The sequence below is a fragment of the Candidatus Krumholzibacteriia bacterium genome (assembly GCA_035649275.1).
Lineage (GTDB): Bacteria > Krumholzibacteriota > Krumholzibacteriia.
Genome location: DASRJW010000010.1, coordinates 1 through 57,330 on the forward strand (window position 1 = coordinate 1; position 57,330 = coordinate 57,330).

Annotated in this window: 52 protein-coding genes and 1 pseudogene (1 of these 53 only partly in view); 21 read left to right on the top strand and 32 right to left on the bottom strand. The window is 68.0% G+C overall.

What is annotated here, in order from left to right:
- The first annotated feature begins 157 nt into the window (after positions 1-157).
- The gene (locus VFE28_00540; GenBank protein HZM14462.1) at positions 158-991 is read left to right on the top strand and encodes a uracil-DNA glycosylase; all 834 of its coding nucleotides are present in this window, start codon (positions 158-160) and stop codon (positions 989-991) included.
- Between the two features lie 47 nt (positions 992-1,038).
- Here VFE28_00540 and VFE28_00545 read toward each other — a convergent pair whose 3' ends face one another.
- The 23 genes from VFE28_00545 to ggt form a co-directional block, all read right to left on the bottom strand.
- Positions 1,039-2,163 (bottom strand): dipeptidase, encoded by a 1,125-nt coding sequence (locus VFE28_00545; protein HZM14463.1) that lies wholly within the window; start codon positions 2,161-2,163, stop codon positions 1,039-1,041.
- Positions 2,164-2,209: 46 nt separating this feature from the next.
- Positions 2,210-2,914, bottom strand: a complete 705-nt coding sequence (locus VFE28_00550) for an ATP-binding cassette domain-containing protein (protein ID HZM14464.1) — start codon at positions 2,912-2,914, stop codon at positions 2,210-2,212.
- 161 nt (positions 2,915-3,075) lie between these two features.
- A complete protein-coding gene (gene selB / locus VFE28_00555) occupies positions 3,076-5,043 on the bottom strand; it encodes a selenocysteine-specific translation elongation factor (protein HZM14465.1) in 1,968 nt (655 codons plus the stop codon).
- A 31-nt stretch (positions 5,044-5,074) separates the two neighbouring features.
- On the bottom strand, positions 5,075-5,698 hold the full coding sequence (locus VFE28_00560; GenBank protein HZM14466.1) for a hypothetical protein: 624 nt from the start codon (positions 5,696-5,698) through the stop codon (positions 5,075-5,077).
- A 141-nt stretch (positions 5,699-5,839) separates the two neighbouring features.
- A complete protein-coding gene (locus tag VFE28_00565) occupies positions 5,840-7,645 on the bottom strand; it encodes a hypothetical protein (protein HZM14467.1) in 1,806 nt (601 codons plus the stop codon).
- Between the two features lie 29 nt (positions 7,646-7,674).
- Positions 7,675-9,012, bottom strand: coding sequence for a BamA/TamA family outer membrane protein (locus VFE28_00570; protein ID HZM14468.1), 1,338 nt, complete (start codon positions 9,010-9,012; stop codon positions 7,675-7,677).
- A 154-nt stretch (positions 9,013-9,166) separates the two neighbouring features.
- Positions 9,167-10,441 (bottom strand): UDP-N-acetylglucosamine 1-carboxyvinyltransferase, encoded by a 1,275-nt coding sequence (gene murA / locus VFE28_00575; GenBank protein ID HZM14469.1) that lies wholly within the window; start codon positions 10,439-10,441, stop codon positions 9,167-9,169.
- Positions 10,442-10,571: 130 nt separating this feature from the next.
- On the bottom strand, positions 10,572-11,792 hold the full coding sequence (locus VFE28_00580; protein HZM14470.1) for a trypsin-like peptidase domain-containing protein: 1,221 nt from the start codon (positions 11,790-11,792) through the stop codon (positions 10,572-10,574).
- Positions 11,789-12,715: a cytochrome c gene (locus VFE28_00585; protein ID HZM14471.1), complete on the bottom strand. Its 927-nt coding sequence runs from the start codon at positions 12,713-12,715 to the stop codon at positions 11,789-11,791. Before VFE28_00585 ends, VFE28_00580 begins: the two co-directional genes overlap by 4 nt.
- Positions 12,716-12,919: 204 nt before the next feature.
- A complete protein-coding gene (gene prmC / locus VFE28_00590; GenBank protein ID HZM14472.1) occupies positions 12,920-13,789 on the bottom strand; it encodes a peptide chain release factor N(5)-glutamine methyltransferase in 870 nt (289 codons plus the stop codon).
- 7 nt (positions 13,790-13,796) lie between these two features.
- The gene (prfA, locus tag VFE28_00595) at positions 13,797-14,867 is read right to left on the bottom strand and encodes a peptide chain release factor 1 (protein HZM14473.1); all 1,071 of its coding nucleotides are present in this window, start codon (positions 14,865-14,867) and stop codon (positions 13,797-13,799) included.
- 31 nt (positions 14,868-14,898) lie between these two features.
- Positions 14,899-15,879 (bottom strand): DUF1385 domain-containing protein, encoded by a 981-nt coding sequence (locus VFE28_00600; protein ID HZM14474.1) that lies wholly within the window; start codon positions 15,877-15,879, stop codon positions 14,899-14,901.
- Positions 15,880-15,988: 109 nt separating this feature from the next.
- Entirely contained in the window at positions 15,989-16,216 is a 228-nt protein-coding gene (gene rpmE, locus VFE28_00605; protein ID HZM14475.1) for a 50S ribosomal protein L31, read from the bottom strand.
- A 27-nt stretch (positions 16,217-16,243) separates the two neighbouring features.
- Positions 16,244-17,497, bottom strand: a complete 1,254-nt coding sequence (gene rho, locus VFE28_00610) for a transcription termination factor Rho (protein ID HZM14476.1) — start codon at positions 17,495-17,497, stop codon at positions 16,244-16,246.
- 532 nt (positions 17,498-18,029) lie between these two features.
- The gene (locus VFE28_00615; protein ID HZM14477.1) at positions 18,030-19,208 is read right to left on the bottom strand and encodes a tetratricopeptide repeat protein; all 1,179 of its coding nucleotides are present in this window, start codon (positions 19,206-19,208) and stop codon (positions 18,030-18,032) included.
- 380 nt (positions 19,209-19,588) lie between these two features.
- The gene (gene priA / locus VFE28_00620; GenBank protein HZM14478.1) at positions 19,589-21,733 is read right to left on the bottom strand and encodes a primosomal protein N'; all 2,145 of its coding nucleotides are present in this window, start codon (positions 21,731-21,733) and stop codon (positions 19,589-19,591) included.
- 145 nt (positions 21,734-21,878) lie between these two features.
- Positions 21,879-22,256 (bottom strand): response regulator, encoded by a 378-nt coding sequence (locus tag VFE28_00625; GenBank protein HZM14479.1) that lies wholly within the window; start codon positions 22,254-22,256, stop codon positions 21,879-21,881.
- A gap of 171 nt (positions 22,257-22,427) precedes the next feature.
- Positions 22,428-22,802 (bottom strand): response regulator, encoded by a 375-nt coding sequence (locus tag VFE28_00630; GenBank protein HZM14480.1) that lies wholly within the window; start codon positions 22,800-22,802, stop codon positions 22,428-22,430.
- 48 nt (positions 22,803-22,850) lie between these two features.
- Complete coding sequence (locus tag VFE28_00635) at positions 22,851-23,885, bottom strand: response regulator (protein ID HZM14481.1); 1,035 nt, start codon at positions 23,883-23,885, stop codon at positions 22,851-22,853.
- A gap of 63 nt (positions 23,886-23,948) precedes the next feature.
- The gene (locus VFE28_00640; GenBank protein HZM14482.1) at positions 23,949-25,586 is read right to left on the bottom strand and encodes a hypothetical protein; all 1,638 of its coding nucleotides are present in this window, start codon (positions 25,584-25,586) and stop codon (positions 23,949-23,951) included.
- A gap of 261 nt (positions 25,587-25,847) precedes the next feature.
- Positions 25,848-26,855: an aldo/keto reductase gene (locus VFE28_00645; protein ID HZM14483.1), complete on the bottom strand. Its 1,008-nt coding sequence runs from the start codon at positions 26,853-26,855 to the stop codon at positions 25,848-25,850.
- A gap of 47 nt (positions 26,856-26,902) precedes the next feature.
- Positions 26,903-27,808, bottom strand: a complete 906-nt coding sequence (locus VFE28_00650; protein ID HZM14484.1) for a ferredoxin--NADP reductase — start codon at positions 27,806-27,808, stop codon at positions 26,903-26,905.
- A gap of 15 nt (positions 27,809-27,823) precedes the next feature.
- A complete protein-coding gene (ggt, locus tag VFE28_00655; protein HZM14485.1) occupies positions 27,824-29,521 on the bottom strand; it encodes a gamma-glutamyltransferase in 1,698 nt (565 codons plus the stop codon).
- A 160-nt stretch (positions 29,522-29,681) separates the two neighbouring features.
- Here ggt and VFE28_00660 point away from each other — a divergent pair, with 160 nt between their 5' ends.
- Both VFE28_00660 and VFE28_00665 read left to right on the top strand, forming a co-directional pair.
- Positions 29,682-30,371: a rhomboid family intramembrane serine protease gene (locus VFE28_00660; protein HZM14486.1), complete on the top strand. Its 690-nt coding sequence runs from the start codon at positions 29,682-29,684 to the stop codon at positions 30,369-30,371.
- Between the two features lie 47 nt (positions 30,372-30,418).
- Entirely contained in the window at positions 30,419-31,276 is an 858-nt protein-coding gene (locus VFE28_00665; protein HZM14487.1) for a hypothetical protein, read from the top strand.
- Positions 31,277-31,368: 92 nt separating this feature from the next.
- Here the strand turns inward: VFE28_00665 and VFE28_00670 are convergent, their stop codons facing one another.
- The 3 genes from VFE28_00670 to VFE28_00680 form a co-directional block, all read right to left on the bottom strand.
- Complete coding sequence (locus tag VFE28_00670) at positions 31,369-32,334, bottom strand: DNRLRE domain-containing protein (GenBank protein ID HZM14488.1); 966 nt, start codon at positions 32,332-32,334, stop codon at positions 31,369-31,371.
- Between the two features lie 81 nt (positions 32,335-32,415).
- Positions 32,416-34,227: a DUF885 domain-containing protein gene (locus VFE28_00675; GenBank protein ID HZM14489.1), complete on the bottom strand. Its 1,812-nt coding sequence runs from the start codon at positions 34,225-34,227 to the stop codon at positions 32,416-32,418.
- Positions 34,224-35,627, bottom strand: coding sequence for an MBL fold metallo-hydrolase (locus VFE28_00680; protein HZM14490.1), 1,404 nt, complete (start codon positions 35,625-35,627; stop codon positions 34,224-34,226). The genes VFE28_00675 and VFE28_00680 overlap by 4 nt, the downstream gene beginning before the upstream one ends.
- 249 nt (positions 35,628-35,876) lie before the next feature.
- Between VFE28_00680 and VFE28_00685 the strand changes: the two genes are divergently transcribed.
- Positions 35,877-36,245, top strand: a complete 369-nt coding sequence (locus tag VFE28_00685; GenBank protein HZM14491.1) for a co-chaperone GroES family protein — start codon at positions 35,877-35,879, stop codon at positions 36,243-36,245.
- Here VFE28_00685 and VFE28_00690 read toward each other — a convergent pair.
- Positions 36,208-37,026, bottom strand: a complete 819-nt coding sequence (locus tag VFE28_00690) for a hypothetical protein (protein ID HZM14492.1) — start codon at positions 37,024-37,026, stop codon at positions 36,208-36,210. The genes VFE28_00685 and VFE28_00690 overlap by 38 nt on opposite strands.
- A gap of 402 nt (positions 37,027-37,428) precedes the next feature.
- Here VFE28_00690 and VFE28_00695 point away from each other — a divergent pair, with 402 nt between their 5' ends.
- Entirely contained in the window at positions 37,429-38,100 is a 672-nt protein-coding gene (locus VFE28_00695; protein HZM14493.1) for a hypothetical protein, read from the top strand.
- A gap of 102 nt (positions 38,101-38,202) precedes the next feature.
- A complete protein-coding gene (locus VFE28_00700) occupies positions 38,203-39,519 on the top strand; it encodes a PQQ-dependent sugar dehydrogenase (GenBank protein ID HZM14494.1) in 1,317 nt (438 codons plus the stop codon).
- A 6-nt stretch (positions 39,520-39,525) separates the two neighbouring features.
- Here VFE28_00700 and VFE28_00705 read toward each other — a convergent pair whose 3' ends face one another.
- Together VFE28_00705 and VFE28_00710 are read right to left on the bottom strand one after the other, a co-directional pair.
- Positions 39,526-40,749 carry a di-heme oxidoredictase family protein gene (locus VFE28_00705; GenBank protein HZM14495.1) on the bottom strand — a complete coding sequence of 408 codons (1,224 nt, stop codon included), beginning with the start codon at positions 40,747-40,749 and terminating at the stop codon, positions 39,526-39,528.
- Positions 40,750-41,094: 345 nt separating this feature from the next.
- Positions 41,095-43,338 (bottom strand): protein kinase, encoded by a 2,244-nt coding sequence (locus VFE28_00710; protein HZM14496.1) that lies wholly within the window; start codon positions 43,336-43,338, stop codon positions 41,095-41,097.
- Between the two features lie 206 nt (positions 43,339-43,544).
- On the opposite strand from VFE28_00710, the gene VFE28_00715 reads away from it, so the two are divergent.
- The 8 genes and pseudogenes from VFE28_00715 (at position 43,545) to VFE28_00750 (ending at position 48,817) form a co-directional block, all read left to right on the top strand.
- Complete coding sequence (locus tag VFE28_00715; GenBank protein ID HZM14497.1) at positions 43,545-43,790, top strand: hypothetical protein; 246 nt, start codon at positions 43,545-43,547, stop codon at positions 43,788-43,790.
- Positions 43,791-43,826: 36 nt separating this feature from the next.
- Positions 43,827-44,120 (top strand): hypothetical protein, encoded by a 294-nt coding sequence (locus tag VFE28_00720; protein HZM14498.1) that lies wholly within the window; start codon positions 43,827-43,829, stop codon positions 44,118-44,120.
- A 241-nt stretch (positions 44,121-44,361) separates the two neighbouring features.
- Complete coding sequence (locus VFE28_00725; GenBank protein HZM14499.1) at positions 44,362-45,984, top strand: mechanosensitive ion channel family protein; 1,623 nt, start codon at positions 44,362-44,364, stop codon at positions 45,982-45,984.
- Between the two features lie 84 nt (positions 45,985-46,068).
- Positions 46,069-46,383: a metalloregulator ArsR/SmtB family transcription factor gene (locus VFE28_00730; GenBank protein HZM14500.1), complete on the top strand. Its 315-nt coding sequence runs from the start codon at positions 46,069-46,071 to the stop codon at positions 46,381-46,383.
- A 110-nt stretch (positions 46,384-46,493) separates the two neighbouring features.
- Positions 46,494-47,324, top strand: coding sequence for an arsenite methyltransferase (gene arsM / locus VFE28_00735; GenBank protein ID HZM14501.1), 831 nt, complete (start codon positions 46,494-46,496; stop codon positions 47,322-47,324).
- 123 nt (positions 47,325-47,447) lie between these two features.
- The gene (locus tag VFE28_00740; GenBank protein ID HZM14502.1) at positions 47,448-47,870 is read left to right on the top strand and encodes a hypothetical protein; all 423 of its coding nucleotides are present in this window, start codon (positions 47,448-47,450) and stop codon (positions 47,868-47,870) included.
- A 12-nt stretch (positions 47,871-47,882) separates the two neighbouring features.
- Positions 47,883-48,098, top strand: a pseudogene (locus VFE28_00745) (thioredoxin family protein).
- 71 nt (positions 48,099-48,169) lie between these two features.
- Entirely contained in the window at positions 48,170-48,817 is a 648-nt protein-coding gene (locus tag VFE28_00750) for an MOSC domain-containing protein (GenBank protein ID HZM14503.1), read from the top strand.
- A 69-nt stretch (positions 48,818-48,886) separates the two neighbouring features.
- Here VFE28_00750 and VFE28_00755 read toward each other — a convergent pair whose 3' ends face one another.
- The 3 genes from VFE28_00755 to VFE28_00765 form a co-directional block, all read right to left on the bottom strand.
- A complete protein-coding gene (locus tag VFE28_00755; GenBank protein HZM14504.1) occupies positions 48,887-49,987 on the bottom strand; it encodes an ankyrin repeat domain-containing protein in 1,101 nt (366 codons plus the stop codon).
- A 103-nt stretch (positions 49,988-50,090) separates the two neighbouring features.
- Positions 50,091-50,783: a DUF72 domain-containing protein gene (locus VFE28_00760; protein ID HZM14505.1), complete on the bottom strand. Its 693-nt coding sequence runs from the start codon at positions 50,781-50,783 to the stop codon at positions 50,091-50,093.
- Positions 50,784-50,786: 3 nt separating this feature from the next.
- On the bottom strand, positions 50,787-51,863 hold the full coding sequence (locus VFE28_00765) for a hypothetical protein (GenBank protein HZM14506.1): 1,077 nt from the start codon (positions 51,861-51,863) through the stop codon (positions 50,787-50,789).
- 421 nt (positions 51,864-52,284) lie between these two features.
- Between VFE28_00765 and VFE28_00770 the strand changes: the two genes are divergently transcribed.
- The 7 genes from VFE28_00770 to VFE28_00800 all read left to right on the top strand — a co-directional run.
- Complete coding sequence (locus VFE28_00770; GenBank protein HZM14507.1) at positions 52,285-52,509, top strand: hypothetical protein; 225 nt, start codon at positions 52,285-52,287, stop codon at positions 52,507-52,509.
- Positions 52,510-52,638: 129 nt separating this feature from the next.
- Entirely contained in the window at positions 52,639-53,211 is a 573-nt protein-coding gene (locus VFE28_00775; protein ID HZM14508.1) for a hypothetical protein, read from the top strand.
- A 54-nt stretch (positions 53,212-53,265) separates the two neighbouring features.
- Complete coding sequence (locus VFE28_00780) at positions 53,266-54,213, top strand: hypothetical protein (protein ID HZM14509.1); 948 nt, start codon at positions 53,266-53,268, stop codon at positions 54,211-54,213.
- A 109-nt stretch (positions 54,214-54,322) separates the two neighbouring features.
- Positions 54,323-54,952, top strand: coding sequence for a ThiF family adenylyltransferase (locus VFE28_00785; GenBank protein ID HZM14510.1), 630 nt, complete (start codon positions 54,323-54,325; stop codon positions 54,950-54,952).
- 157 nt (positions 54,953-55,109) lie between these two features.
- Positions 55,110-55,952 carry an FtsX-like permease family protein gene (locus tag VFE28_00790; protein ID HZM14511.1) on the top strand — a complete coding sequence of 281 codons (843 nt, stop codon included), beginning with the start codon at positions 55,110-55,112 and terminating at the stop codon, positions 55,950-55,952.
- A 3-nt stretch (positions 55,953-55,955) separates the two neighbouring features.
- Entirely contained in the window at positions 55,956-57,224 is a 1,269-nt protein-coding gene (locus VFE28_00795; GenBank protein ID HZM14512.1) for an ABC transporter permease, read from the top strand.
- Positions 57,221-57,330, top strand: the start of a protein-coding gene (locus VFE28_00800; protein ID HZM14513.1) for an ABC transporter ATP-binding protein. It continues 622 nt past the right edge of the window; only the first 110 of its 732 coding nucleotides appear in the window; its start codon is at positions 57,221-57,223; the stop codon falls past the right edge of the window. The genes VFE28_00795 and VFE28_00800 overlap by 4 nt, the downstream gene beginning before the upstream one ends.

A 57,330-nucleotide genomic window follows, 5' to 3' on the forward strand; every position in this document is an offset into this window, starting at 1 on the left:
GCTGTGCTCAGCCGCGTCACCGCCGCCACCGCGGTTGCAACCGGAGGCGAGGAAAGCGACCGCGAGAAACACACTGGCAAGACGCATCGCGGCATTCATGGGCTCACTCCTGCTCTCGTTTCGGACCCTGCAAGCGACGGCATGGTATCGTGGCCGGATGCAGCGACGCAACAGCGGGAAAGTCGCGCGGCGCCGCGCCGGCCGTGGCGCCGCCAGTGACGTTGCATCCAGCGCCGGGGGTTTGGCGGCGATCGCCAGCGAGGTTGTGGCCTGCCACCGCTGTCCCCGCCTGCGCCGTTACTGCGAGACGATCGCCCGCACCAAGCGCCGCGCTTACCGCGCCGAGGAATACTGGGGCAAACCGGTGCCGGGTTTCGGCGACCCCTTGGCACGGCTCTGGATCCTGGGCCTGGCCCCCGCCGCACATGGCGCCAATCGCACCGGGCGCATGTTCACCGGCGACTCGAGCGGCGATTGGCTCTTCGCCGCCTTGCACGAGAGCGGCTTCGCTCGCCTCGCCAGCTCGGCTTCGCGCCACGACGGCCAGCACCTGACCGCTGCCTACATCAGTGCGGTGGTGCGCTGCGCGCCGCCGGACAACAAACCCCAACCAGACGAGGTCGCTGCCTGCTCCGACTTCCTGACCCGCGAGCTTGCGGCGCTTCGCAATGTCGCAGTGCTGCTCTGCTTGGGGTCGATCGCGTTCGCTGCCGCCCTGCGTCTCTTGCAGGCGGCGGGATACGCAGTACCGCGGCCACGTCCGCGCTTCGGCCACGGGGCGGAGTACCTCCTGCGACCACGGGCAACGACAACGCACCCGTCGTCGCCGCCACGTGCCCTGCTCGTCCTTGCTTCCTACCATCCGAGCCGCCAGAACACCCAAACGGGCCGCCTCACCCGACCCATGTGGCAGGCGATCTTCCGTCGGGCCCGGGCCGTGGTGGAAAACGCCGCACCTTGGACACATTCAAATCGTGGTTTCGCCGGGTGAAGGCTCAGGTTCCGGTGCAGGCTCGACCGGACGGCCGTGCTGATTCTTCAGCCGCAAACGTCGGCGAAGAAGCGCAGCACATTCTCACCCAGGATCTTGCGGATGTCGGAAGCGGCGAAGCCGCGTTCGAGGAGGAGCTCCGTCAGGTGCGGTAGCTGCGACACATCGGGCATGTCGTCGGGGAGCGCGTTGGTGCCGTCGAAGTCGCTTCCCAGCGCCACGTGGTCCGGGCCGGCAAGACGCACCAGGTACTCGATGTGGTCCACGATGCGCGCGGCCGGCACGGGCACGTGTCCCATGCAGCCGCGCAGCACCTGGGCCTCGAGCTCCGTGCGCCGCGGGTAATCGAAGCCAAAGTCGCGCTCCAGGGCATCCAGCTCGTTCTTGCAGCTTTCCTCCGCCGCCTGGCGGCGTTCCCAGTAGGTCGCGTCCAGGAAGCTGCTGTAGAAGTTGACGCCGATCAGGCCGCCCCGCGCTCCGAGAGCGCGGATCTGCGCATCCGTCAGGTTGCGGAAATGCGGCGAGAGCGCTCGGGCATTCGAATGCGAGGCCATCACCGGCATGTCGGAAACGCGCAGCACGTGCCAGAAAGTGCTTTCGGCCGCGTGCGACAGATCCACGATCATACCGAGCTGGTTCATCCGTCGCACCACGCGCTCGCCGAGCGGCGTCAGGCCCCCGTGGCGCGTGCCGCGTAGAGTTTCTTCCTTGGCAGCATCGGCCCAGTCGTGCGTGTTGTTCCAGGTGAGCGTCATGTAGCGCACGCCGCGGCGATGGAACTCCTCGAGCTTGTCGAGTTCGTTCTCGATGGCGTGGCCCCCCTCGACGCCGAGAGCGGCGGCCACGCGGCCCTGCGCCACGGCCGCCTGCGCCTCCGCCGCCGACCGCACCGGGGCGATGGCGCCGGCATGCAGGCGCATCTCCCGGTCGAAGGCGTCGAGGAGCTCGCTCGCCCGCGTAAAGCTCCGCTCCGGCGCGCCGTCCTTCGCCAAGTACACCGTGTCCACCCAGACGGAGAAGAACTGCAGATCCACACCACCTTGGCGCAAACGCGGCAGGTCGACCTGGCCCGAGGCCGTGGCCAGGGATTCCCCCATCGCCAGGTATTGCAGGGTGTCGGCGTGCAGGTCACAGACGGTGGCTTCCCGATGCAGTGCGGCGCTGGTGCTCAAGAGGAACTCCTCGGCGGTCGAAGGCGGTCTTGCCCGGTCCAAGCATTCACGGCATGGGCGCGTGGCGCCGTGGATCCCGCTGCGGATCGGGCAACGGCGCCGGCACCAGGCCGCGTTCGTCCAGCCGCCACAGCGCGGTCAGGAGCTGCCCGAACGGCGTCAGGGATTCCCCGGCCACGACCAGCGTGTGGCTCGCGTCCTCGTCCAGCCAGTGGTAGAGAGCGGCGAGGAGCCGCTCGGCGCTCGCCGCGTCCGCTCCGAGTAGCGGCTCGTCGAGGAACAGAAGGTGCGGCTGGGCCACCGTCGCCGCCGCCAGGCCCAAACGGAAGCGCGACTCCCGGTCGAGAACCGCCGTGACCGTCTCTGCGGTCTGGTCGAGCCCGTGCTCCTCGAGTTGCAGCCGGACCACCTCGTCGAGGCGGGCTGCGGGCAGCCCTTTCTGCCTCGCCTCGAGCTTCAAGTTGTCCGCCGCCGAGCGCCAGTCCAGCAACGAATCGCGCCAGCCGCTGGCGAAGCCGACGTTTTCCCACACCCGGCGCGGCTCACGGCGGAGGTCCAGACCGAGCACCTCCAAGGTGCGGCCCTGTCCCGGACGCTGACCCGAAAGAATATGCAGCAGCAAGCTCTTGCCCACACCGGCCCGCCCGACGATGCCGACGACCTCACCGAGGCGAACCTCCAGGCTCACCGGACGCGACACCACCTGCCGTCCGGGGAGCTCGAGGTCGTGGATGCGCAGCGCCGTTGCCACACCGCAAACCTAACGATCCGCCGCCGCGCCTCGCAACAAGAGCCTTGCCGCGCCCCGGGCCGTCGCGCACGACGGTGGCCATCGCGGAGCGGGGAATGTCGAGAGCGTTGCCGAGGTGCGAGCGAAAGGGGGGCAGACACCGATCCGAGCCCGTCGGGAAGTCACGCCGGCGGGCGTTGCACGAGCGGCCCCGGTTTGCGGACATCTCCTGCCCGCGCCGTGATGCCCTTGCGGTCGAAGTACTCGAGCAGCGGGACGGAGTACTTGCGCGAGATCCCCGCCATGTCCTTGAAGTCCGCCATGGTCATGACCTCGTGGGTGCGGAGAAAGGCGAACAGCTTGTCCGTGATTCCGGCGAGCACGTCGTGGTGGTAGAGAAGCGATTCCGTCACCTTCACCAGCGTGCCGCTTTCTTCCAGGACGCCAGCGTAGGCAGCCAGGCGGTCGCCGAAGCCGTGCTCCTTCTGCAGTTCCGCCGCCGTCGGGGGCGAGACGCCTGCCTCGCGCAGCACCGCTTCCAGCTTGGCCAGCGCTTCCCGGTCCTTGGCCGGGAGGTCGCGCTCCGGCGAGCCGACGCGTACTGCATCGGGACGTAAATGAAGCGCCGGCTCACTCGCCGGCAGCGAGGTGAGAAGCTCGAGAAGCTCGTTGAAACGGGCCCGCGTCCCACGGTGGCCGAGCCGCTCCTGCAGCTCGGCCCGGCCGATGCCCCAGGCGAGCGGGTGCAGCTTTTGATACGCCTCGGCCAGACGCTGTACCGCGGCTCGCGTCTGCTCGAGAAGGCCGGTGTCGTACAGCGTCTCGCTGGCCCGGACGATCCGGTTGCTCTGCAGCAACGTGGCCAGGAGTGGATCCAGCTCCTCCGCCGGGACCAGGCGCGCGCGCAGCAACTCGCTCCGGCTCCTTCCCTCGCTGCCGGCGCGCTGGATGGCGTCGAGGAGGAGCGCCCCGGCGTCACCCCTCTCTTTGAGCTGCATCTCCTCGAGGACGGCGGCACGGAAGCGCTTGTGCTTGGCCGGCGTTGGATCGAGGACCCGGGCGCCACCCAGGGTACGCATGGGCGAATAGAAGCGCAGCACCATGGCATCGCCGCGCTCCGTCGCCAACGGTTGCTCCAGCCGGAGCTGGGCCGACGCCGATTGCCCCGGCTCCAGGGCTTCCCGATCCAGGAGTGCCACGCGCCCGAGCACTTCCGCCGCTCCATGGTGCACGCGCACTCGGGTGCGATGCGTGAGCGGCCGCCCGAAAGACGGCAGCACGAAGAGCTGTACGTCGAGCATCCAGCTCGCCTGCAGCATGCCCGGAGCGGCGGCGAGCATGCCGCGCTCGACGTCGTCGGCTTTGAGCCCATGCAGGTTGATGGCGATACGCTCGCCGGCGAAAGCGCTCTCCCGTTTCTCCCCGTGCACCTGCAAGCCCCGCACGCGGGCTTGCAAGCCCCGCGGCAGCAGCTCGAGAGTGTCGCCCTCCCGCACCGTGCCGGACCAGGCCGTGCCGGTGACGACGAGGCCGACACCGGAAAGTCCGAAGACCCGATCCACCGGCAGGCGGAAGAAGGTATCCGTGGGTTTCGGTGGCAACTGCGCCGTCAGCGCGTCGAGCGCCGCCCGCAGGTCGTCGAGCCCCTGGCCGGTGCGGGCCGAGGTGCGCACGATCCGGGCGCCCTGGAGGAAGGTGCCGCGGACGAGGTCCTCGATCTCCGCCATCGCGACCGCAGCGGTTTCCTCGTCCACCAGGTCGCACTTGGTGAGCACCACCACGCCACCGCGCAGACCCAGGAGTTGCATGATGTCCAGATGTTCGCGCGTCTGCGGCATGACGCTCTCGTCGGCGGCGACGATGAGCATGCCGAGATCCATGCCCGCGGCGCCGGCCACCATGGCCTTGACGAAGCGCTCGTGCCCTGGCACGTCCACGAGACCGACGCAGTCACCGCCGGCCAGGAGCAGCGGCGCGAAGCCCAGCTCGATGGAGATGCCGCGCTCCTGCTCTTCTCGCAGCCGATCGGTGTTGACGCCGGTGAGGACGCGAACGAGCTCGGTCTTGCCGTGGTCGACGTGGCCGGCGGTGCCGACGATGATGTGCCGGTTCTGGCGCATGCTCGAGCCCGCGACCCGTTCCACCGTCACGGCGGCGCTCGCCGGCACGGGGCGGGCAACTCTAGTTGAAGGTGGCGGAGAAACGGAGGCCGACGCTCACGCCACTCCAGTTGTCGTTGACCCCGTCCTCGGGAATCGAGTGCATGCCGATGGCGCCGGCCAGGCCCAGACCCCAGTTGGCGCTCACCCACCACTCTTTGCCCACGGTGGCGTCGAACGCCAGCCCCAAGTCGATATCGGCGGAGCTGAAGCCTTGGAGATCGAACTCCAGCTCGCCGAAGCCGAGGGTTCCCGAGAGATACAGGTTCGTGGGCATGAACCAGTAGGTGACGCCGACACCGGCGGCGGACATCGTGACGTCACCATTGAGGCTGCCGGCGGAAGACCCGTTCACATCCAAGTCGGGATCGCCGATCCTCCAGGCGAAGATGGTGCCGTGCAGCGCCAGGTTCTTCCCCACCATGCCACCGATGGCGATGTTCAGGTCTCCCGAGAGACCCGAAAGGTCCGTGTTATCGCCGTTGTTCTCGTCCACTTCCGTCGAAGCATGGCCGGGGCCGCCGGAGAGTCGCAGCAAGAAACCGTCATGCCGGTGCGGCGCCTTGCCGCACCAGGCCGTTCCGGGGCACGCCAGAATCAGGGCCCATACCGCGAACTTCGCGCCGAGGCTTGGACTGCGATGCATTGCTTCCTCCCTACCCGCGCCGCGGTGGCCGCGGCGAAACCGTCGCGCATTGTACGCCAGGGGCTGATCCGGGGCATGGAGGTTTTTCCTTGAGGGTGCCTAAGCCCTTTATATGGGATCTCAGCTGAATCCTGTGTCGTCTCAGGAGTCGTGCTCGATGCGGACGATCCGCGGCGCGCCACCAGCCTGTTGCTGCAGCGTCACCCGTACTGCGGGCGTCCAACCTGTTCCCAGGGCGGAATGGATGGTGACCTGGAGAAGCCTCGTCGCAGGAGCGCCGTCATCGCCTGCCTTCGTCCCGTTCTTGCCGCCGCTCGCGGCGTCGCCCGAGAGGTGCGCCGTGGCGTTCCCGCTGGCGAGCGCGGCGCTCAGGGGCACCGCCGGCGACTCCAGGTCGAGCGTCTGCCCCCGTCTGCCGTCGCTCTCGATCACGGCCCGGTAGTGCCGCGCCGCCTCGAAGCCGTAGCGCACGGCGAGATCGTCGAAACGCAGCTGCATCGCGCCGCCCGCATCCGCCACCTCGAAGCGGTCCAGCGGGTTCACCTGCGCGAACCAGTGGCGGCCGACGCGATCGCGTCGCTCGATGAGGACGCGGGTCATCGTTTCCGTCGCCAGGGGCTCGGTGAACTCCGCCGCTTCGACAGCGGCGCGGATGTGCGCATCGCTGAAGTTCATGACCATCTTGGCACCCCAGAAACCGTCCTGCGGTGTCAGGTTCTCGAAGGCCGGGTTCGGGTAGTCGGGTCGCCAGGAGCCGGGATCGAAGTGCTCGGCTTCGAAGCGGCCGACGCCGCGGATCACGGGATACTCCACCCCTACCCAAGGACGCTCGTAGAGCCCGACGCTGGCCAGCGACTTGAACATGGCGCCGTAGTCCACCAGGTACTCGAAACCCTCGCTGCGCAGGTTGACGCCTTCCGCAGCTTTGCCCCGGCTGCCGAGGGTGGCGCTGAAGTCGATGAGGTAGTGCTTGACGAAGTGCCGGCCTTCCTCCTCGACGAAGAAATCCATGGCGTTGATCTGGCGCGAATCGTTGTGGTTGAGCCAGGCGCAGAACACTCGGTAGGCACGCAGCTCGCGCCGGTGCTCGTGGGGGATCACGTCGTTCGGGTCGTCCTTGCGCCGCCCCAGCCACGGCGGTGGCCCGAGGGGCTTGCCGCCGATGAGGCGGCTGGCAATGGCGTGCAGGCCGCCGCCAGCGGCAGGCGGCACCTTGGAGAGGATGAGGTCCAGATCGGCGCGCGTCATGGGCCGGCGCTTCTTGCCCTGGCGCACCGTCGCTTTCGGGTCGATCTCCAGGATCGCTGGATCGAAATCCACGATGTAGTTCTCCGGTACGTGGTAGCCGAGGGCCCAGAAGAAGCGGGTGCTGATCGCTTCGGCACCCGTGGACAGCTCGGGATCCGTGAGGGGATCGAACTTGATGACGAAGCGGTGGCCGCCGGGGTCCTCGATGGTGAAACCCGGCGTGACCCCCTGGGTTTTGGCTCGCACGATCTTCCAGGGCCCATGCGTATCCGGTCCGACGGGTGCGTTGGGGCCTTGGCGCAGCTCTTCCGGCGTGATCTCGCGGCTACCGACACGATGGGTGAACCAGGTGGAATCCTGGATGTCGTCGAGGGGTGTGACGTTGAGCGCTTGCTTGGGGGCCCCCCCCAGGGCGCGGAAGTGCCGCGGCAGGTCGAAGATCTGCTTCACCGGCTGGTAGACCGAGCAGTCGACCACATCATAGTAGTCGTCCCGCACACGCTCCTTCGGCTCCGGCACATCGTAACGATCGTCGTCCTGCACCGGGATGGGAGCCAGCGCCAGTCGCGGCCCGCCGCAGGCTCCGAGACCGAGAGTGAGGGGGAACGCGAGCCACCAGGCGCGCCGCCGGGCAGACGCCGAACGCCGGCGCGGGGCTCGGCTCGCCTCCTGCCAGGGTTGCCCACATCGGGTTCCCATACCGCGTCCTCTGCTGCCGCCGACACGCATCAGTGCAAGCTCCCGAAGCCGATGTGTACGCGGCTGTCCTCGTTGCTCCAGGCGAAGTCGGTGCGAAGCAACACTCGGCTGCCGGTCACGATCCGGAAACCGAAGCCGCCGGTGGTCTTCAGATCGTGCCATTGCACTTCCTCGAGGTTGGGCAGCACCGTGCCCACGTCGCCGAAGGCCAGGGCATCGATGGCCGTGCCGCTCTCGAGGCCGATGGTCCAGAAGGGGAAGCGGTACTCCACGCCACCGGTGAGCATGTCCTTGTCGGTGAAGCGATAGGTCTGCACGCCGCGCAGAGTGCGACTGCCGCCCAGGCGTTCGAGGCGGAAGAAGGGGATGTCCGCGTCGGCCAGGTTGTCGGTCACCGCGGCGGCGACGCGCAAGCCCAGCACGCGGCGGATTCCCGGGAGCGGCACGTACTGGCGCAGCTCCAGGTAGTACTTGGCGAAGCTGTTCTGTGTCTCCCCCACGCCGCCCACGATGTGGGCGCCGGCACGGGCGTAGCTGCCGTGCTCGGCGTAGGTCGGATGGTCGCGCCGCTCCCAGACGAGAGAGGCGCCGCCCTCGACGAAGTCGAACTGCCCTTCGAGACCTTCGATGCCGGAGAACGCGTCCTGGGACGGCGGGAATTCATCGCTTTCCCCGCGGCGGATGTCGTCGCGCGAGTAAGCGACGTCGAACAGCAAGCGCACCGGTCCCTTGCCTGCGACCTCACCGATGAGCGCCCCGCTCCAGAGGCCCCGCTCGTAGTTCGAGCGCTGGTCGAGATCGCTGTCGAGGCCGAGGCCGTAGAAGGACTCCTGCGCCAGCTCCAGGTACTGGCCGCGCAGCCAGACGGCCGCCGCCCCTACGTGCAGCGTATCGAGCTGGGCGAAGTACTGCTGGTAGCCGCGGTTGGTGGCACCAGCGAAGAAACGCAGGTTCACCGGGCCGGTGAGGGAATGGGGCAAGCGATAACCCATGCCGCCACCGAAGCCGCTGTGCCCGGTCTCTAGCCGGAGGTCGAAACTGACTCCGCGCGCCTCGGCCGCGATCAGGTTCCTGTTGATGCGGGCGATGAGCGGATCGGGCTGCTTCTTCACGACCCAATGTTCGAGGGGAAAATTGAGGAGCTGGAAGGGTAGCTCGATGAGGCGCACCGGGAGCATGGCGACGGTCTTCGCCGTGGGTGTCGCGTAACGCTGCTGCCGGGCGGCGAGACCCTGCTCGTCGCGTTGCGGCCGCTCCTCCTGGGGCGGGGCCACCTGCGCTGGGGCCGCCAGCGGCAGGCACAGCAAGCCCAGGAGCGCCACCAGCGCGGCGCGCCGGCCTCCAACTCGCGGGCTCGCTTTCGGCATGGGGCGTGGATTCTCCGTCGTCAGGGACGAGGGTCACAAGAAACGGGACACGCCACGATACAGGAAGGGGTGGGCGGTCGCAATGCAACGCTGGGCGGTCGGAGAGGGCGCGCCATGCGCGCAGCGTGGCCGCGAGAGGTCGCTCGCGGCGGACTCACACCTCTGCCGGATCGCGCTCCCGCCCGCGTTCGATGGCTGCGCCGAGGGCGGCAAACTTCTCCTCGATGCGCTCGTAGCCGCGATCCATGTGGTAGACGCGGGAGATCACCGTGCGACCCTCGGCAGCGAAGGCCGAGAGGATGAGCGCGGCGCTGGCGCGCAGATCCGTGGCCATGACCGGCGCACCGCTCAGGCCCTGCCCGCCGGTGACGACCGCAATGTTGCCGTCGAGACGGATCTTCGCTCCCAGCCGGCGCAGCTCGGGGACGTGGGTGAAGCGATCGGGGTAGATGGTCTCGGTGACCAGACTGACCCCGTTGGCTCGGGCCAGGGCTGCCATGATCTGCGCCTGGAGATCGGTGGGGAAACCCGGATAGGGCGCCGTGGTGACGTCCACCGGTTGCAGCGTGCTGCTGCCATGGACGCGCACCCAAGTGTCGCCGACTTCGATCTCCGCACCCATCTGTTGCATCTTCTCCAGGAGCGCGTGCAGGTGATCGGGCCGGCAGTGCTCGACCCGCACGTCGCCGCCGGTCATCATGCCGGCGATCAGGAAGGTCCCGGCTTCGATGCGGTCGGCCATGACGGCATGCTCGAGGGGCCGCAGCTCGCGCACGCCCTGGATCTCGATGCGGTAACCCCCCGCGCCCTCGATGCGCGCCCCGGCCTGGTTCAAGGTCTCGGCGATCTCCGCCACCTCGGGCTCGCGCGCCGCATTCACCAGCGTCGTCTTCCCCTGGGCGAGCACGGCCGCCATCATCACGTTGATGGTGGCGCCGACGCTGGAGATCTCGAAGAAAATCTCCGTGCCGCGGAGTCCATGGGGGGCTTCGGCGATCACGTAGCCGTGGGAGAGGGAGATGCGCGCCCCGAGCTTCTCCATCCCCATGAGGTGCAGGTCCACCGGGCGCGGGCCCCAGGCGCAGCCTCCCGGGAGGCTCACCTTGGCGCGGCCCTTCTTGGCGAGCAGAGGCCCGAGACAATAGATGGAAGCGCGCATCGTCTTGACCAGCTCGTAGGGCGCCTCGCAGTAGTCGTAGGTGCTGGTGTCGATGCGGAGCGTCCCGCCGGCATGCTCGACCCGGGCGCCGAGAACGCGGAGCAGGTGCGCCATGGTGGCGGTGTCGCGCAGGTGTGGCACGCGCTCGAGACGGCTCGTCCCCTCGGTCAGCAACGCCGCAGTCATGGCGGGAAGCACGGCGTTCTTCGCCCCGCCCACCGCCACCGTGCCCTCGAGCCGCACCGGCCCATCGATCACGAAGCTGTCCACGACTCCCCTTCCTCGTGAGTACCAGTACCTGATCGGAAGGGAACCATCAAGTCGAGAGGCTGCAGGGCGGCAAGGTGCTGCTCTGCGAGCCACCTCAGTGGCTCGCGTGCCGTGATCCAGAGTCTCCCATTCATTTCGGCCGGGCCGCTTCGGGACGCTCTTCGACCACGAGTTCTTTGAGCACGATCTCGCCGGCGCGGAAGATCTCCAGCTTGGCGGTGCGACCGATACCGGTCAGGTGCAGTTGCTCCTGGAATCGGTACACCGAGAAGAGTCGCCGGCCGTTGAAGCTGATCAGGAAATCCCCCGCACGAATGTCCGCTCGGGAAGCCGGGCTCGGATCGAACACCGCGTCGATGTAGATGCCGAAGCGCGGCCTCACCAGGCTGCGGAATGCCTCGGGAGTGGGGAGGCGCTGGCGCAGGTCGACGATCTCGAGAACCGCGATGCCGAGCCACGGGGACCGGAGGCTCTTGTTGGCCCGGATCCCCTCGTAGATCGGCGTGACGATGTTGATCGGCAGGGCATACTCGAGGCCGTCGAAATCCGCTTGTCGTGGCGGTCGCGGGGTGGTGATGCCCACGATCTCGCCACGAATGTTGACCAGCGGGCCGCCGTAGGCCTCGGGATGCAGCTTCATCGACGCTTGCAGATACGTGGCGCTGAGCTGTTCCTGGTAGCAGCGCCTCTCGGGGAGTCCTGCGAGAACGCCAGGCGAGAAGAACTTCGGCGGGCCCTCGGGATCCCCGAGCGCGAAGGTCCAGTAGCCGACGCGCAGGCTATCGCTGTCACCGAGCACCGGCGGTGCGCACGGGGGCAGCTGACGTGGCGCGAGCCGTACGAATTCCAGCACCGCCACGTTGAGGGTGGGTTCGACACCGAGTACCTGGCTCATGAGGTGTTCCCCGTTATGGAGTTCGACATCGACCAGATCGGCCGGCTCGCCGCTGGGCCTGATCACGAACTGGCGCAAGGTCAGAACGTGGCAGTCTGCCCCGAAAATCACACCGCTGCCGGAATGGAGTTTCTGGAAGCCGGGGTACTGTTCGGGTTCGCCGGCTTCGAGCCACTGACCGGGCTGGTGGGCAACGGTGTCGGGGAGGGCCTCCTGCCCCTGCCCCTCCTGGCGTACGTAGCTCGTGATGCAAACGACGCTGGGGGAGACGCGCTCCGCCACAGAGGCAAAGGCGTCCTGCAGACGGGTCGCCGCGTCCAAGGCCTGTCGCGCGCGCGGGTTCTTCGCTTTGGGCTCGCTGCTCGCGCCGGTGGCTCTGACACCGAGCGCGACGCCCAAGCAGGTCAAGAAGAGAAGCAAGCGGCGCAGGGCCGTCGGCAAGCTGTCGACCTTCACGGTGACACCGCCCGGCGTGCACTTGCCACGGCGGCTTCCTTGGCCTCGAGGCTCGTGCCTCGCGCCACGAACCAGGCGCCGAGCTCCGCGTCGGTGAAGGAGGCGAGCTCCGACAAGCTCGGCAGGCGCGCCGAGGGTGAACTCGCCCGCGGCGGGCGCGACGGCGCCGCAGAAGGTTGATTCGAGTGCCGCAAGGACATCACATGGAAGGCCAGATCCCAGCGCTCGTCCTCGGTCAGCGACTCGAAGGAGGGCATCGCCGTTCCCGGGACCCCGAAGGTCATCACATTGAAGACCTGGTAGGGAGACAGGGTCTCGCTCAAGCGGGGGGTGCCAAAATCCAAGGGAGGCGGGCTCAGGGTGAGCGCCAGCGCCGTGCGCGCGCGGCCGTCGCTGCCATGGCAAGCGGCGCACCCCTGTTGGAAGAGCTCGGCGCCGCGGGGGAGGTTCGGCGGCTGGCTCGGTGCCAGGCGCAGCGCGTAGGTCGCCACCAGATCGTCGCGCAGCCGCCGGACCGCGCCGCTCACCGCGGCCGGTGGCCTCCGCTCCGCAACAGCGTCTTGCAAGTCTTCGAGATCCTGGCGCAGAGCGGCGCCGCGAGCGCGTTTTGCCGGCGTGTCGACTGGGTTCGTCGGCGCGAGAATGTTTCCCACCTCGTCGAGAATCTGGTTCTGCTCCAGGAACTCTTCCTCGTTGAGGATGTTTCCTTCGGCGTCGACCGCGACCGCATAGTCCCCGAGGACGTACTGCAGCAGACCCAAAGCTCGATGGAGCTCGGGTTCCTGCCCTGCTGTAGCCCCCGTCAGGCCGGGGGCTTTGGCTTGGCTCGAGCTGTCGGCTCGGACGATGTGCTGAGCGACGAAAGCGCTCGCCAGGAGCAGGAGCGCCATCGCTCTGGAGATCCCTTGTTCATGACGTCGCATGATGTCCCTGCAGGGAGTGCGCTCCGCTCCAGGGTCGCCGTGCAACGCATGTGCCACGGTTGCTCCGACGTCAGGATTCCTGCCAGGCGGGAGATGAGTGCGGGCTCCAGAGGCACGTCGAGCCCGAACCGATGGGATCTGGAAGGGCGCGGAAGGCCCGAGGCCAAGGTTCTCGCGCGCCGGCTTCACGGCGCCGCGATGCTCCTAGCGCAGGCCGAGGACGACGCGTTCGTGTCCGGCGTAGTCCCGGAGCACCGTCACGTCCTGGAATCCTGCGGCGACGAACAGTCCGCGGACCGCCGCACCTTGGTCGGCGCCGATCTCCACCGCCAACGTTCCCCCGGGAGCGAGAAAGCGCACGCCCTCGTTGCACAAGAAGCGGTGGAAGAACACGCCATCCTCGCCACCATCCAGCGCCACGAGGGGCTCGTGGTCGCGCACCAGTGCCGGGAGACCTGCCAACTCGTCACTGCGCACGTAAGGCGGGTTCGACACCAGGGCATCGAAGCTCGCCTCCAGCTCCGGCGCCAGCGCCGCGAAGGCGTCGGTGACCACCACCTGCACGCGCGCTTCGACGCCGTGGCGCCGGCAGTTCTCCCGGGCCAGCGCCGCCGTTTCGGCGCGGAGCTCGGTGCACCACACCTCGGCGCGGGGCAGCGCCGCGGCGAGCGACACGGCGATGGCGCCGCAGCCCGTGCCGAGCTCCAGAAAGCGCGGCGGTGCCAGGCGCTTCGCGAACCTCTGCCTCACCGCTTCCACCAGGATCTCCGTCTCCGGTCGCGGGATGAGGGCACGGCGATCGGTGCGGAGAGGGAGCCCCATGAACTCCGTCTCCCCCACCAGGTACTGGAGCGGCTCGCCCCGCGCATGGGCGCGCACGAGCCCGCGATAACCATCCAGCTCGGCGTCGTTGAGCACGCGCTCGCCGGCCAGGTAGAGATCCACGCGCTTGCAGGACAGCACGTGGGCGAGCAGGCGCTCCGCTGCGAGCCGCGGCGCACCGGCACCGCGCGTTTCGAAGTAGTGCGCCGTGCTGCGCAAGAGGTCGAGGATCTTCCAGGTCTGCACGCTCATGGCCGGCTCACTGCGCGGCCAGCAAGGTGCGCTGGTAATCGGTGATGAGGGCCTGCACGAGCTCGTCGAGCCCGCCGTCCAGGATCTCGGTCAGGTTGTGCACAGAGAGGTTGATGCGGTGGTCCGTCACCCGGGACTGCGAGAAGTTGTAGGTGCGGATCTTGTCGGACCTTTCCGCCGTACCGATCTGTGCCCGGCGCTCGGCGGCGCGCTTCTCCTGCTGCTCGGCTCGCTGCGCTTCGTACAGCCGCGACCTGAGGATCTTCAGGGCCTTTTCCCTATTCTTGAGCTGCGAGCGTTCGTCCTGGCAGCGCACTTCGATCCCCGTGGGCAAGTGCACGATGCGCACCGCCGAATCGGAGGTGTTGACGTGCTGGCCGCCAGGACCGCCGGCGCGGGTGGTCTCGATCTGCAGCTCCGCGGGGTTGAGCTCCACCTCCACCGCTTCCATCTCCGGCAGCACCGCCACGGTGGCCGTGGAGGTGTGGATGCGACCGCTGGCCTCGGTCTCCGGCACCCGCTGCACCCGGTGCACACCGCTCTCGAAGCGCAGCCGCCCGTAGGAGCCGGTGCCGCTGATGTTGAAGATGATCTCCTTGAAGCCGCCGATCCCGGTGGGGTTCGAGGCCAGCACCTCGACCTTCCAGCCGCGGCGCTCGGCGAAGCGCTGGTACATGCGGGCCAGATCGGCGGCGAAGAGTGCCGCTTCGTCACCGCCGGTCCCGGCCCGGATCTCCACGATCGTGCTCTTCTCGTCCAGCGGGTCCGGCGGCACCAGCAACACCTCGAGCTGCCCGTGCAGCTCCACTTCGCGCGCTCGCAGCGCCTCGGCTTCCTGCCGTGCGAGCTGGCGCATCTCGGCGTCGTCGCTCGTCTGCTGCATCTCCAGCGCCTGCTGGCGCTCGCCGACGACCTTGCCGTACTCGCGCGCCACCTCGACCAGGGTGCGCAGGCGCGCGTGTTCCCGCGACAGCTCTTGCAGCCGCTTCGGGTCGCGCAGCACTTCCGGCTCGCCGAGCTGCTGCTCGATCGACTCGAAGCGCGCGATGATGCCCTGCAGTTTCTCGGGTGTGATCATGGCCGTTGCCGTCTGCCGCAGGGGGCGGCGTTCAGGCTCCGGCAGCGGCAGCCTGCAGCGCCCACTCCGGCGACTCGATCTTCAGGCCCTCGTAGACCAAGCATGCCTTCACCGCCACCATCGCCACTTCCACCTGATCCAGAGTGGGTTCCTTGGTCGTGATGCGCTGCAGCCACAGGCCCGGCAGGATGATGGGCCGCATCCAAGTCTGACAGCGCGGCCGCCCCGAGAGCTTGATGAGCTCGTAGGCGATGCCGCCGATGAGAGGCACGCAAGCCAGGCGCAACAGCCGCTCCCCCATGTTCTCCGGCCGGCCGAGGAAGCTGAAGACGACGATGCTGGTGAGCATCACCAGGAGAAGGAAGCTCGTGCCGCAGCGCGGATGGAAGGTGGTGAAGCGCAAGGTGGACTCGGGCACGAGGGGCAGTCCCCCTTCGAAGACGAAGATCGACTTGTGCTCCGCCCCGTGGTACTGGAAGACACGGCGCATCTCCTTCCACAGCGAGATCCCCCAGATGTAGGCGAGGAAGATGAGCAGCCGGTAGAGGCCGTCCACCAGGTTGAAGGCGATGCCGCCGCGCACGCCGGTCCACTCCGTGAGCAGGAGCGGCACATAGAAGAAAAGACCGATGCCGCCCACCAGGGCCACGACGACGGGGAGCGCCAGCGTCAAGGTCTGGGCCCAGCCCTTGGCCTTGCCCGAGCTCTTGCCCTCCCCCGCGTCCGCCGCTTTCTTCTCTTCCTCTTCCATCGCTTGCTCGGCGGACCAACTGAGCGATTGCATCCCCAGGTAGAGCGTCTCCACCAGGTTCACCGCGCCGCGCAGGATGGGAATGTCGAGGAAGCGCAGGCGGGCGGTGACGCCGCGGAAAGGACGGTGCGTCACCTCGATCTTGCCGTCGGACTTGCGTACCGCCGTGGCCACGGCCGCGGGCGAGCGCATCATCACGCCCTCCAGAACCGCCTGGCCGCCGATGGTGAAGCGTGGAATGGGAAGGTTCTGCTCGGGCACCGGGGCTCCCGGGGGTCTTGGTGTCGGGGACGGTCCTGCTCTGGCATCCGGTCGGTCCGCCGGGCCGCGGCGCGGAGGCGCGCCGCCGGCGCACACCAGCGTGGCGCGCCTAGGCCGGGCCGGCCGCCGCGGGCTTCTTCGCCTTGGCGTACTTCTGGCGGAAGCGCTCGACCCGCCCTGCCGTGTCCATCAGCTTCTGCTTGCCGGTGAAGAACGGGTGACAGTTCGAGCAGATTTCCACGTGGATCTCCGCCTGCGTCGAGCGGGTCTCGATGACGTTGCCGCAAACGCAGACGATCCGCGCGTTCACGTACTCCGGGTGGATTGTGCTCTTCATGCTTCTCCGATCCAGGGAGGCTCGCGCCTAGCCGGGCGTGTTCATCGATTCCAGGAACTTCTTGTTGCTGCTGGTCTTCGACAGCTTGTCGATGAGGAACTCCATGGCCTCCACCGACGGCTTCTCGTCGAGGAACTTGCGGAGGATCCACACCTTGTGCAGCACCGGCGGCTGCAGCAGCAACTCCTCCTTGCGCGTCCCGGACTTGTTGATGTCGATGGCCGGGAAGACGCGGCGGTCGGCCAGCCGGCGGTCGAGGACGAGCTCCATGTTGCCGGTGCCCTTGAACTCCTCGAAGATCACTTCGTCCATGCGGCTGCCGGTCTCGATGAGGGCGGTGGCGATGATGGTGAGGCTGCCGCCGTTCTCGATGTTGCGCGCCGCGCCGAAGAAGCGCTTGGGCTTCTGCAGGGCATTGGAGTCGACGCCGCCCGAGAGGATCTTGCCGCTGTGGGGCACCACGGCGTTGTGGGCGCGGGCCAGGCGCGTGATCGAGTCGAGGAGGATGACCACGTCCTTGCCGTGCTCCACCAGCCGCTTCGCCTTCTCGATGACCATGTCGGCGACATGCACGTGGCGCTCGGCCGGTTCGTCGAAGGTCGAGCTGACCACTTCACCCTTCACCGAACGCTGCATGTCGGTGACTTCCTCGGGGCGCTCGTCGATGAGCAGCACGATGAGCACGATCTCCGGGTGGTTGCTGGTGATGGCGTTGGCGATCTTCTGCAGCAGGATCGTCTTACCGGCCTTGGGCGGCGAGACGATCAAGCCACGCTGTCCTTTGCCGATCGGCGCCAGCAGGTTGATGATGCGGCAGGAGATTTCGTCGGCCAAGGTCTCGATGTTGACCTGCTCTTCCGGGTAGAGCGGCGTCAGGTTGTCGAAGAGCGTCTTGGTCTTCGCCACCTCGGGGTTTTCGTAGTTCACCGCTTCGACCCGGAGCAGGGCGAAATAACGCTCCGTGTCCTTGGGCGGACGGATCTGGCCCGAGACGGTGTCCCCGGTGCGCAGGTCGAACTTCTTGATCTGCGACGGCGAGACGTAAATGTCGTCGGGGCCGGGCAAATAGTTGTAGTCCGGGGAACGGAGGAAGCCGTAGCCCTCCGGCAGGATCTGCAAGACCCCCTCGGAGAAGATGACCCCGTTTTTCTTGGTCTGGGCCTCGAGGATCTCGAAGATGAGCTCCTGCTTCCGCAGCCCGCTGGTGTTGACCAACTTCAGGTCGGTGGCGAGCTTCAGCAGGTCGTCGATCTTCTTGTTCTTGAGCTCGGCGATGTCCATCACCATGCCCTGCCCCCGCTGCTGGGAGGCAGCCTCGCGGCTGATGACATCGGTCTCTTCATGGTTATTGCCGGCTGCTTCCACCGTCGGGGCCATCGCCGATGGCCCGGTGTGCGTGCGCCGTGTGGGTCTGGTAGGCACTGGCTTCATCCCGTGGGTTTGAAGGGATCGTGGCTCAGGTCGGTAGGTCACCTTCCGCCCGTACTTGAACTCCAACCGCGTCAACCTCTGGCAGTGGTCCTGCCGCAAACCTCGAAGGTGAACTCGACCACTGAGCGACCGATTCCCGTCGGCAGGCTTGCACGGACCGTGCGACTGAGGAGGGTATGGCCGGGAGCGGATGCGGTTTCGTGTACCGACACTAGCCCCCGGCTCGCCGCTTTGTCAAGGGTCTCCTCGACCCCGAACAACGAGACCGAGGCGGGACCTCTGGAGCCGGGAGATTCCGTAAAACTACAAACCCCATAAAACTGCAAACCCCATGCCACGCCGGGACCATCCGCCCCTCCGGCGCAGCCTTCCATGGTCCAGCTCAGCGCCCGCCCTTGAGGTCCTGGTACTCCTTGAGATCGCGTGCCGCCCCGGCAAAATCCCCGACACCACGCTTGCACAATCCCCGCACCTGCCAGTATTCCGGCCGCTTGGCGTCGAGACCGATCAGCTGGTCGGCGATCTGGATGGCCTTCGCATAGTGCTGCTTCGCCGTCGGCATGTCACCGCCTTTTTCCGCCTCGTCGCCGACCTGATAGGTGGTGACCATGAGGTTGAACATGGTCGGCTGGTCATCGGGCTTGAGCTTCAGGACCTTCTCGTAGTTGAGGATGGCGTCGTTCTTCCGTTTCAGCTGCGACAGCGCGTTCCCCAGAGCGGAGTAGTTGGCGACATCCTTCTCGTCGATGACGTTGAGTCGCTCCTTGAGGCTCAGGGCGTCCTGATAGTACTTCGCGGCGTTGTCCCAGTCCTGGGCGTTATAGAAACGATCCGCCACGGTCAGGATGAGCTGGTGGTTTTCCGGACTGAGCGAGATCGCCTTCTTGTACGACTCCTGGGCCCCGGCCACATCGCCGCGCCGGTACAGCACCTCGCCCTTCGCCTGGTGCACGGTGACGATGACTTCCTTCTCCTTCGGATCGAGCTCGAGCACCCGGTCGAGGTCCTTCACCACCACTTCGGTGAGGCTGGTGAACTCGGCTTCGTTGCCCGCCTTCTTGGCGGCATTGGCCTGATCCAGGAGCGCCTGGGCATGCTGGTAGTAGCCCTGGTAGTTCTCCGGGTCGGCGATGGTGGCCAGTTTGAACTCGGTGGCCGCGGTGGGGTGGTCGTTGTTACGCTGGGCGATGACGCCGCGGTTGAAGTGCCGGCCGAACATGGAGACGATGTTCTCGTCCGACGAGGCGCCCCAGCTGACCTCGGCGAGCTGCTTGGCCTTGGTGAAGTGGTCGTAGGCCATGCCGAGCCATGCGGCGGAGGAGTCGGCGTACCCTGTCGCGTCGGTGGCGACGTCGTTGTCCTTGCCGTAGTAGGCCGCCCCCATGAAGTAGTGCGTGTCGCCGTCGTTCGGGTTCTGGGCCAGGGCCTGGGTGCCCTGCAGGATCGCTTTGTCGTACAGCTTCTGCTGCACGTAGATCTTCATGCCCGTCTTTTCCTTCGACGCACAGCCCAAATACCCCACGGCCAGTGCGGCGACGACTGCCATCGTGTATCGACGCATGCTCGTTCTAGCCTCCTCGAGCGGGACGCCCTTGCATTTGTGACCGAAGCGGACAGCAGCCTGTCGCCTGCACGCTCGTGTGGGACTTCGGGACTGGGAACGCGACCGTGCGAGGCGTCGGATGGACCTTCCAGGCCGGTGCGCTAGGCTGCGTGGCCACGGCCCGCGGCGCGGGCCTCAGGGCGCCTAGCTCGACCTTCGTGGCCGCCTATATTTAAGAACCTGCCGGGGCCGTGTCAAGACACGCAAGCGGCTGTGGTCTCTGTCGTTGCCCTGTCCGGGTCATCCCGGCCCTCCTTCCAGCCGCACCTCCAAGCCTGGCGGCACCATCGCCTGCGCCGGTCCGGTCGGTCGCCCGCGGGTCGGCAAGTCCCTACGGTTCAGAGCATGTTCACCGGGTCGACGTCGACCTGGAACTCGACCCCAGGCATGCCTCGGGAACTCTCTGCCACCTGCTCGAGGAGCCGGGACTTCTCGGCCTGACCGAGCGTGCCCTTGATCAGGATCTGTTCACGATACCGCCCTCGCAAGCGTGGGATCGCGCTCGCTGCCGGCCCGAGCACCTGGAGCGTCCCGAGGTGCGCCCCGGGTTGATGGCCCGTCCGTGCGGGGGAATCCGAGGTCCCGGTCTCGACCTTCGCCGACGAAGCCGTGGTTCCTGTCCGCCTCCCCCCAGTTTCCTCTCCTGACGCCGCCGCCGCGGCTGCTGCCCTTCCCACCGGTGCTCCGGGTCGGAGTGTTTCCGCCAGGCGCTCCATGGCCTGCACCAGCCGCGTGCGTTCCGGCCCCTGCCCGGTGATTCCCAGCAGCCGGGCGAAGGGCGGGTAGCCGAGCCCCTGGCGCAATGCGGACTCGCGGGCAAAGAAGCCCTCGTAGTCCTGCGCCGCGGCCAGGCGGATGGCGTAGTGCTCCGGGGTCAGGGTCTGGATGTACACGTCCCCCGGCCGTTTCCCCCGGCCGGCCCGGCCCGCCACCTGGGCGAGGAGCTGGAAGGTGCGCTCGGCGGCGCGGAAATCGGGAAGCGACAAACCGCCGTCCGCTTGGATGACGCCGACGAGCGTCACCCCCGGGAAGTCGTGCCCCTTGGCCACCATTTGCGTGCCGAGCAGGATGTCCACCTCGCCGCGGGCGAAGTCCTCGAGGATGCTGCGATGCGCGCCGCGCCGGGTGGTGGTGTCATGATCCATCCGACGCAGACGGGCCGCGGGGAAGAGGCCGGCCAAGTCCTGCTCGAGACGTTGCGTCCCTACGCCGCGGAAGACCTGGCAAGGGTTGGCGCAGTGCGGGCACTGCCGGGGCACCCTGCGGGTGTGGCTGCAGTAGTGGCAGCGGAGCGCGTTCCCCACCGCGTGGTAGGTGAGGGTGATGTCGCAGTAGGGACAGCGCACCAGCTCGCCGCAACCGAAGCACTGCACGTAGTTGGAGTGGCCGCGGCGGTTGAGGAGCAGGATGCTCTGCTCGCCGCGCTCGAGACGCGCTGCCAGAGCATCGAGCAGCACCGGGGCCAGCACCGCCCGGCGATTCTCTTCGCTCCGCATGTCGACGACGTGCACCGCCGCGAGGGGCCGCTGGTCGACGCGCTCGGGGATCCGCAGCAGGACGTGCTTCCCCGTCGCGGCATTCTGGTAGCTCTCCAGGCTCGGCGTCGCCGAGCCGAGCAGCACCACGGCGCTCTCGAGGCGGCCGCGGACGAGGGCCACCGCCCGGGCGTGATAGCGCGGTTTTTCGTTCTGCTTGTACGAAGGTTCGTGCTCTTCGTCGACGACGATGAGACCGAGGTCGCGCACCGGCGCGAAGACGGCGCTCCGCGCCCCGAGGACGACCTGGATCTCGCCGCGCACGGCCGCGGTCAGAACATCATGCCGCTCCGCCATGGTCATGCCGCTGTGCAGGATCCCGAGCTCCGCTCCCAGGCGGGCGCGGAAACGGTCCGCTGTCTGCGGCGTGAGCGCGATCTCCGGGATGAGGATGATGGCGGCGCGCCCGCGTTCGAGCGCGGCACGCACCGCGTGCAGGTACACCTCGGTTTTGCCGCTGCCGGTGACGCCGTGCAGCAGGAAGGAGGCGTAGCCGCCGGCACCGAGCCTCTCCAGCACCGGAGCGAGGACGCGCTCCTGCCACGGGTTGAGCGCCACCGGCGGTGCCTGCTCGAGGAGCGCGACGCCGTGGGAGAGCTCCGCCTTGCGGCCGCGCGGCGCGCCGCGCTGGCGTTTCGCTGCCGCCGGAAGCAGAGCGCGCAGCGCTTCGCCGAGCGTGCAGGCGTAGTAACCGGCGATCCAAGCGCCGAGCTCCATGAGCACCGGGCTCAAGAGCGGCGGCTCGTCGAGAACCGCCTCGATGGCCTTCACCGTGGCCACGTCGGTGCTCGCGGGAAAATGCACCGCGTAGCCCACCAGGTGCCGCCGCCCGAAGGGCACCTTGACGCGGGCGCCGAGGGCGAGTCGCTCTTGCAGTGCTTCCGGCACGGTGTAGACGAAGCTGTCCTGCAGCGGCAGCGGTACCGCGACTTGGACCAGCCGGGACATGGCGCGCCTTTGCCTCACGGGACCGGAACAGGAGGAACCCACCGGGGAGGAATCGGCGTCGATTCAAGCAAGAGGAGAAGCGGCTGTCAATTGCTGGTCGTCCCGGTGCGCGGCGCGCGACCGCGGGGGCCGTGCCCGTGCGGGCTCAGCGCCGGACGCCGAGGATGGCCTGCACGCGTTCGATGAGCTTGCTGGGGCTGAAGGGTTTGGTCATGTAGTCGTTGGCGCCGACTTCGCGGCCGAGCTTCTGATCGACCTCGCGGCCCTTCGCGGTGAGGAGGATGACGGGGATGTTCTTGGTGGCGGGATCTTTCTTGATCATGCGGCAGGTCTCGTAGCCGTCGAGCTTGGGCATCATGATGTCGAGGATGACGAGGTCCGGTTTTTCCTCCCGCACCTTCTGCAGCGCCTGCTCCCCGTTGGTAGCGGTGACGACGTCGTAGTTCTCCGCGCCGAGGATGAAATCGAGGATGTGGAGAATGTAGACCTCATCGTCCACCACGAGGATCTTGGCCTGGTACATCCTGCGACTCTCCGTGTCGTGCGCCGCTCGAGTCCGGCGTGGGTGCTACGCATCCGTGATCGCTCGGGTCCGCAGCGGACGAGAGCAAATCCGAGACCAGCCCGGCTCCGAACGAATCTCCCCCCCCGCCCGGGGCGCTGCGCCCGGAGCCGCAGGGTCTGGAGGTACGGATCACACCGTGGAATGCAGCAGTTGGGAGACCGTGCCGAGGAAGGTCTCGACGCCGAACGGTTTGGGGATGTAGGCGTCGCACAGATTCTCGAGCTCGCGGGTCTCGCGCTCCGTCAGCCGCTTCGCCGACAGCGCCAGGATCGCCACCCCCTCCATGAGCTCGTTCTGGCGGGTGATGCGCATGGTCTCCAGCCCATTCAGATTGGGCATCATGATGTCCATGACAATGAGGTCGGGCCGATTGACGCCGAGATAGCTCAGCGCCTTCATCCCGTCGTTGACCCAGTCCACCTGGTAGCCCTCGTTGCGGAGCGCGTAGGTGAGGATCGTCGCCAGGGGCTCTTCGTCGTCCACGATCAGGATGCGCTTCTGCATAGGCCTTCCAGAGGTCTCGGGGTCCTAGGGGATTCGACTGCCGAAGGCTCAGTGTGCCGCGCGCTCGCGGCGTTCACAGACGACGATGCTGCCCAAGCGCGCCTTGCCGACCGCCCGCAGCTCGGCGGCCAGGTCGGTGAGCTTGCGCGGTTGCAAGTCGCGCTGTTTCACGTGATCCACCAAGGCCACGGTGAGGGCCAACAACGGGACCATTTCCCGCCGCCCGTGGCGTGCGACCGTTTCGTAGTGGCCGTGGTCCAAGTCGCGCTTGGCGAAGAACCGCCGCGACTCCTTGTCGAAGCGAGTGATGAGGTCATCGGCGAGCGGGCGCGCTACCTCGGGGCTCACCAGGATCACGAACTCGTCGCCGCCCAGGTGGGCGACGAACTTGACCGACGCCTCGAGGCTCTCCGTGGCCTCCGTGATGAGGCGCGCCAGGAGCCGCACTACCTCGTCGCCCTTTTCGTAGCCGAACTTCTCGTTGAAGCGGCGGAAGTGGTCGACGTCCAGGCTCAGGAAGGCGAAGTCCTCGGTGCCGTGGTGCAAGCGAGCGATCTGGGCTTCCGTGGCCGCCGAGCCCGGGAGACCAACGAAGCTGGGCGCGCCATGGTGTCGCCGGGAAAGTTCGATGGCCTTGCGGATGCGTCCGAGGAGCTCGTCCCAGGCATAGGGCTTCACCACGAACTCGTGGGCTCCAGCCACCAGGGCCTGCAAGCGCGTGGCGGCATCGCCACGGGCGGTGACGACGATGACGGGTAGCCCTTGCGTGCTCTCGTTGCCCCGGAGCGCACGGCAGACGCTGAAGCCGTCCATACCGGGCATCATGAGGTCGAGGAGCACCAGGTCGGGCTTCCATTGCAGCGTCGTGGCCAAGGTCTCGTCGCCGCGCCCGAGGCCGCGCACGGCGAAGCCTTCCGCTCGCAGCTGGAACTCGAGGATGTTCCGGAGGTTCTCTTCGTCGTCGACGACGAGAATGCGCGAAGGTTCCTGCGTCGCTTTGGACAGAATTCGCCTCCTTGCGCTGCCTACGGGCGTCCTCGGGCACATCCTGGCCCGGCCCGGACCCGGAACGGCAAGAGCCATGCCACGCAAGTCCAAGCAGGAGGCGCGTTTCAGCCTGAGTGAACAGGGCGGCGAGCGGCACCACTAGCCGCGATTGGCACTGGCGCGATGGGCGCTCGGAGCCTTGCCCTTCTGAGGCGGTGGAGCGCCGCTCAACTTGCGCGGCCTGGGCGCGCGCGGGGCAGTGTCCTCACGTGTCGAATCCATCCCTGCGGGCGCCGGCAATGGTGCTTCGGAATTCGGCGCCACTGCAGCGGACGATGAGGACGGATTCGCCGGACCCGGTGCGCCTTCGGGCGTGGAAGACGCTGGTGAAGGCGAGTCCGTCGTCGTGGAGGACACTGCTGACTGCCCTGTCACAATGGCAGAGGCCGGCGCGGTCTCTGCGGTAGTGCTTGACACGGGCAGTGCGCCAGTCGGCGCCGGCGAGGTTGCTTTCGCTGCTCTCGCCTCCGCAGCACCTCGGGCGGCGGAGGCACTGTCGCCCGGCGCGAGGGCGGAGGCCAGCGAATCCTTGGGAGCGGACACTGCTGCCGTGGAATCCCTCATCGTCCGTGCCGACATGGTGGAGTCGGCGAGGAAGGGCGGCAGTGGCTCTGTTTCTCCGGTGATCGTGATGAGCGGCGGGTAGAGGACGCCACCGATCCGCACTTCTTCCCGCAGGAGATGCTCGGCGTAGCTCTCCCAACGCCGGCGCAGGTCGTTGCGCAAAGCGGCGGCGCGCTCGTGCTTCCCCAGCGTGTCGAAGAGCTCCGCGCACACCATGGGATAGCTCGGGTCGGCCCGGTCGAGTCCCATGGCGCCGAGCTCCAGGCACAAGGGCACCAATCGATAGCCGTCGTGTTGCAACGGCGCGGCGAAGCGGTCCAGATCCGCCGCCAGGCGCACCGGCCGCAACAGGAGGAGCGCCAGGACGACGGTGACGAGAAGAGCGAGCGCCACCCTGTCGCCGTGCAGGCCGGTCCGCTGCCCGGCGCGCAGCGCCTGCAAGCGCGCTCCGTCCAGGCTGCCAGCGATCCCAATGAGTGTGCCGCAGGCGGCGAACGCCGCGGCGAGGAGGAACAAGACCTCGAGCGCAATCCCCGGGACAGCGTCGTCGCCGGCGTTGGCATTGCAGCGCCAGATCCACGAGCCTTGCCAGAGCAAGAGCCAGGGAACGATGACGAAGCTGGAGCTCCAGGCGACGAGAGCGGCACGGCGCGGGTGTCCGGAGACGACATGACCGAAGCCGGGGAGCACGAAGCCGAGGAGCATGCAGCGCCGCGGCTCGCGCACCCATTGCGGCAACCGCGCCGGAACGAAGCGTGAATCGCTCGCGGCGAGCCAGAGGGCTCGGGACCACGCCATCACCCAGGAACCCGCCGCCGCCAGGAGACCGATCATCCAAGGCACGAGGGCCACGGCGCCGGTTTCCAGCGCCATCTCCAGATCGTGCCAGCGCCACAGCATGCCGGCCCAGGTGAAGAACGACAGCGCGGCGAGGAGGGCCCAGGGGAGATTCCGGCTGCCTTGACGCAGCACGATGGGTGCGAAGGGCCCGAGCGCATACGCCAGCGCCAGGAGGAGGCCGCTCGGGATCCGGCTCGGCGCGGCGCTGCGGCCGAGGACTGCATCCAGGCGCGCGAGACCGCTCTCTGCACCGGACGCTTCCCCGGAGTCCGCCAACGGGATCTCGTCCACGGCGTGAGGCTGTTCCGGCTCCGGCGGCATCAACGGGGACATCCAAGACCTCCGGCGAAGGCGGCGTGCCCGGCGGCTCGCTCGAGAAGGGCCCGAGCGCCGGGCGCCGCGGCCGGTGCGGAACGTCCGCACGAGTCCATGCTGTGGTCGGCAACCGGCGTGCCGGCAGGTCTGGAGCCAATGCGCTGTCACGGGCCCGTTCGAGGAGCGGCGCAGCGGGCAGTTTGCCGAGCCCGGGGTGCTCGATCAGGGTCGAGGCGCGGGTGGAAGCGCGCGGGGAGGCAGGCGGCGGAACTTCGTGGCTCAAGCCTCCGGGTCGAACATGGAGAGGAACCACTGCGGATAGAGCCGCGGCGGCGGCATCAGGGCGTCGAGTCGGGCCACCTCGGCAGGAGAGAGCTGCCAGCGCACCGCCTCCAGGTTGTCCTCCAGCTGCCGCCGATCGCGGGCACCGATGATGACCGAGGTCACCGGCTCCTTGGCGAGGAGCCAGTTCAGCGCCGCCTGCGCCACCGTGCCTTCGTGCGCGGTGGCGATCGCCGCCAGCACCTCGACGACGTCGAGGCCCCGCTCTTCGTCGAACTGGAGGAACTGCTTTTCCACCGCCCGCCGCGTTCCCTGAGGCGGCGAGGCACCGCGCCGGTACTTGCCGCTCAAGAAACCGCCGGCCAGCGGGCTCCAGGGCAGGACCCCGAGACCCTGGTCCTTGCAGAGGGGCAGGAGCTCGAGCTCGGCGTCACGCATCACCGCGTTATACAAAGGTTGCAAGGTGACGAAGCGCGCCAGGCCGGCCCGCTCGGACACCGCAAGGGCTTGCATCAACTGCCAGGCCGCGAAGTTGGAGGCGCCGAGGTAGCGTACCTTGCCCCAGCGGACGCAGTCGTCGAGGGCGCGCAGCGTCTCTTCGATCGGTGTCCGCGCGTCCCAGCAGTGCACCTGGTAGAGATCGATCGTGTCCGTGCCGAGACGGCGGAGGCTCGCGTCCACGCCGTTCAGGATGTGGTGCCGGGAGAGACCGGCATCGTTCGGGGCCTCGGACATGCGCTGCATGACCTTCGTGGCCAGGATCACCTGCTGGCGGCGTTTCCCGAGCGCCTTGCCCAGGATCTCCTCGGACTCGCCGTTGCTGTAGACGTCGGCGGTGTCGAAGAAATCGATGCCCGCCTCCAGGCAGCGGTCGACGAGGTCGTTGGCCTCTTGTTGCCGGGTGATGGCGATGAACGGCCACTGGCTGCCGAAGGTCATGGTGCCGAGGCAGAGCCGGCTCACTTCGATGCCGGTGCTCCCGAGACGTCGTCGTGGCATGTCCATGCGCATCCCTCCAGGGCGGGCGGAGCACTCCCCGCCCGAAGATTTCTTCACCGTTCGAAGTGAACGTGGACCCCCTCGGGGGGATCCACCCGGTAGCCGCGGCGCTCCAGGAGCTCGATCATCCCCGGGGGTTCGGGGTACACCTTGCGCCCATCCACGAGACGCCAGCGCCCGAGCATGCCGGGATGGCCGCACAGGAACACGTGACAGCGCCGCGGGTCGAGGCGGATTCCCGTGCGTTCCTCCAGCGCACCGCTCGCGAGCAGCGCTTGCAGGCGGCCGCCGCCGACACCCGGCTCCCGCGTCGGCACCCCAAGCCACCGATAGGGCGGGAAGCGGCGCATGAGGCGCTCGTGAGTCTCGCCGTAGCCGAGGTCCGCCCGGCGACGCGCCGTGACCACGGCGGCGATGCGCCCCCGGTGGCCGCGACGCAGGAGCTCCCACACCATGCGCTGGTGCGGCGCCTCCCCCGTGCCGGTGGCGAGGAAGAGCACGTCGTCCTCGGCGCGCACCGTCGACAGGGTGTAGTTGCCGCGCGGCTCGGGCCCCACCCAGGCGCGCATCCCGGGCTCGAGAAGGGCGAAGCGCGCCGCCAGCGCCGCGCCGCTCTCGTCCGTGGCCCGCTCACGGTCGAAGCCGATGTACAACTCGTACCAATCGTGCTCCTCCGGCGTCAGCAGCCGTTCCGCATCTTCCGCCATGATGGCGCAGGAGAGCGAGTAGGTGCGCTGTAGCATGGACTCCGGGTTCGCCAGCGACTCCGCCGGACAGTCAGGAAGGCGCGGTTCCCACAGTCCGAGCCCGGCCTGCAACCACTGGCCGGCCTCGTACGCCGGCAGCGGCGCGTCCGGACGCAAGCGCAGCACGAAGAGCTCTGCGTGCACGCGGCGCCGGCCGATGACGGTGGCGTTGTAATGTTCTTGCCGCAGCGCCGCGACCTTCGCCGCCTCCATCGACCGTCGTTTCTCCTAATAGCCGAGGGCGACGCCGTCTTTGCGCGATTCCGTGCCGCCGAGGAGCACGCCCCGCTCGTGGTCGATCCAGATGCCCTGGTAGCCCCCGAAGCCGCCCACGTTCTGCACCACCCGATGCCCCTTCAGCACCAGATCGCGCACCACTTCCGGGGGCACGCCCGACTCGAGGTGCAAGATGCCGCCATCGTCCATCTGCTCCCCCGTGGGTTCGCTGGAGCCCGTATGGTAGAAGCGGGCCGCGTCGCCGGCCTCCTGCACGTCCATACCGAAGTCGATGATGTTGCACAGCACCTGCACGTGTCCCTGCGGCTGCATGTCGCCGCCCATGACCCCGAAACTGAACACCGGCTTGCCATCCTTGGTCACGAAGGCCGGGACGATGGTGTGGAACGGCCGCTTCTTCGGCGCATAGGCGTTCGGATGCTCCGGGTCCAGGCTGAAGAGATTGCCGCGATTCTGCAGGCAGAAGCCCGAGCCGGGTGGGACGACGCCCGAACCGAAGCCCGAGTAGTTGCTCTGAATGAGGGAGACCGCGTTACGTTCGGCGTCCACCACCGTGAGGTAGGTGGTGTCCCCGGTGCGGAGCGGCAGATCTCCCGCCGGAATGCTTCGTTTCGCCCGCTGCGGGTCGTAAAGTGCCAGGCGTTCCCGGGCATAAACGCGGGAGAGGAGGCGCTCGAGCGGCAGGGCCGCGAACTCCGGGTCGGCGTAGTAGCGGGCGCGATCCTCGAAAACGATCTTCTTCACCTCCACCATCAGGTGCAGCGCCTCCGTGCTGTTGTGCCCCATGGCGGCGAGATCGTAGGCCTCGAGCATGTTCAGCATCTGCAGCGCCGCGATGCCTTGGGTGTTCGGCGGCAGCTCCCAGACCTGGTAGCCCCGGTAGGTGGTGGAGAGCGGTTCCACCCAGGTGGAGGTGTGCGCTTCCATGTCCTCCTTGGTCAAAGCGCCGCCGGCGCGCTGCACCGCGGCGACGATGCTTTGCGCCAGGTCGCCGCGGTAGAAAGCATCCCGCCCGCCCTTGGCGATGCGGTCGTAGGTGGCGGCGAGATTGGGATTGCGGAAGACGTCGCCGGCGCGGGGCGCCTTGCCGCCGGGGCAGTAGGTGGCGAGGAACTCGGGATACTCGGCGAAGCGCTGCGGCGCCCGACTCCAGTAGTAGGCGATCACCGGCGGCACCGGGCAACCCTCGCGGGCATAACGGCTGGCCGGTTCCAGCAGCTTGCGCATGGAAAGCTTGCCGAAGCGCGCCTGCAAGGTGAACCAGGCATCCACCGCGCCCGGCACCGTGACCGGCACCCCGCCCATCTGGGGCATGCGCTCGCCGTTGCGACGCAGATCCTCCAGAGGCAGACGGCTGCCGGCGCGGCCGCTGCCATTCAGTCCGTAGAGGCGCTGGGTTTTCGCGTCCCAGACGATGGCGAAGAGATCGCCGCCGACGCCGCAGGAGGTGGGCTCCATGAAGCCGAGCGCGGCATTGACCGCGATGGCTGCATCCACCGCGCTGCCGCCGGCCTCGAGGATCTCGACGCCGATGCGGCTCGCCAGCGGGTGCTCGCTCGCCACCATCCCGTGCGTGGCGATGGTGGGAGAGCGCATGGTGAAGTCGCGGCCGAGCGGCCGGTCGGCGGCGTCGCTGGCGTGGGCGAGCGCGAGAAGGAGGCACAGCGTCGTGGGAACCGCGATCCGCATGGAACACCTGCCCCGTGTGTGACCCGGTGGACGCATCCTATCACATGGTGACGCCGCAAGGATCAGCGTAGAATGCGTGGCGCGGGCTGATCGCGAGCCACGGCGCGAGGCTCGCTCGCGGCGGGCAGCCGCCGCTGCGCCGCGGCAACGGAGGCGTTCCATGGTCCTGCCGCTGCGCGACATCCAGGCGCGGCGCCACTTCCCCGTGGTCACGGTGATGCTCATCGCCGTGAACGTGCTGGTCTTCCTCTACGAAATGCAGCTCGGCCCGCGGCTCGAGGGCTGGCTCATGAGCACTGCCTTCGTTCCGCACCAGTACTTCGCCCCTGGGAACTGGGTGGGGGATGGACGTTCCGTCCTCGTCTCCATGTTCCTGCATGGCGGCTGGGGACACCTGCTGGGCAACATGCTCTACCTGTGGATCTTCGGGGACAATGTCGAGGATCGTCTGGGCCGCCTGGGTTACTTGGCCTTCTATCTCTTTTGCGGCTGGTTCGCGACGATTTCGCACGCCTTCACGAATCGCGCCTCGATCGTGCCTTCCATCGGTGCGAGCGGCGCCATCGCCGGGGTCCTCGGCGCCTACCTCGTCATGTTCCCCAAGGCCCGCGTCCTGACCCTGATCCCGCTCGGCATCTTCATCCGTGTCGCGGAGCTGCCGGCGCTGATCGTGCTGGGCATGTGGTTCGTGCTGCAGGTCTTCAGCGGCACCTTGAGCCTCGGGCTCGGGGAAGGCGCCGGCGCCGGCGTCGCCTGGTGGGCGCACATCGGCGGCTTCGTGGCGGGAATGGTGCTCGGGTGGATCTTCAGGGGCCGCGGGCAGCGCTCCCGCGCCTTCCGGGAGGAATGATGGCGGGCGCGATGCCGCGGTCAGCAACTCTCGGGAGCGCCGGCTCGATGCTTCTTCTCGCCACCGCCTTCCTGGTGCCCGGGAGCGTCGCGGCGCCGTACGTCATTCCGTACAAGACACTGCAGTCCCTCACCGTCGAGCTGCACAGCCTGCGGGACACCGTCACCCTCTACGCCGGCAATCCGCAACAGCTCCTGGAGCTGACGACGCATCCGGAAGACGTCTTCCCCCGAGTGGAGCTCAGTCCCGGCCAGCGCGCGACCCTCAGCATCCGCGACCAGGTGCTTCTCGACCTGCCCGCGACACCGGATTCCAGCTTCGCCGACGAAGAACCGCTGCCCGCCGCCACCACCGGGGAGATGCCCGAAGCGCATCGCTGGCAGCTGCTGCTCTCGCCGCCAGCACCGACGAAGTACCTCCTGCGCTGCGAACGCGGTGCGGGGAGCTTCGATTTCAGCGATCTCCCCACCCAGGAGGTGCTCCTGATCGGCGTCGATGCGGCGTTGAAGATGGAATTCCACCGCCGCAACCTGGTGCCCCTGGAGCGCTGCCAGCTCGTGGCCGACGGCGGCAGCCTCGAGGTGCGCGAGCTCCTCAATGGTCTACCCAAGGTGGTCTCGGTGCAGTGCCCCCTCGCGGAGGTGGACTTCGATGTCACCGGCAAACCCTTCGACGGCCTGCTGGAGGTTTTCTTCGAAGGCGTCGCGTCGCGGCTGCACTTGCGGCTGTCGCCGAAAATCGGTGTGCAGGTGACGGTTCCCGCTGCAGTCCGAAAGAACTTCGCCGGCGACCGCCTCGTGGAGCGAGACGGAGTCCTGGTCACCAAGGACTACGAGGAAAACCGCTGCAAGCTCAGGCTCTTCCTCGCCGACGCACCGCGTTCGCTGGAAGTCGAATGGGAATGAGCCTGGCTTCCTGAGCCCGCGACCACGAGCGCCCCGGGCATGGGTGAGCTCCCTCCGGCCGGCCGTGCACACGCTGCTTCGGGCGCGCACCCTCAGCGGCTCAAGGTGAGCCGTTGCACCTGCCGTTCGCCACCGCGTTCGAGGACGAGGAAGTAGTGGCCCGAGGGCAGCGGGCGGCCGGTGCGATCGCGCCCGTCCCAAGCGAGGAAGTGGCGTCCCGGACCGGGCTCGGTGGCGAACGTACGCAGGCTCCTGCCCCGCGCGTCGAGGAGATGCAAGGCCACGTTCCCCGGGCCAGGCAAGTCGTAGGCGATCGTCGTCGAAAACCGGAAGGGGTTCGGGCGCCCCGGGTGGAGGCGGAAGACGAGAGCGTCGCCTGCCGTGTCCGTGGCAGGTTGGAGGTAGAGAAGCAGCCGCGGGTGCACGGCGGGATCCGGGTGATCTTTGCTGTCGAAGCGCTTGGCGGTCTCGCCACCGCTCTCGTCGCCGTGGACGAGCCAACCGAAGTTGCTCGCCGGCGTATCCACCCATTGCTGCACATCGGCGCGCAACGCCGGGGAGGACCAGGTGAAGAAGCCGGTGCTGCCGATGCCGAGGCTCGCACTCGCCGTCGGCACGAAGTCGCCGCCTGCATTCGTCCACAATGTGGTGTCGAAGAAACGATGGATCCAGGTGGCATCCCCCGGTGTGCTGGCCGTCCCTCCTCCCTCTTCCATCGGAGCGTCCGAGGTGCCTTCCCCCCAGTCGGCCAGCAGGCGGTGCAAGCCGACCTGATGCGTTCCCGGTTGGGCGCGGGACATGGAGAGGACGACGGCGACGCTGTCTACCGCCGTCCCCGGCGGGATGGAGGAAAGATCGAAGGCCAGGACTCCCCGGCGCCTGGCGCCGGCGAGCGTCCTGCCGGCGAAGAAGAACTGGCCGGCGCCGTTGCTGATGCTTCCCGTCGGGCTCTCGTACAAGGTGTTGTCACGCTTCGGTTCCAGGACGAGGGTCAAGGCGGTGCCCTGGATCGGAAGGACGGAGGCGGCGAGGAACCCTAGAATGAGAAGACGCTGCAATCTCGAGATGCAAGGCATGATCGGTCCGTTCGCTGCCATGGCCCAGAGCGCGCGTCGTGCTCGTGATCGGCGCCTACGGTTTCACTGCCCCGAACCGGCGTAATGTTCGAGAACGATGTCGCGCAAGGTGGAGAGCGTCACCGCGCCGTGACGCAGCACGACATCGTGGAACTCTCGCAGGTCGAAGGCCGCGCCGCGCCTCTTCTTGGCCTCCTCGCGCAGCGACAGGATCTCCGCCTGGCCCATCTTGTAGGCCAGCGCCTGACCGGGCCAGGTGATGTACCGGTCCACCTCGTTTTCGATGTTGTTCTCCGCCAGCGCCGAGTTGGCCACCATGTAGTCGATCGCTTGCTGCCGGGTCCAGCCGTAGGCGTGCATGCCCGTGTCCACCACCAGCCGACAGGCCCGCCAGGCTTCGAAGCTCAGCTTGCCCATCCGGTCGAGATCGCTGCTGTACAGACCCAGCTCGTCGCAGAGCTGCTCCGTGTACAGGCCCCAACCCTCGACGAAGGCCGTCGATCCCATGTGCTTGCGGAACTCCGGCACTCCCTTCAATTCCTGGGCGATGGCGATCTGCAGGTGGTGCCCGGGGACGGACTCGTGGAAGGCGAGCGCTTCGGCCTCGTAGCGCGGGCGCGTTTCCGGGGCCGACGTATTGATGTAGTACTGGCCCGGCCGTGAGCCGTCCATCGCCGGCTGCCGATAGTAGGCGATGGTGGAGTGTTTCTCCTCGTGCGCCTCCATGCGCACCACCTCGCAGCGCGCCTGCGGCAGGATACCGAAGTACCGGGGCACCGCCGCCTGGGCCCGCGCCAGAGTGTCGCGCGCCTTCGCCTCCACTTCGTCACGGGTGGCGAAGTGCAGCTTCGCGTCGCGGCGCAGGCGCGTCAGGATCTCGGCTTGATCGGAGGTGTCGAAGACGCGCTGGCCCAGGACGCGCATCTCCGCCATGATCCGCTCCACTTCGGAACGGCCGAAATTGTGGATCTCATCCGGCTTGAGGGCGAGGGAGGTGTGCTTGCGCACCATCGCCCGGTAGCAGTCCTCGCCGCCCGGAAGGTTCTTGAGCCCCACTTGCCCCGCCGGGCGGGCGCGCGGCAGAACCTCGGCGCGGAGGAAATCGCGATAGCGCCGGAACGCCGGCCGCACCACGTCGCGCACCGCGGCCTGGAGGCTGTCGGCGAAGCCGCGCTGCGCTGCCGCCGGCCAGCCGCTGTGCGCGGTGGCGAGGGGCGAGAGCAGCGCCCAGCTCTGCAGATCCTTGGCCTCGACCTCGTCGAGCTGATCCAGGACGCGCTCCACCTGCTGCCGCGTCGCCACCCTGCCCTGGGCGAGGCCGGTTCTCAGGTTGGCGACGTGCGCATCCATGAAGGGACCCATGGCGCGCCAGCGTTGCACCATCGCCCGGCCCTGCGCCGGCGTCGAGATGCTCTGCATGGCCGGGAGGTTCTGGAAAGCGACCTGGGGCCCGTCCAGCGGATCCACCACCCAGTCCTGGAAATCGCACTCCAGTGTCGCCAGCTTGCCTTCGATGACCTCGAGCAGCATCGAGGCGGTGACGCGCTGCTCCGGGTCCAGAAGGCCCAGATCGAGACCCACCACGGCCTCGCGCATCTGCTGGAGCTCTGCAGTCACCCGCGCCCGGCCCTCGGGGGTGACGTCGGGGAGGAGATGATCGAAGCGCCGGTCGCCGAGAGCCGTCGCCTCCAGCGGCTCCGACCGCAGGTGCGCCTCCCAGAAGGCGGTGGCCAATCGATCCAAGGTACCTCCCGGCGTTTCGGCAGCAGCGTTGGCTTGGGACAGGGAGAGAACGGGGGCGCTGTCGCTCCCGGTCGCAGCGAGGATCGCGGCGGCGACAGCCGCCACCCGGTGCGGCGAAGCGCCGCGTCTCATGGAAGCACCTCCGAGGCGGGCGCCGTGGCGCCGAAGAGAGCCTGCAGATCCGGATCGTCGTGGATGCAGGGTGCTGCCGGCTTCAGCGGCACCGATTGCGTGGCCCGTTCGAGGCGCACCTCGTAGCTCACGCCGTCGGTGACGAAGCTGACGTTGTACTGTACGCCGCTGCTCCGGGAGCGCCCGAGGCTCGGTGCCTCGTCGATGACGTAGACGTCGGCGCCCAAAGCCTGCAGGCCACTGCTCGTGCGCGCGAGGGCGTCCGCCAGGTTGCCGCTCCAGACCAGCTGCGTATTCGGGATGAAGCCGACGCGGGGCTTGAGTACCGCGAGCCAGCCGGGCGTGGAGGCGTCGGGCAGTCCGTGATGATGCGCCTTGTAGTACTCCACCTCGAGGGTCGCGAGCGGGAAGGCCTGCTGCATGCTCGCCTCGGCGGCGGCCTCGGCGTCGCCGCCGATGATGAAGTCGACCTCGCCGTAGCTCCACTTGAGAACAATGGAATCGTTGTTGATGTCGTCGTTCTCCCGCGCCCGGTCCGGAACGTAACTGGGCAGCCTGCCGCTGGAGAGGACGGTGACCAGCACCCGCTCGTCCCACGCCAGCTCTGGTTGGGTCGCCGAGGTCTGGCCGCGGCTCAAGACGGCGCGGCGCACGCCCGCCTGCGCCAGCGTGGCCATGGCTTCACTGTAGGCATCGCGCGACCACGATTTCTCCGGCGAATCGAGGAAGACCGCGGGGCGCCGGGAGAGGATGCCGTCCCCGAAGTCGCCGAAGGCGCCCACCAACCCACCCAGGTGGTCGATGTGCACGTGGGTCGACAGCACCGCGTCCAGGGTGGTCACGCCGTGGCTGTCCAGATACTGCGCCACGGCGCCGGCAGCGCCGCGCTCGCCCGCATCGATGAGCACGCGCCGGCCGTTAGGGAGCGTGATCAGGTGACTGTCGCCGAAGCCGATGTGGATCATCGTCGCGGTGAGCAGCGCGGGGACGGGCAGGCTTCCCGGTTCGAAGGAACCGAGGTCCGAGTGCGACACCGGTCCCCCGGGAGCTTCGTCCACCGTCTGCAGGTAAACGCGCCGTCCGGCTCTGAGATCGAGCAAGGGCACTTCGTGCTCCCGGAGCAACGCCCGGTCGCGCCGGCCTGCAGCCACTGGGTAGGCCACGTGGTCGAGGTCGGCGCTGGTGAAGCCGTAACGCACGCTCCCCCGCGACTCGATGTCGGTGCTCCAGCGGACGTGACCGTCCACGACGGTGACGTGGGCCGGCAACAGCGGCGCCGCCGGTTCGGGGTCGACGATGCTGTCCTTGCTCTCGCAGCCGATCAAGGCGATCAGCACGAGAGCGCCGAGGGTGCCGCGGCAAGAGCGCGTCCGTTTCGAGGTTGCAAGCGAGCGATTCATGAGCCTTCCAGGGTAACCGATTTTTCCCGGTTCGCCGAGTTCTCGCGGGAGGGAGAGGGGACACCGCCCTTTCACGCCGCGTGCCGGCAGGCTCCGGGCCGGCGACCCTCGTCGGGGGAGGAGTCGTCACGCAGGGACGCCACACGGCCTCCGCCGTCGACCCACCGAGCCGTACCACCGAGCGCGTACTCTATATAATGTCGCCGGGCCCTACGCCGCCCCGTCCATGCCGGGATGCTTGGAGGTCGTGTGAAGAAGGAACTCATCGTCGTCGGCGATCGCGTCCTCGTCGAACCGGAAGCGGGCGAGGAGCGAACGCACGTGGGGCTGTACCTGCCGCAGACGGCGGTGGACTCCCGCGCCGTCCAGGGCGGGCGGGTCGTCGCCCTCGGGCCCGGTGTGCCGGTGGGGCCGCTCGAGACCGCGGACGACGAACCATGGAAACGCCTGCGACGGGAACCGCGCTACCTGCCCATGCAAGCCCGCGTCGGCGACTATGCCCTTTTCTTCCGCAAGGCCAGCGTGGACATCACGTTCGAGGGCAAGAACTACTTCGTCGTGCCCCACGACGCCATCCTGGTCATCGTGCGCGAGACCCCCGACGGCGACTCCCCCTGAGCGCGTTCCGTCGGCGCGCGAACCGCAGGCCGGACCAGGTCGCGTCGATGGCGCTGATCTTGTAGTCCACGAAGCCACGGGAGAGACCGAACTCCCGCACTTCCTTTTCGCCCAGATCGGTCGCTTCTCCCGAAGCTTTCTTCCGCCACAGGATCCAGAGGCTCCCCCCGGTGGCGAGGGCGCGCGCTGCGGCCGGGAAGCGGCGCGCCAGATCGGCCTGGGAGCGCGCGAAGAGCAGGACCATGGGCGGCGCGCCGCGCAACTGTGCTTGGAAGCGCACGCCCTCCGGCAACTCCCCCAGGGTGGAGGCGAAATCCACCGGCGCACCGAGGAGGGCCACGCGCATCTCCGGGCGCAGGCCCAGCTTCCTCGGCAAGGGCGTCCCGGAGTACGCGTCCATGCTGCCGCGAACCACGGGGTGCCGCGGCGCCTCCCGCTGGGCGCGCCGCAAGGCCGCGCGGATGCCGCGCCACTGGGTGTACACCGCGTCGGGGAGCAGGGCGCGCATCTGCTTCACTTTCTCGGCTTCGCCACCCACGAAAAGGAGCGGCACGGCACGAGTGACCCGGCGCTGGCGCAACCAGACGCCGACGTTGCGCCCCTCCGCCGGACGCCGCGCCAGATCGATGACGATGGCTTCGGGCGGCCGACTGGCAAGCCCGCGCAGCTTGGCGGCATCCGCCGGCACCACGGGCTGCACGGAGTGGCCAGCGCGTCGCAGAGCCTCGAGACCTGCCGCCGCCGCCGCGACGTTCCAGTCGATGAGCGCGATGCGACTCACCCACACCCTCCAACCTGCCCGGCTCCTGCGGGCGCCTTCGTCACCCTACGGAAGACGCCGAGCCATTCTACCCCGCGACCGACCCGAATCTTCAGCCCGAGCGTCCATGGAATGGCTTGTGCTGCTCGCCTCAGCATACTCACTCTCTCCTCCCGCCTTCTGGCAGCTTGAGCAGCGCTGCGCTCGGAACGCACGGGCTCGGTCATGCCGCGGAGGGGAATGCCGTGCCACCGTGCTTCCCCCCGTTGCGCCTTGCTCTGCGGCACGAGGCTTGTTCTGCGGTGCGTACTCCCAGGCGAAAGCCCCAGGGAGCGACACGAGGTGATTCCTGCGCCGCATTTGCGAGCTCCAGACAAGCGATGCACGAGGATCGTGAGCTCGTTCACCAGGGGGTTCCCTGCCATGTCTCGCACTCTGTTCCTTGTGCTCCTTGCAGTCGCGTCGCTGCTCCCGGGAAGCGCCGTCGCCGCGCCCCCCAACAACGGGTACATCGGCGTCTTCGGAGACGCCGCCGGCACGAACTGCTGCATCACAATGAACTCGTCGGGCAACGGCCGCTTCTATCTCTATCTGGTGACTGCCGGCGCCACCGCCGCGGGCTTCACCGGGGCGGAGTTCCGCGTCTCCATCGAGCCGAGCGCCTCGGGGGTCGGCTTCGTCTGGAACCCGGCGGGCGGGGTCGTCCTCAACAGCGGGGATCCCATCGACAATGGCAGCGGCGGCGGCCTTTTCATGTCGTTCTCGTCCTGCCAGACGGTGACCGGCCTCGCCGGCGACAAGATCCCCCTGGGTACTATCCATGTCATGGCCATGACGACGCAGCACGAGGCGAAGGTGCGGATGCACAGCACGCCCTCCAACCCGAGCTTCAGCTGCCCGTCGGTGACGCTCTGCGACGCGCCCGCATTCACCCAGGTGTGCTTGACCCTGGAGCAAGGGGACCCGGCCCTGGGCGGCGACGAGCCCGTGGCCTTCACCTCGGCAGTGAACAGCACGAGCTGCTCCGGCACCTCGTGTGGCTTCGTCGCCGTCGCACCGTCGACGTGGTCACAGGTCAAGAGTTTGTTCCAGTAGAGCCGGTATCCCGATCCCGACTCACCCCCGGCGCGGTCGTCTCGAGACGGCCGCGCCTTCTTTTCGCGTCCCTCCGTGCCGGCGTGCTAGACTCGCCGCGTCATGCAGGCGACGAGGCGCTGGCTTCGACATCGTGGCAACCTCGACAAGGCATCGCTCCGGCTCTTCGTCGCGGGCGCCGCTTTGGCCACCGCCGTCCCGGCGCTCCGGGCGCAGTCTCTGAACGATCCCGCCCTGCAGGTGCTCACCTGGGTCGCCGGCCTGTCGCAACCCACATCCATAGCCCTCCTCCCCCAGCTGCCGGGGCAACCCCTGGAGGCCCTGGTCGACGAGAAGGCGACGGGCAGGGTGATGCACGTGCGCGGCGGCGCACTGGTCGGGCCCGTGCTCGATCTGGCGGTGAACAGCCGGAGCGAGCGCGGTCTCCTGGGAATGGCGCTGCACCCCGATTTCGCCAGCAACGGTTTCGTGTACCTCTACTACAGCGCCAGCAGCACGGGATTGGACAACGCGGATCAGGATGCCATCGCTGGCCACCGCGTGGAGCGCTACCACTGGGACGGGACGAGCCTCTCGGCCCCGGCGCCCATCCTCGCTCTCCCGGGCGCAGGGGGGCCCAATCACGATGGCGGCATCCTCCTCTTCGGTCCCGACCGCAAGCTCTACGGCGTCCTTGGCGACCTCAACCACAGGACCCAGCTGCAGAACCTCCCTGCCGGCCCGCCACCGGACGACACCAGCATCATCTTCCGGATCGACGACGACGGCTCCGTTCCGGCGGACAACCCCTTCCTCGCCTTCGGTGGGTCTATGCCCAAGGTGTTCGCCTACGGCGTGCGCAACTGCTTCGGTCTCGATTTCGACCCGCGGACCGGAGTGCTCTGGGACACCGAGAACGGTCCCGATGCCTACGATGAGATCAACCGCGTGCCCGCGGGCTTCAACAGCGGCTGGGTGCAAATCATGGGGCCCGATGGCAGGGATCCCCAGGGCCTCGGGGATGTCTGGGTGGCACCGGGTTCGCACTACGGCGACCCGCTCTTCTCGTGGCTCGGTCCCATCGGCGTCACCTCGCTCCACTTCATCCGCAGCAGCATTCTCGGGGCGGCCTACGAGAACGACCTCCTGGTCGGCGATAACAATTTTTCGGGGCTGTACCATTTCGAACTGAGCGGCGATCGCAGCAGCCTGGTCATGACCACGGCGGAAACGACCGACCGCGTCGCCGACAACGAGCTGGAACGGGATGTCTACCGGCTGGGAAGCTCTTTCGGCGTGATCACGGACATCGAGACCGGGCCCGACGGGGTCTACGTGTGCTCGCTCAGCCTCGGCCGCATCCTCCGCCTCCGCCGCAACCCCGCCGAGGTGCAAGCGTCCGACTGGGGACGCATCAAGGAACTCTACCGCCCGAAATGACGACGCTCACAAGCCGGCGAGGAACGCGAGCAGCGCCGCGCGCTCCTTAGGCGTAAGGGCGAGGAAGGCGTCGCGGGCCGCGGCGGCTTCGCCGCCGTGGAGGCGGATCGCTTCCTCCAGCGTGGCGGCGCGGCCGTCGTGGAGGAAGTGCTGGGAGAAGCGCAGTCCCATGAGGGGCTCGGTGCGGAACTCCGCGGGCTCCGCTTCGCCGAGGCAGATGTCGGCGAGCTCGGGCCCCATGTCGTGGAGCAGCAGGTCCGAGTAGGCGCGCACTTCGCGGTACTCCAGAGCTTTGACCTCGTTCGCTCCGGTGCGCAGCACCGGCACATGGCAGGCGGTGCAGCGGAGCTGGGCGAAGATCTGCTCGCCCCGGGTGCTGCCGCGCTTCGCTTTCGCCCGCGGCGGCGGGGCGAGGAAGCGCACGAACTGTTGCGCCAGCCGCACCGACTCCGCGTCGAGCTCCGGATCCGGCACCGGATCCACTCCCGGCGGCAGCGGCCTGCCCCCGACGGTGCCCTCTTCGGGCGCCTGCGGCGTGGTCACACCTTGCTCGATCTGGAAGGCGCCGGCATTGAACTCCGCCAGCGTCGGCACCACGGCCTTGCGGCCGAAGCGGCCGATCCTGCCGTCGAAGAACCGATTCGGCCGGCCGGAGATCCCGTCGCCGTTGGCGTCGTCGGGATCGGCATGATAGAGCAGCACGGAATCGGGCACCGCATCCAGGAGCCCGAAGCCGAAGATGTCGGGCGACGTCCGCTGCGCCTTCTGCGCGCCTGCGGGAACCGGCTCCGCCGTGATGCCGAGAGCTTCCTGCAGGAGGGACGTCGCCCGGAGCTGGTAAATGGGGCCGCCGCTGTCCACCAGAGCATCGCAGAAGCCGTCGACGCCGCCCGGTGTGACCCCAGCGACCGTCGCCATGCCGGCTTCATGGAACAAGGAGGCGTGCAGCTCGATCTCGTCGCCGGCGCCGCCGGTCACCGGATCCTCGTGACACTCGGCGCACGATTCGGCGTTGAAGAGCGGCCCCAGGCCGGTCTCCTCGGCGAAGACGCGCTCGAACACCACCCGGCCGCGTTCGAACTCGTCCAATTGTTCTTTGGTCAATCGAGGGAGGGGATCACCTGGCTGTAGTTCCTTGGGGCAGTCCGTTGCCAGGACGATCCCCAGGAGACCCAGGAGGATCAGTACGCCTTCGAGGCGTCCTTCTTGCCACCCGAGGAGGTGCTTCACGGCACGCCACCCCCATCCCATCGCTCTCAGCCAATCCGCCCCGCACGGCGCTCGCCACGGTCTGGCGGACACCGGAGTCGTGACGTTGAGCTGAGTACCCGAATCGCATGGATGCGATCACTGTGCCAGGGACTCATTGCATGGAACGGTGTGCCATGGGGAAGGACGGGACAAGGAGCGAAGCGGTCTGCAGGTGCTTTCGACGCAGGCCCGAATCACGTGCTTGCAGGCCGCACGCCAGACAGTTGCCCCGCACAGCCTGGGATGGTGACATCGTGACCAGCGCCGCCGGCGAACACGGCCGCAAGCCACTCCACACACCCCTCACCAAGACGCCTCTCTACATTAGAGTGCCGGGACGCCCAGGAGACGCTCGCCACCGGCGCGGGTATAGGCCGCGGCCGCCGCGCGACGGCCTTCGTCGGCGCGCTTCAGGAGGCGGACGAACTCCGGCTCGGCTCGCAGGCTGTCGAGCCAAGGATCCCGCTCCAGGGTCGTCGGGCACCAGAAGCCCCGTTCCACCACCTGCGCCAGGAGCTCCAGAGCTTTCTTCTTTTCCTCCACACGGGCGAGGTTGCGCAGCATGAAGTAGATGCCCTCGGGATCCTGGAATCCGCTTCCCTGCAGCCCCTCGACGAGCGTCAGGCATTCCTCGCGCTGCAGCTCCAGCGCCGCCCGCGTCGATGACATGACACGGATCCTCAGGCCTTCGAAATGGCCGCTCTCGAGTTCCCGCAGGGCGGCGAGGGACTCCGCTTCGCGTCCGATCATGGCCAGGGCCTGACTGCGGAGGAACGCCGGCTTCTCGCTGTCGTTCGCGATGGCGCGCTCGTAGTCACCTTGCATCCAATAGGTGAAGTGCACGCTGGTCGCGATGTTGGGGTCGAGCCGCTTGGCGCGCCGATCCGCCGCCACGGAGGCCTCGAGCAGGCCGCAGAAGCGGCAGGCCACCACCAGGCCGGCGTAGAGGTCGGGATCCGCTGCCTGCTCCAGACCGCGTTGCACCAAGCGCCGCATGGCCTCGACGGCGCGCCCCGACTCCACCTCCTGGTAGGTGACGTAGTTGTGCGCGATGGACAGATCCGGATCGAGCTGCAGGGCGCGGTCGAAGGCTTCCTCGGCGCGCTGCTTGTATTCCCCTGCCTCCGCATGGCCGAACTTCGCCATCAGACGGTAGACCCGAGCCAGGCGCGTCCAAGCCGGAGCATAGTCTGGATCTTCCGCGAGGCAGGCCCGATACAGGTCACGCGCCGCCATCAAGGTGGAGGACTGCACCGAAGAGACGATCACCTGATTGGCGCGCAAGTACAGCTCGTAGGCGCGGCTGCTGCGGGGCGCTTCTTGGTCCAGCCGGCGCTCGTCGCGCGCCGAGAGCGGCACAGCCAAGGAATCCACGATCTGGTGCACCAGGGAATCCTGCAGCTGGAAGAGATCGCCGAGCGGCACCTGCAGCGTCTTGGACCACAAGACGGTGCCTGCGGGCACCGCCACCAGCTGCGCCGCGACACGCAGCTGCTCGCCCGCACGGAGCACTGTGCCATGCAGGACCACGTCCACCTCGGCTTCCTTCGCCAGGCGCGGCAGGTCAGGAGCGTCTGTGGCGAAGCGGCCCGCCGTCAGGCTCGAGCGCACCACCAGGGACTCGAGCGCGGCGAGGGAGGAGGTGATCGCATCGGGGAGGCTGAAGGCCAGGAAGTCCGTGTCGGCATCGGCGCGCAGGATCCGGAAGGGCAAGGCGATGAACCGCGTCGTCCGCTGCACCAGGGGCATTTCCGGTGTGCTGAAGAGAAGCAGGGCCGACCGCACCTCCTGTGCCATGGCGGCGGCGTTGGCGTAACGGTCCGCCGGTTTCTTCTCCAGCGCTCGCTGGATGACCCGGTCCGTTGCCACGATGGCGGCACCGCCGGAAAGCGCCGGTGGCTGGCGGCGCGTGATCGCCTCGCAGGTCTCCACGATCGTCTTGCCTGGGAAGGCAGGCTGGGAGGTGAGCATCTCGAAGAGGAGGGCGCCGAGGGAGAAGAGATCGCTCGCCGGCGTCACCGTCTCGCCCGACCATTGTTCCGGTGCCATGTAGCGTGGAGTGCCGACCGCCATCCCGGTCTGGGTGAGATGCAGGGTGTCGCCGTTCAGGTCCAGCGGCCGGGCCAGGCCGAAGTCCAGCAGCTTCGCCCCGTGCGGGGTGAGGAAGACGTTGGATGGCTTGATGTCCCGATGCACGAGAGCGAGGCGGTGCAACGCCTCCAGGCCGGAGAGAATCTCGAGGGTGGCTTGCAGGGCCTCGCCCAGGGCGAGGGGGCCGCGCCCCATGCGGACTTCGAGGGGCTCGCCATCGATCAGCTCCATGACGATGTAGAGCTCGTCGGCGTCCTCGCCGATCTCGTACACCTGGCAGACGTTGGGATGGTTGACGCTCGCCGCCACGCGGGCTTCTCGCAGCAACCGCTGGCGGGCCACGGCATCCCGCGATTCCCGGAGCTTCTTCAAGGCTACGCGTCGTCCGAGACTCTCGTCCTCGGCAGCATAGACGATACCCATACCGCCCTCGCCGAGCTTCTCCACGATCTTGAAGCGACCGATCGACTCGGGCACGTTGCTCCCTCTGCGGCTTCCTCCGGCCGGCTGGCCTACGTGGCACAGGAGGCGCGAAGAGCATACAACAGCGCGCCTGCCTTCCTGTCAGGGATGTCAGGCTCGGTGTCCCGTGGTTCTCCGAGGGCCGGCAGCGCTGTTATACTTGTGGTGGAAGCCGCGGACCGCTGGCAGCGGTGTCCCGGCTTCCCCAAGGAGGCTGACGGTTGTCGATCCGATCTCGCGCCCTACCACCGGTCCGCCGCATCCCGGTCCTTCTCGCCTTGTTCGCCTCGCTCCTGGCGCCGCTGGCGTGCGAGGACGACATGCCCTTCGGGCCCCCACCAGAGGGAATCATGCAGGACTTCACGCTGCACGACGTGAACCCGAATTCCCCTCTCAACGGTCAGGAAGTGTCGCCCCGCCAGTACGTGGGGCAGATCTCCGCCTGGTACTTCGGCCACGCTACCTGAGGCTACTGTCGTAGCCAGTTCGGCTACCTCGATCAGATGCAGAAGGAAATCAACACCGCGAACCCCACATTGCCGGTCCACATCTTCGGCCTCAACGAAACCGGAGAGGAAAGCGGCAACGGTGACATGTGCTTCGGCCGGGTCCTCCCTTGGCTGCAGGACACGGCGGACCAGAACGTCTGGGGCCGCTGGGCGGTGCGCTGGCGCGACGTGGTGATCCTCGACGTGGAGAACCGCGTGCGGCAGGTGGTCAACCTCACGAACTACGACCTCTCCAAACCCGAGAATTACGCCACGCTCAAGACCATCCTCCTCGACGCCGCAAAGTGAGTGGGCGGTCGTCGGCGCGCAAGCCCACGAGTGGCGCCCTCCCGGCCCCGGATGCTAGGCTGCCCGGGCTGGAGTGATGGGCGCCCCAGCGCCACCAGGGACATCACGGATGAGCTCCCGCTCTTCGCCCGCAGCCGCCGGCTCGCTCTTCGGCGCCACCCGCGCGGCTCGTCGGCGCCGGTCGCTTTCTGCTTCAAGGTTGCTGGATCTTGCCACTCACCACTGGGTGTGCCTCGCTTTCATGCTCGGGACGCTGGCGTTGCCGACTCTCTGCGGCCGTGCCGCTGCGGCTCCGCCTGGAGAGGGCGCCGACGCCGACGCGCTCGTGCCCACGGCTCCGGTCAAGCTGAACGGCGAGGAGTTGTTCCGCGTTCGCGGCGTCGCGACCTTCCCGGCGGAAATGCGGGCCGATGCCATCGCGGGCCGCCTCCGCAACTTCGCCGGCAATGCCGCCCTCCCCGTCGATTCGCTCCGCGTCGTCGAGTTCGGCGACCACTTCCGCATCGTCGCTGGCGACATGATCCTGATGCGGGTCTACGACGAGGATGCGGTGGTCGAGGACGTCTCCCGTTCCAACCTGGCCCATGCCGTCCGCAACCGGATGGCGAGCGCCGTGCTCACCTATCGGCACGACCGAGAGCCCCGCGTCCTCTTGCGCAAGACCGCCTGGGTCGCTGTCGCCACCTTGCTCTTCATTCTCGGCTTGTTCGTCATTCGACGCGGGCTTCGGCACCTGGACGGCGTCATCGAACGCCGCTTTCGGACGCGGCTGCGGGGACTGCAAATCCAGACTTTCCAAGTCATCCACGCCGAGCAAGTCTGGGTCGTCCTGCTCGGGCTCCTGCGCCTGGTGCGGGTCGTGGCGCTCCTGGCACTCGTGGTGGGTTACGCGGAATTCGTCCTCGGCATCTACCCTTGGACCCGCGCCTTGGCGGCGCGCGGTGGCTCGCTGCTCGTCGATCCGCTGCGGATGATGGGACGAGCCGTCCTCGATTCCATCCCCAATCTAGTTTTCATCGCCCTCATCATCGTGGTCACGCGCTACGTCCTCAAGGTGACCCGCCTCTTCTTCCACGGCATCCAGCACCAGACTCTGACCTTCGCCGGATTCGATCCGGACTGGGCGATGCCCACCTACAAGATCGTCCGCCTCCTGGTGTTGGTTTTCACCGTGATCGTGGCCTATCCCTACATCCCCGGCTCGAATACCGCGGCGTTCAAGGGTCTGTCGGTGTTCCTCGGCATCATCCTTTCCCTCGGGTCGTCTTCGGTGATCTCCAACATGATCGCCGGCTACACCATGACCTACCGCCGTGCCTTCAAGCCGGGGGATCGAGTGCGCATCGGCGAAGTGCTCGGGGAAGTGACCGAGATGCGGGTCATGGTCACGCACGTGCGTTCCACCAAGAACGAAGAAGTCGTCATCCCGAACTCGACGATCCTGCAGACCCACGTGATCAATTACAGCACTCTGGCCCGACAGCAGGGGCTGATCTTGCACACCACGGTGGGCATCGGTTACGAAACGCCCTGGCGCCAGGTGGAAGCCATGCTGCTCTTGGCGGCGGAGCGCACGCCCGGACTGCTGCGAGAACCGCCGCCCTTCGTGCTGCAGAAAGGGCTGGGGGATTTCTGCGTCACCTACGAGATCAACGCCTACTGCGACCAGCCGCAGCTCATGCTGAAGCTCTACACGGCGCTGCATCAGAACATCTTGGACGTCTTCAACGAGTACGGGGTCCAGATCATGACCCCGGCCTACGAGGGCGATCCGGAGCAGCCGAAGGTCGTGCCGCGGGAGCAATGGTTCGCGAAGCCGGCGCCGCCGCAAGGCCCGGAACCGGTGCTCCCCGGCCCTGCGTGATCCAGGCCCGTTGCGCCCCTCCCCTCCCTCCCCTTGACAGGTCCTGGTCACCATCGTATTTTTACGATTGACGATGGAGGGGTGATGGCCCGAGCCAAACGGCAGAGCCCGAAGCCGGTGCGGACCTGGTCCAGCGACGAACTGGAGCTCGCGCGTCTGGCCCGCGCCATCGCCCACCCGCTGCGCCTGCGCATCCTCAGACTCTTGCGCCAGCGCGGCGAGTGCGTCTGCGGCGCCCTGGTCGACGAACTGCCCCGGGCCCAATCCACCATCTCCCAGCATCTCAAGGTGCTGAAGGAAGCCGGCCTGGTGCAGGGCGAAGTGGAACCGCCGCGCGTTTGCTATTGCCTCGACGACACCACCCTGCGCCGTTTGAAAACCTTGATCGGTGCTCTCTGAGCAGGAGGAAGAACATGGACGAGAGGCGTAGGACCGAGGAGCGAAGGACAAAGAGAGCGACCCAACCCTGTTGCGAAGCCGCCGCTGCGAATTCGAAGGCGGCCGGCAGCGTGGTGCAGGCCGAACCCTGCTGTGACCAATCGGCTGTCGCCGCCACCCGTGAAGAGATTGCGGCCGACGCTTCGGCCGAGGACATCCGCAAACTGGTGCGGGCGAAGTATGGCGAGATCGCGCAGGCCTCTTCACCTAGCTGCTGCGGCACGAGTGTGGTGGAGAATCCCGAGGCTCTCGGCTACACGGCGGCGCAGGCGGAGGCCATTCCCGCGGGCGCCAACCTGGGGCTCGGCTGCGGCAGTCCCCTGAAGTACGCCAACGTCCGCTCCGGCGAAACCGTCCTCGACCTGGGCTCTGGCGCCGGGATCGACGCCTTCCTCGCCGCCCGCGAGATAGGAGCCAACGGCCACGTCATCGGCGTGGACATGACCGCGGCAATGATCGAGCGCGCTCGCTCCAATGCCCGCGCCGTGGGTACCGCCAACGTGGAGTTCCGCCTCGGCGAGATCGAACACCTGCCGGTGGCCGATGCGAGCGTGGATCTCGTCATCTCCAACTGCGTCATCAACCTGTCGCCGGACAAGCCGCAGGTGTTTCGCGAGGCCCTGCGCGTCCTCCGCCCGGGCGGTCGGCTCCTGGTGAGCGACCTCGTGCTCCTACGCCCGTTGCCCGAAGACGCCAAGCGTTCGGTGGAGGCCTACGTGGGTTGCGTCGCCGGCGCGTCGCTGCGCGACGACTACGTACGGCTCGTACGCGAAGCAGGCTTCACCGGTGTGGAGATCGTGGAGGAAAGCCGCTACGCCGGTTGCGACACCGGGATGCCGGCGGAACTCCAGGACTTCACGAACGCCGTGGTCTCCTTGAAGCTCCGGGCCTGGAAGCGCTGAGCCAGCGTTCATGCAAACAGCGGCGTTGCTTGGGACCGGGGCACACTCGGTGAACGTTCGTCCGTCCACCCACTTGACCGGGTGGAAAGAGCGACGCATCATCGCGATGGAGGTGCTGGTGCCATGTTGCTGCAAGAGCGGGATCGGCAGGCGGTCCGCCAGAGGTTCGAGGCGCTCGACAAGCCGATCCGTCTGATCAATTTCACCCAAGAGCTCGAGTGCGAGTTCTGCCGCGAGACACGCACGCTTCTCGAAGAGGTGGCCACCCTCTCGGACAAAACCTCCCTCGAGATCTACAACTTCCAGACCGACCGGGAGAAACGCGATGCCTTCGGCATCGACAAGATCCCGGCGACGGTCGTCATGGGCGAGCACGACCATGGGATCCGTTTCTACGGCATCCCCTCGGGCTACGAGTTCGCCTCGCTCCTCGATACGATGCTCCTCGTCTCCCGTGCCGACAGCGGTCTCGCCCCGGAGACGCGCAAGCGTCTGGCCCAGTTGCAGAAGCCTCTGCACCTGGAGGTCTTCGTCACCCCTACCTGACCCCATTGTCCGCGGGCCGTGCTGCTCGCGAACGCTTTCGCGATGGAGAGCGACCTGGTGCGCGCCGACGCCATCGAGGCCACGGAGTTCCCCCATCTGACGCAGCGCCATCGCGTCATGGGTGTGCCGAAGACGGTGGTGAACGGCACCGGCGGCGTCGAAGGTGCCATGCCGGAGGCCTACTTCCTCGAAGCCGTGCTTTCCGCGGCTTCGGCCCAGATGTCCTGAGACCGGTCCGTCACGGCGCACGCGGTGGCGCGGTGGCGGCTCGACCCAGCTCCCTCTCACGGGGCACGCTCATGAAGGTCGTCTCCATCCAGGTAGGGCGCCCGCGCGAGGTCGAGTGGCGGGGCAAGCGCGTGCGCACCTCGATCTTCAAGGATCCGGTTGCGGGCTCCGTTCAAGTGCACGAGCTCAACCTGGCCGGCGACGAGCAGGCCGACCTTTCGGTGCACGGCGGAGCTGACAAGGCGGTCTATGCCTATCCTGCCGAGCATTACGCCTACTGGCGCGAGCAACTTCCCGGCGTAGAGTTGCCGTGGGGCGCGTTCGGTGAGAATCTCACCACCGAGGGGCTCCGTGAGGACGCTCTCTGCATCGGTGACCACCTGAGCATTGGCTCGGCAGAGTTCCTCGTCACCCAGCCCAGGCTTCCATGTTTCAAGCTCGGCGTCCGTTTCCAGCGACCCGACATGGTCCAGCTTTTCCAGCGCAGCGGCCGCAACGGTTTCTACCTGTCGGTGCTTCGAGAAGGCGCGATCTCGGCGGGAGAGCCGATCCGGGTGACGGCGGTGGGAGACCCGCGGGTCACGGTCGGGGAGATCGCCCGGCTCTACACCGACGACGAAGACGAGCAGGAGCTCTTGCGCCGCGCCAGCGGCCTCGCCGCCCTGCCGGAAGATTGGCGGGAGTATTTCCGCCATCGCCTCTGGAAACCCGACGCCTAACCCAGGAAGGGTGGACAGCGTCCGCGCGCTCGATGACGGCGCCGGAGCCCCTCTCTTGGACCCTGCAACTCAAGCGGGTGCGCCGCGATCGCGCAGGTACGCCGCGATCTCGGCCCGTCCGCCGTAGAGCGCCCAACCGAGCGGCGTGCCGTGGTAGATCGTGTCCTCGATGTCCAAGCGCGCGCCACGGTCGACGAGCAGCCGCACCACATCGGCGTGGTTGGACCACACCGCCTGATGGAGCGGCGTCGAATGCCCATGGAACCCGTCCGGATTGTAGCGGTTCGGATCCTCACCCGCATCGAGGAGCAAGCGCACGACGTCGGCGTGGCCGTGCTGGGCGGCCAACGCGAGGGCTGCATGTTTGCTCTCCCCATCCGCCATGGGGAGCAGCCGTGCCGCGTCGTCGAGCCGGCCGAGTCCGGCCACGGCGGCGATGTGACCCAACGGGGCGCCGCGTCGGGCGAGCGCCTCGGCAGTGGGCAGGTAGCCGAAGGCCAGCGCGGTCATGAGCGCCGATTGCCATTTCGAGCCCGGCCCGTCGAGCGCGGCCCCATGGTCGAGCAGGGTCTCCGCGAGCGCGGCTTGCAAACCGGCTCGGGCCGGGTGGCAACTCGACACCAGCATGCTCATGGTGGTGCACTTCGCATCGTACAGATCCGCCAGCGCATCGACCTCGGCGCCAGCGTCCAGCAACAACTTCGTGACCTCCACCGCATTCGCCGGCGTCTTCTGTCGCGCTCCCTCGACGCCGTTGGCGCCGACATAGTGCAGCAGTGTCGCATGGTGTCGACGCGCCGAACGCGCCTGCACGAGCTCCGGGTTCGCGCGCAACATCGACCGCAGCGCGGTGACGTCGCCCGAGACGACCGCCTCCACCGCGGTTTCGAAGCGGCGGACGGGGCCATCGCGCGCCACCGCCTCGGTGAACGCCACGAGATCGGCCCAATGTTCGAAGCCGACTTCGTGCGCCACGACCACCTGCGCGTCGGCGAGATCGAGCCTTGCCGCCTTGACGTCGGTCACGGACCGACCGCGGAAACGAGGGTGCTCCCACTTGAAGCGCCATGCCGTCGCTTCGTCGTCCGCCCTCAGGGCGTCGAACAAGGCTGCGGCTTGCTCCTGGTAGGCGGCGAAGGGGGCGTGGTATGGAAGTTCGGTCCTGGCCATGGGGACTCCTCCTGGCCACCATTCTCTCACGGCAGGGCACAGCGGCTTCCATCCCCCGACGAGGACCGGGACGTCGTCGCCGCCGGGCGGCGCTCGTTCTGCTTCAGCTCCCGAGCAAGCCGACGAATTCCTGGGCCAGGTTCGGTGCCGCCGTGTCGTGCTTGAAGTAGACGAACACCTCTTCCCAGGGCTGGGCGCGGATGCGCTCGACCCAGGCTAGCAACTCCTGGGCGCCGTACAGTCCGCGCCGCAAACGGAAGTAGCCGAATTTCGCCGTGGGCACCACCTGCGCCTCCAGGTCTTCCTCCTCCATGGCGCAGAGGGCCACACCGCTGTCGCGCAGCGCCGCATAGACGGCATCGTCGAACCACGAGGGCTCGCGGAACTCCATGGCGCAGCGCACGTGCGGCGCCAGCTGGGCGAGGAAATCCTGCAGCAAGGGAAGATCGCAGTGCAGGTTGGGCGGCAGCTGGAAGAGCACGGCGCCGAGCCGTCCGGCCAGGGCCGCCAGATTGCCGAAGAGGAAATCCAGCTCGCTGCCCACGTCGCGCAGGCGCCGGAAATGTGTCACCCGCCGCGTCGCCTTGACGGCGAAGAGGAACTCCGGCGGCACCTCGTCGCACCAGCCTTGGAGCAACTTCTTCGACGGCATGCGATAAAAGGTGTTGTTGACCTCCACCGTCCCAAGGCGCTCGCCGTAGAAACGCAGCATGGCCGAGCCCGGCAAGTCCGGCGGGTAGAAGAGCGGCTTCCACTCCTTGTAGGCGTAGCCGCTCGTGCCGGTGTGAATGCGCATGGGTCAGGCCGCCGCCTCGGAGAGGTGGTCGATGCCGATCTCCCGCAAGCGCCGGTGCATCGCCAGGAGTTCCTCGTGCGACGCCAGCACCGGATGTTCGGGGATCGTCCCCGGCTGCACCAACCGCTGCGGGAAGTCGTGGCCGTGCACGAAAGGCCAGGGCTTCTGCCCGATGCTGGCGAAAAAGCCGTTCATCACCCGGAGGATCTCGTTCCTGCAGGCGAGGATGAACTTGACGATGCCGACGGCGTGCGGCTCCGCCCAGGCGGCCAGCACATAGAACCGATCCCGCTCCCAGGCGGTGACGCAGGGAGCATAGAAGATCTCGAAGATCTGCTGCATCTTGTCGCTCACCTCGACGACCCAGTCGAGCTGGCTACGCACCGCGTCGCTGAGGGAGCACTTGCGGATGCCCTGCTGCGGCAGGGCCGTACCGTCGTCGGCAAGGATCATGCCCGTGGCGAGGGCGAAGCGCAGGCGCTCCTGCGCCAGCCGGAAGGCCTTGGTCTCCATGTAGCTCGGCGGCCCCTTCCAGGCCTGGCGATCGAACATCGGATAGAGCGCCTCCACGGCGAGGGCGTCGTCCTCGGTGAGCGCCCAGTGGACGCGCAACAAGCGGTACGGCGAGCGGGACACGGTGAGGCGCATGCCGTCCGCCTCCGTCTCCTCTTTCGCGAGCGTTTGGCGCAGCTCGTGCACGCGGGTCTGCACGTCTTGCACCAACGCCTGTTCGAGAAGATCGCGCAAGCGGGCGGCGTGCGCCTTCTCGAGCTGGAGACCGTCGAGTGGGGCGCCGAGAATCTTCTGTGCCAGGATCTTGAGCGGACGGCCGCGGCGCCGGCCGTCCTCGAGCTTCTCGGCGACCTGGCGCAGGATCTGCACGTCGTCGGACTGCAGCTTGCGGAGGGAGTCGGGCAGGGTCTGCAGGAAGGCCTCGATCTCCTCCAAGAGAGCTTTTTCTTCTGGATACAGCTTCGCCGCCAGCTGCAGCGGCGTCACCGCATCGTGTTCCTTCAGTAGTTCCTGCAAGAGCGCGAAGGTCGCGCGTGATCTCTGGTTGAATGAACGACCTGGCCGCATGACGTGCCCCCTCGTCGCAGCTGAGGATGCAGCAAGAGCTCTTCACGTTTGCGCGGGCCTCGCTCTCTGTTCCTACCAGAAGCCTCGACTCCGATCAAGAGCACGGGGAAGTCCTGGTCTTCATGTGCATTGACTGCAATCGACCAGCGCCGTTCCACAATCGATCGCACGGTGCGCTGGTGTCTTTCCGACCGTATCACCCTCACACGTCCCTTTTTCGGGACAGCGAGGTCGGTTTTTCGCGACAGTGGCTTCAGTGCATGGGGCCTCTCCTGATTCCCCGGTCCCGATTCTGAGTTCTCTTGAGAGCGAATCTGAGAACCCACACGACCATCGCTGACACCTGCATGATACGCACCATGATCGAGAGCGTCGCACCGGCGCACGCAGCACTCACCGGCAACACGATCGAGGAGGCACGATGTCCGATTCCAGCAAGCACTCGGCCCGCGTGATCATCCTGGCGGAGGGGGAATACGAGGTCCCTCTCGAGGAAGGATCGGTCAGGCTTTCGGAGATGCTGGAGGGGCTCGGGATCTCGAGCCGCAACGGCCAGCTCTTCATGAACGGCACGCCCGTGGTGGGCAATCCCATCGTCCAGCCCGGCAGCGAGACCCTGCTCATGCCGCACATCCGCGGCGGGTGAGCGCGCGGTCGGGTGCCGGGGCACGGCGGCCGGAACGGCCCTACGCGCCGAGCCGTCGCCGCCCCGGCGCAGCCGCTGCCTCGCACACCGGCCGCAAGACGAAGCCGGAGGGGGCCACCGAGGGAGCCTATGTTCGATCTGACCGTCACCGAGAGCTCGCCGCCGGCATCGATCCGGCGACAGGCGCTGGCGGCGCTGAGCGAGGTGCTGACCCGCCAGGCGCTGCTCGGCTTCCAAGACGTCGCCCACAAGCGCGACTACCTGCGGGCGCAGCTGCAGATTCCTGCCCATGCCGATGCCCGCGTCCTGTCGGTGGATCTGCAGCGCACCGAGGCCCTGCTCCACTTCTTCACCCAGGTGACGCGCGACCCGAAGCGGGAAGCGCTGGCGCGGCTCGACCCGCTCCTGCAGCTGCTGCGCGGCCCGTTGAGCGCCCTCGAGTGGCAGCGTGACCGGATGGGGGCGCGCGTGAAGCTGTCCTACGCCCGGGAGCGCAATCTCCGCATCCTGCTCCTGCCCGAAGGGATGCGCCGCCGGCGCGTGCAGATCCAGGAGTGCGACCGCGAGGACGTGGTCGGACCGCACGAGGCGATGCCGCGCTGCTACGGCGAAGTCGGCCAGGCCTACATCGGCTGGGCGCTCAACCGGCTGGATCTGCGCACCTTGTTCCTGGCGACGGTGGCGTACCTGCGAGAGAACTAGGCCTGGTACCGAGGGAGATCACCGCTCGGAGCCATTGAAAGAAGGAGGAAGACCGTGGTCTGGCGCGACATGCTGCGTCGCTTCCACGTACCGTTGCCGCACGTTCTCTACCTGGAGCCCGGGTTGCGGCGATATCGTCTCGACGCGCTCGATGCAGACGCGGTGCGCGTGCGGCGCATCGCGCTCTACGGCGCTTGCAGCGCGGCGGCTGCGGTGGCCGGGGAAGAGTCCAGCGTGGCGTCAGCTGCCACGTCGCGTACAGCATTTGCGGCCATGCCAGCAGGCAGCGTCCCCTCCGGCTTCCCGGATGCCGTCACTTGGGTGGACCTCGACCTGGCGAGCGCTTGCTTCGATCGGGCCTTCGAGAACCCGGACTCATGCGAGGATCTGGCTTCGGTATTCCAGCCCACGGCGTTCCTCTTCGAGGAGAGCCTGCGCGGCGGCTCCAACTCCTACTTCTGCCTGGAGGATGGTGCGGCGCCGCAGGGCATCCACACGGGGCTCGCCGCGGTGGTCAGCGTACAGCGCTCGCGTCTGCGCACTCTCGGTGAGACCTTCTTCGTCCCTCCCGTCCTGCCGCGCGATGGCAGTGCCCGCGCCGCCTGGGTCGAAGCCCGGCGCTTGGATCCGCCACTCCACGGTGAGCCCGGGGGGCCGTTCTGGCGGCTCGGACGCCACGGCATGTGGCGGCTCGACGTGCTGGCGTGGAACGAGGTCCTGGCGCTCGCAGCTCTCATTGGTACGAACGCGAAGACCGCCGTGCTCGTCGCACCCCGGCACCTCGTGCCACGCGTCGGGTTCGTCGCCGAGCTGGCGCGGCAGATGGGGCGCTCTCTCGTCGGTGTGCCGCTCGAGGCCTGCCCGCGGCCCCTGCGCGGACTGTTGCGCGACCTGCAGGTGAGTGACGTGTCTTTCGATCTGTCGCTGTTCACCGGAACTCTCGGCCTCGACCTCGGAGGTGAAGATGGAGCCGTCCGCACCTCGCGCCAGCGCTTGCGCTGAATCGCCGCGGCCACCCCGTGAGGCTCGGGCCTCCGGCCCGCATCCCGAACCCAGCCCGCACCCCGAACCATTCTCGGCAGCGACGACCACGCCGAGCGAAGTCCTGCAGGTGAGCGACGTCGAGGTCACCGTGGTCGGCGCCGGTCGCGCCGGCTCGCAGATCGCTCTCGTACTCGCCATGCTCGGTCTCCGGCTCCGCCTCTACGACGGTGATCGGCTCGGGGCGGAGAATCAGGGCCTGCAGCTGTATCGCAAGCGCGACGTGGTTGCCGGGCGGAAAAAGGTGACGGCGCTGCGCGGTCTGCTGCAGGCCATCGTTCCCGGCAGTCGTGTGTGCGTGCACCCGGTGCGGTTCACAGCGGGCCCGCGTCAGCCGCGTTCTCCCCTCGTCGTGCTCGCCGTGGACACCATGGCGGCACGACGGCTGCTCTGGGAGCAGCTGCGCGGCGACGCGGGGCTGCTTCTGTTGCTGGACCTACGCCTCGGACGCGGCCTCCTCCGCTTGCACGAGGTGCGACCCGGAGATCCGGAGGACGTGGCAGCCTACGAGGCTTCCCTCTGCGACGACAGCGCGGCGGCGCCCGGCGATTGCAGCGACGAGGCGGCGACCCACGCTGCCGCCGCCGGCGCCGCGCTCGTGGGCGGCGCCGTCCGCGCTTTCGTCGAGGGCTTGCCGCACCCGCGCTGGATCGGTCTCGATCTCGACCGCGCTCTCTGGGCTTCCGGCCCGCGCTCGTAAGAACTGGAAACCCACTGGCGCGATCTCGATGGAGGCTCCTGGTTGCCCGGTCTCGTCGGGCGCGTTCCCTCGCTTCTCGCGGTCGCTTCCCCCGGCGTACGATGCGAACGGCGGGGCGGCGTTGCGCCCGTTGTTGTGCGGCAGGTACGCTTCCTGCATGCGCAGTGTCGCTTTCGTCGTCGCTTGCCTCGTCGCCTGCTGGCTCGGCGCCCCTCGGTGCGCCGCCGCCGCAGCGCCGCTGACGGAGGTCGTGGTCAGCGACCGCACCGCAGCGGCGCTCGGCCTGGCCACGGGGGACACGCTGGAGATCGGCGCCGACGCCGCCATGCGGCGCAGCCGGCGCTTCGTCGTGGGTGGGATCTACCGGCCGACGGCGGATCCCTTCGAGGTAGGCTTCGAGCAACTGCACGTGGTCCTGCACTTGCCCGATCTCGAGTGGCTCACCGGGCCGCCGGACCGCGTCGATCGCTTCGCCGTGCGCCTGCAGGATCCGACGCAGGCGCAGCAAGTCGCGGACGAGATCGCGGGCCTGGGTCTCGGCATCGCCGCCTACACTTCGACCGAAGTGGCGGCGCGCAACTCCTCCACTTTCGTGGTCATCTCGCAATTCCACAAAGCCATCGGCTTCGTCTCCATGCTCGCCGGCCTGGTCTTCCTCGTCGCCATCATGGTCCTCAAGGTGGAGACCATGCGCCGCGAGCTCGGCATGCTGCGGCTCATCGGCATCTCGCGGCGCACGGTGACACGGAGCGTGCTCCTCATCGCCGCGCTCGTCTCGCTCCTCGGCAGCATCGTCGGCATCGGCCTCGCACGGATCGCCGTGGCCATCATCAACCCGGCCTCGCAGGCGCGCTACGACACGGACTTGGTCTTTGCCCGCCTGACGCCAGAGATCGTGCTCCTCGCCGTCGGTCTGTCGATCCCGGCCGGTCTCCTGGCCGGCTGGCTCGTGGCCCGGCACATCGTGCATCGGAACCCGCTCGATTCCATCGGCAGGTGAGACGTGATCGGTTTCCTGGCGATTCGTGGACTCTGGCGTCACCGGGTGCGCACGCTCCTCGGTGTCCTGGGTGTCGGCGTCGCTGGAGCGCTGCTCCTCGACATGCAGATGCTGTCGCGGGGGCTGCAGGTGAGTCTGCGCCGTATCCTGGAGAACATCGGCTACGAGGTGCGGGTGACGCCGCGTGGCACGCTGCCCTTCGAAACCGACGCCACCTTCCCTGGCGGCCACCGCCTCGCCGCTGCCATCGCCGCCGATCCGCGGGTGGATCACGTGGCTCCCGTACTCGGGGGCACGGTCTACGCCGCGCGGCCGCGGGGCGCCCCGGTGGCGGCCTTCGTCTACGGCATGGATCCGCCGACGGTCGCCCTCTGGCGCGTCGATGCAGGCACCGACCTCGTCGCAGACGACAGCACGCACGCCGTGGTCAGCCACAACTTGGCGACGGCGCTCGGCATCGGCTTGGGCGACACTCTCGTCGCCGCGGCGGAGTACGCGGCGCCGGTCGGGATGCTGCGGTCGCCGCAGGCCTTCGTCGTGTCCGGGTTGGCCACCTTCCACTTCGACCTGCGCACGCAGAGAAGTCTCGCGGTGGGTGCACGCTCAGCGCAGGTCCTGCGCGGCGAGACCGTCCGCGATGGTCTCTCGCTCCTCGCGGTGGCGCTGCGCGAGGACGGCGGCGAGGACCACACGGCCCGTGGCAGCAGCACGGGCGGTGGGAACAGCGCCGGTCGCGGAAGCAGTGCGGACCGCGGCGAGGCCGTGGCGGCGTGGATCCGGGACACCTTTCCCGAAGTCGAGGCTTACTCCGTGGCCGAAGCCCTCGACGCCGTGCAAGGGCAGCTGGCCTATTTCAATCTCTTCTCGCTCGTCCTCGGCACGGTGAGCATGGTGGTGTGCGTGCTCCTCGTCGGCACCATGGTGGCTCTCTCCCTCGGCGAGCGTCTCGGCGAGATCGCCATCCTGCGTGCGATCGGCCTGCGCCGCCGCCGCCTGATCACCATGGTGTTCCTGGAGAGCCTAGGCCTCGTCGTCCTCTCCCTCCCCGTCGCCTTCGGTGCCGGGCAGGTCATCTCCTTGTGGCTGGACGCAATCCTCACCCGCGCCCCCAGCATCCCCGTGGACCTGAGCTTCTTCGTCTTCACGCCGCGGGCGGCGCTCAGGACCTTGGTCCTGCTGCTCGTCGCCGGTTCCGTGGCGGGGCTGTATCCGGCCTTCCTCGTGGCGCGCTTGGCCATTGCGCCGACCCTGCATCGTGAGGTGACGGGATGAGCGAGAAGCGCCCGCAGTCGCAGCCTCTCGTTGTGCCGCGGGATCACCCTCGGCCCCAGCCTCTCGTCCAGGCGCGGGACCTGGGCAAGGACTACGTGCTCGACGG

Excerpts from the sequence above, each read along its gene's own strand:
- VFE28_00540 (HZM14462.1), top strand. The coding sequence starts at position 158 with ATGCAGCGACGCAACAGCGGGAAAGTCGCGCGGCGCCGCGCCGGCCGT.
- VFE28_00560 (HZM14466.1), bottom strand. The coding sequence starts at position 5,698 with ATGCATCGCAGTCCAAGCCTCGGCGCGAAGTTCGCGGTATGGGCCCTG.
- VFE28_00565 (HZM14467.1), bottom strand. The coding sequence starts at position 7,645 with ATGGGAACCCGATGTGGGCAACCCTGGCAGGAGGCGAGCCGAGCCCCG.
- VFE28_00570 (HZM14468.1), bottom strand. The coding sequence starts at position 9,012 with ATGCCGAAAGCGAGCCCGCGAGTTGGAGGCCGGCGCGCCGCGCTGGTG.
- VFE28_00585 (HZM14471.1), bottom strand. The coding sequence starts at position 12,715 with ATGCGACGTCATGAACAAGGGATCTCCAGAGCGATGGCGCTCCTGCTC.
- prmC (HZM14472.1), bottom strand. The coding sequence starts at position 13,789 with ATGAGCGTGCAGACCTGGAAGATCCTCGACCTCTTGCGCAGCACGGCG.
- prfA (HZM14473.1), bottom strand. The coding sequence starts at position 14,867 with ATGATCACACCCGAGAAACTGCAGGGCATCATCGCGCGCTTCGAGTCG.
- rpmE (HZM14475.1), bottom strand. The coding sequence starts at position 16,216 with ATGAAGAGCACAATCCACCCGGAGTACGTGAACGCGCGGATCGTCTGC.
- rho (HZM14476.1), bottom strand. The coding sequence starts at position 17,497 with ATGGACATCGCCGAGCTCAAGAACAAGAAGATCGACGACCTGCTGAAG.
- VFE28_00615 (HZM14477.1), bottom strand. The coding sequence starts at position 19,208 with ATGCGTCGATACACGATGGCAGTCGTCGCCGCACTGGCCGTGGGGTAT.
- priA (HZM14478.1), bottom strand. The coding sequence starts at position 21,733 with ATGTCCCGGCTGGTCCAAGTCGCGGTACCGCTGCCGCTGCAGGACAGC.
- VFE28_00625 (HZM14479.1), bottom strand. The coding sequence starts at position 22,256 with ATGTACCAGGCCAAGATCCTCGTGGTGGACGATGAGGTCTACATTCTC.
- VFE28_00630 (HZM14480.1), bottom strand. The coding sequence starts at position 22,802 with ATGCAGAAGCGCATCCTGATCGTGGACGACGAAGAGCCCCTGGCGACG.
- VFE28_00635 (HZM14481.1), bottom strand. The coding sequence starts at position 23,885 with ATGGCTCTTGCCGTTCCGGGTCCGGGCCGGGCCAGGATGTGCCCGAGG.
- VFE28_00640 (HZM14482.1), bottom strand. The coding sequence starts at position 25,586 with ATGTCCCCGTTGATGCCGCCGGAGCCGGAACAGCCTCACGCCGTGGAC.
- VFE28_00645 (HZM14483.1), bottom strand. The coding sequence starts at position 26,855 with ATGGACATGCCACGACGACGTCTCGGGAGCACCGGCATCGAAGTGAGC.
- VFE28_00650 (HZM14484.1), bottom strand. The coding sequence starts at position 27,808 with ATGGAGGCGGCGAAGGTCGCGGCGCTGCGGCAAGAACATTACAACGCC.
- ggt (HZM14485.1), bottom strand. The coding sequence starts at position 29,521 with ATGCGGATCGCGGTTCCCACGACGCTGTGCCTCCTTCTCGCGCTCGCC.
- VFE28_00660 (HZM14486.1), top strand. The coding sequence starts at position 29,682 with ATGGTCCTGCCGCTGCGCGACATCCAGGCGCGGCGCCACTTCCCCGTG.
- VFE28_00665 (HZM14487.1), top strand. The coding sequence starts at position 30,419 with ATGCTTCTTCTCGCCACCGCCTTCCTGGTGCCCGGGAGCGTCGCGGCG.
- VFE28_00675 (HZM14489.1), bottom strand. The coding sequence starts at position 34,227 with ATGAGACGCGGCGCTTCGCCGCACCGGGTGGCGGCTGTCGCCGCCGCG.
- VFE28_00680 (HZM14490.1), bottom strand. The coding sequence starts at position 35,627 with ATGAATCGCTCGCTTGCAACCTCGAAACGGACGCGCTCTTGCCGCGGC.
- VFE28_00695 (HZM14493.1), top strand. The coding sequence starts at position 37,429 with ATGTCTCGCACTCTGTTCCTTGTGCTCCTTGCAGTCGCGTCGCTGCTC.
- VFE28_00700 (HZM14494.1), top strand. The coding sequence starts at position 38,203 with ATGCAGGCGACGAGGCGCTGGCTTCGACATCGTGGCAACCTCGACAAG.
- VFE28_00720 (HZM14498.1), top strand. The coding sequence starts at position 43,827 with ATGCAGAAGGAAATCAACACCGCGAACCCCACATTGCCGGTCCACATC.
- VFE28_00725 (HZM14499.1), top strand. The coding sequence starts at position 44,362 with ATGCTCGGGACGCTGGCGTTGCCGACTCTCTGCGGCCGTGCCGCTGCG.
- VFE28_00730 (HZM14500.1), top strand. The coding sequence starts at position 46,069 with ATGGCCCGAGCCAAACGGCAGAGCCCGAAGCCGGTGCGGACCTGGTCC.
- VFE28_00740 (HZM14502.1), top strand. The coding sequence starts at position 47,448 with ATGTTGCTGCAAGAGCGGGATCGGCAGGCGGTCCGCCAGAGGTTCGAG.
- VFE28_00750 (HZM14503.1), top strand. The coding sequence starts at position 48,170 with ATGAAGGTCGTCTCCATCCAGGTAGGGCGCCCGCGCGAGGTCGAGTGG.
- VFE28_00755 (HZM14504.1), bottom strand. The coding sequence starts at position 49,987 with ATGGCCAGGACCGAACTTCCATACCACGCCCCCTTCGCCGCCTACCAG.
- VFE28_00760 (HZM14505.1), bottom strand. The coding sequence starts at position 50,783 with ATGCGCATTCACACCGGCACGAGCGGCTACGCCTACAAGGAGTGGAAG.
- VFE28_00765 (HZM14506.1), bottom strand. The coding sequence starts at position 51,863 with ATGCGGCCAGGTCGTTCATTCAACCAGAGATCACGCGCGACCTTCGCG.
- VFE28_00770 (HZM14507.1), top strand. The coding sequence starts at position 52,285 with ATGTCCGATTCCAGCAAGCACTCGGCCCGCGTGATCATCCTGGCGGAG.
- VFE28_00775 (HZM14508.1), top strand. The coding sequence starts at position 52,639 with ATGTTCGATCTGACCGTCACCGAGAGCTCGCCGCCGGCATCGATCCGG.
- VFE28_00790 (HZM14511.1), top strand. The coding sequence starts at position 55,110 with ATGCGCAGTGTCGCTTTCGTCGTCGCTTGCCTCGTCGCCTGCTGGCTC.